This window comes from Limnohabitans sp. Rim28 (genome assembly GCF_000293865.2).
Lineage (GTDB): Bacteria > Pseudomonadota > Gammaproteobacteria > Burkholderiales > Burkholderiaceae_C > Limnohabitans_A.
This window is the reverse complement of the sequence record NZ_ALKN02000017.1, coordinates 1-49,782: the sequence shown is the minus strand read 5'-3', so window position 1 is coordinate 49,782 and position 49,782 is coordinate 1. Positions and strand designations below refer to the sequence as shown.

Here is a 49,782-nt window from a genome sequence, read left to right as displayed (position 1 = left end):
AATTGCGGGCCATAGACTGGCATGAGTTCCATCTTTCCCGTCCCCTCGGTGGATTGAATTTGTCTCTTCAAGAGACCGGACAACTATCGTGACAGAGGGGGCTTGACCGAGAAGTCGACCCGACAGTGCTTCAAACACCGAAATTTCTGCACCATTTGTAAAACCTCCAAGTGCAGGAACAACTTTAAGTTTGAATTCTTTTGAATTTCCAGCTTCGGAAGATCCACCTCCACCGCAGGCTGACAAAGCCATAGACCACAATGCAACAAATGTTGCTTTTCTGCGCGACAGATCAGGTAGTGTTGTCATCGATTGACCTATAAGAAATACATCGAAATTATAGTATGTATATTATTCCCCCGAATCCCTAGATAGTTTATTTAGCGCAGTCTGACGCTGGCGCTCGAATTCATGGGGGCTCAGTTGTGCGAGATGCTTATGGCGTCGCCCCTGCAAAATTAACTTCAAGCCAGCACCCTGCCCTGACCTGAGTTTTGCAGTTGGTTGAGGCCGAAGATCTCTGCCAATTTCGCAAACCAGTCCGTCAAACCGCTTACCTGCAACAGGCACAACAAAAGGCCCAGGCCTTTCCGGGCGATCATCCGCAGCAACCAGCGGATGTTGTAGCCTGCGGGGCACAGCACTGCGCGCAGTGCATCGCCTTCTAAGCCTTTGAGGTGGCAGCGGTCCATGCGGTGAACTGCACAGGATGCTGACTGATTGGTTGATCTAGATGTTCATGATCTTGATGTCCAATCCTGCTGAGTGACTAGCGTTTTTGCCAAGTTGAGCGTGCGAGGGTCTGCATTTATTTCGTATTCAGAGGTAGCGAGAGATGGGTAAAGGCGGACAAAGAATAGGGGCTGGGCGTCCAGCTCACAAACTCAAAGCTGAAGAGGTCTCGGCGCTGGATGGATAGTACCTTTCCAGACAGGGTTATCTGGTTGCCGGGAGCTGGAAACGGCTTTACTGGCGGCAACACGGTCAGGTTCGGCTGGAGGGACTTTTCAAGGCATTCGACGACCACCTCACGATAGACATCGGGTTTCACACGCATTGGATCGGCATGACACAGACCCCTTGCCACTTTGGTGACCATCGTCGCTGGTTCGTTTGTCGGCAGTGTGGCGATCGGATGGCGGTGCTGTACATGCGCCACGGACGGTTTGCTTGGCGCCACTGTCAGCAGATTGCTTACCAGTCCCAATCCGGAGATGCTGAAGACCGGCTGATTTGGCGGTATCACAGTCTGCGTGACAAAGTACTTAATCAGGAGCCAATGCCTTCACGCAGCAGGAGACGTACCTCAGACAATTTCTTAGAGGCTGCTTTCCAGTACGAAGCCTTGCTGGATCAAGCGTTGAGCAGAATCGCTAGGGATGATGCCTCAGGCTTTTGTGACGGGCTCGATGGTTCACAAAAGACCTGCGGCACTTGATTGTTAGAAAAGTTTGATGCCGAGTGAAATCACAAAGGGATGGCGCAATTGGCACAAGCAATTGAGCACAACTGAGTTCGCTCAATGGATACAAATGAGCTGTCCAGGCAATCTCAAGAACACTCGGTTGAATGGTCATGCGACAGGGGCTCCTCCACTTGCTTACGCGTAGCCATGGCGGGGGCAAGTTAGCTCACCGGAGCCAAAAAGAAGAAAGGACTTAGCCCCTTTCGAAGCTAAGTCCTTGATTCATATGGTCGGCGTGGCGGGATTCGAACTCGCGACCCCTTGCACCCCATGCAAGTGCGCTACCAGGCTGCGCTACACGCCGACAAGACTCAAATTATAGCCTGATTAAGTGGCCCATTGACCGTCAGAAGCTCGCGGATCTGCAGCAACTCCTGTTGGATCGAAAAATCGCTCGACAAGCCTTGCCAACGCAACGCATCGGTCTGTGCGTCAGGCCCGCTTGACTGGGCATCCCAAGCATCCGCTGCGCCAGCATCTTCAGACAGAGGATCTTGCACGCCCACCGTCCGAGTCAGATCGCGGTCCACTTGAACCAGTTCTTGCAGCTTGTTTCGTGCGCCACTGATGGTGAACCCTTGGTCGTACAACAGGCCGCGAATCTTGCGGATCATCATGACCTCGTGACGCTGGTAATAACGTCGGTTGCCACGGCGCTTGACCGGCCTGAGTTGGGTGAACTCTTGCTCCCAATAGCGCAGCACATGCGGTTTGACACCACACAGCTCGCCCACCTCACCGATGGTGAAGTAGCGTTTGGCTGGAATGGGTGGGAGCAAACTGTCCATGGCCGACAATAAGTTAAAGGGGGAACCTTGTAGCTTACTGCAACTGTGTTTAGACAGTCCAGATTTTTTGAAAAGAAAAGATCGAGAGGAAGCGTCAGGCAACAAAAAAGCCCAAACAGCGAACTGCTTGGGCTTCTTGACTTGGCGGAGTGGACGGGACTCGAACCCGCGACCCCCGGCGTGACAGGCCGGTATTCTAACCAACTGAACTACCACTCCTGGTAGCTGTAACTTTTGTCAAACTGCTGATGCAGCTGACCAAGTGCTACAAAACTTGGCGACCCTACGGGGATTCGAACCCCGGTACTCACCGTGAAAGGGTGATGTCCTAGGCCTCTAGACGATAGGGTCATAACCTGGACGGATTCTTGCGAATCATCTCGACACTTTGGTGGAGGTAAGCGGGATCGAACCGCTGACCTCTTGCATGCCATGCAAGCGCTCTCCCAGCTGAGCTATACCCCCTTTGGTAAAACGTTGAGCATTGCTGCTTATTCGTTGTGCCTCGTTGGTGTCGAGACTCGAATTATAGACAGAAATTTAAGCGTTTTTCAAACACTCGATAATTTTTTCTCTGCGACTCAAAGCCAGCACCGCATCCAAAGATGGCGTCTGGGCTGTGCCCATCACCAAGACCCGAACAGGCATCGCCAAGACAGGCATTTTGAGGCCCGTTTCACCCAAGGTTTCCTTGATGGCCGCAGCAATCGAGGCCTTGTCCCAATCGCATGCGGCCAGTTTGCCCACCAAGACCGACAAAGCTGGTCTGACCGCGTCGGTCACATGCTGCGCTTTTTCTTCCGGGTTGGGCACCACGTCCAGATAGAAGGCTGAAATCCATTGCGCCAACACCACCAGGGTGTCGCAGCGGTCTTTGAACAGGCCGCAGATATTGGCCAATCGTTCATCCGCCACCACGCCCAATTTGGCCAGGAATGGCTGGACGTGTTGGGCCAATGCGTCATCGCTCATGGCCTTGAGGTGTTGGGCGTTGACCCATTTGAGTTTGGCTTCGTCAAACTGCGCAGCGCTGCGGCCCAAATGGTCCAGATTGAACCATTCGATGAATTGCGCACGGCTGAAGATTTCGTCGTCGCCGTGGCTCCAGCCCAAACGGGCCAAGTAGTTGACCATGGCATCCGGCAAATAGCCTTCGTCTCGGTAGGCCGTGACCGCCTTGGCCCCGTTGCGCTTGCTCATCTTTTCGCCCTGCTCGTTCAGCACGGTGGGCAAGTGGGCATACACCGGGGGCTCTTGGCCCAGGGCTTTGAAGATGTTGATCTGACGCGGTGTGTTGTTGACGTGGTCGTCACCGCGGATCACATGCGTGATCTGCATGTCGATGTCGTCCACCACCACGCAAAAGTTGTAGGTGGGGGTGCCGTCGGGGCGGGCGATCACCAAATCGTCCAACTCGTCGTTGCTGATTTCAATGCGGCCTTTGACCTTGTCGTCCCACGCCACCACGCCGCCAATGGGGTTCTTAAAGCGCAGCACGGGCTTCACGCCCTCGGGGACAGCGGGCAAGGTTTTGCCAGGCTCGGGGCGCCATGTGCCGTCATAACGCGGCTTTTCCTTGTTGGCCATTTGGCGCTCGCGCAAAGCATCGAGTTCCGCCACGCTCATGTAGCAGGGGTACACATGGCCAGCCGCGATCAAATCCGCCAGCACGGCCTTGTAGCGGTCCATGCGCTGCATTTGGTAGAACGGGCCTTCGTCATGGTCAAGACCCAGCCAAGCCATGCCTTCGATGATCACATCCACAGAGGCCTGCGTAGAACGATCGAGGTCGGTGTCTTCGATGCGCAAGATGAAGTCGCCACCTGTGGCACGGGCAAAGGCCCAGGGGTACAAAGCCGAGCGGATGTTGCCCAGGTGAATGAAGCCGGTGGGCGATGGGGCGAAGCGGGTGCGCGTGTGTGCAGACGTGCTTGAAAGGGCGTTGGTCATATCAGAGGGTATCGAGACCACGGGACAGGTCTTTTTGGATATCTTGCGGGTATTCGAGGCCAACGGCCACTCGGATCAGGCCCTGCCCAATGCCGGCGGCTTGGCGCTGCGCTTCGGTCAGGCGGCCGTGCGAGGTGCTGGCCGGGTGAGCGACCAGGGTTTTGGTGTCACCCAAGTTGGTGGACAGAGACAGCATTTGCATCTGGTCCATCACATGAAAAGCACGCTGGCGCGATTGCTCGGGGCCATCGGCCTTGACATCAAAAGACAAGACCGCACCGCCCAGACCCGACATCTGGCGCATGGCCAAGTCGTGCTGCGGGTGGCTGGCCAAACCCGGGTAATGCACGCGGGCCACCGCAGGATGCTTTTCCAGCCATTCGGCCAAGATTTGCGCCCGTGCCGTTTGAGCACGCATGCGCAGGTCCAGCGTTTCAAGGCCCTTGAGCACCACCCAAGCGTTGAAAGGCGCCAAGGTCATGCCGCCGCTTTTGAGCACCGGCAAAAACTTCTCGGTGATCATCTGCTGAGGGGCGCAAAGCGCACCGGCCATCACCCTGCCCTGGCCATCCAAATACTTGGTGCCCGAGTGCGTGATGATGTCTGCCCCCATTTGTGCGGGGCGCTGTAAAGCGGGGGTGGCAAAACAGTTGTCCACCGCAAACAAAGCGCCCGCGTTGTGTGCCAAGTCGGCCAAGGCCTGAATGTCACACACCTCGGTGAGAGGGTTGGTGGGGGTCTCGGCCAACAGCAACCGGGTGCTGGGGCGAATGGCAGCTTGCCACTCTTTGAGGTTGGTTTGCGACACAAAACTGGACTCAACACCAAACTTGGCCAGGTCGGTGCCAATCAGCTTGATGGTGGAGCCAAACATGGAGCGCGAGCACACCACGTGATCGCCCGCTTTGAGCAAACCCATGCACATCATCAAAATGGCCGACATGCCCGAGGCCGTGCCCATGGCGGCTTCGGTGCCCTCCAAAGCGGCCAAGCGAATTTCCATGCTGCTGACGGTGGGGTTGCCGTAGCGGCCGTAGGTATAGCCCTCTTCATCGCCCGCAAATCGGCGAGCAGCGGCTTCGGCCGTGGGTTGCACGTAGCCACTCGTCAAGTAAAGGGCTTCGGAGTTCTCACCGTACTGGCTGCGCTCTACAGCAGCTCGAACAGCCAGCGTCTCAATGTGCAGGTCGTCAAATTTGTGGGTTGGGCTCATGGCAGGTCTTATAGGCTGGCGTTGGGCAAGGCCAAACGCGAATTGTCGTCATCGCCCTCTTCGGCTTGAGGACGGGTTTGGTTCAAACGGCTGATGTCGTCGGCCGAAATATCGCCCGTCACGTACACGCCATCAAAGCAAGAAGCATCGAAATCGGACAGCGCGCCCGCTGCATTGACTCGCGCTTGGGCCACGGCCGTTTTCATGGCGTCCACATCTTGGTAAATCAAGGCGTCGCAGCCAATGATCTGGCGGATCTCTTCGATGCTGCGGCCATGCGCCACCAGCTCTTCTTTGGTCGGCATGTCGATGCCGTAAACGTTGGGGTAACGCACGGGGGGCGCAGCACTGGCCAGGTAGACCTTGCGAGCGCCAGCGTCCCGCGCCATCTGCACGATCTCTCGGCTGGTGGTGCCGCGCACGATGGAGTCGTCCACCAACAAGACGTTGCGGCCCTTGAATTCGCTCACGATGGTGTTGAGCTTTTGGCGCACCGACTTTTTGCGCACCGACTGACCCGGCATGATGAACGTGCGGCCCACATAGCGGTTTTTGACAAACCCCTCACGGTAAGGAATGCCCAGCAAATGGGCCAATTGCGTGGCACTGGGGCGACTGGACTCGGGGATCGGAATGACCACATCGATGTCGCTGGGCGGCACGGTCGAGATCACGCGCTTGGCCAGTGTTTCGCCCAAATTCAAACGGGCTTGGTACACAGAGATACCGTCCATGGTGGAGTCCGGACGGGCCAAATACACGTATTCAAAAATGCAGGGGCTCAGTTGCGACTGGTCAGCGCAGGACTGCGTGTGCATCTGACCGTTCAAGTCCACAAAAATGGCTTCACCGGGGGCCACATCGCGCTCAAACTGGTGTGCTGTGCCATCCAGGGCTACCGACTCGCTGGCCAGCATGATGGAGCCGTCGGCACTGCGCCCCATGCACAAAGGGCGAATGCCGTGCGGGTCTCGGAAGGCCACCAAGCCGTGGCCTGCGATCAAGGCAATCACCGCATAAGACCCTTTGACGCGGCGGTTCACGCCGCGCACGGCCTCGAACACATCCACAGGCTTGAGGGGCAAGCCTCGGGTGGTTTTTTCCAGCTCATGCGCCAACACGTTGAGCAAGACCTCGGAGTCGCTCTCGGTGTTGATGTGGCGGTGGTCGTTGGAAAACAACTCGGCCTTCAAAGCATGGGCGTTGGTCAGATTGCCGTTGTGCACGAGCACCAAGCCAAAAGGTGCATTGACATAGAAGGGCTGAGCCTCTTCTTCGCTGAAGGCGTTGCCCGCCGTGGGGTAGCGCACTTGGCCCAAGCCGCAATTGCCCGGCAAGCTGCGCATGTTGCGGGTGCGAAATACGTCGCGCACCATGCCCTTGGCCTTGTGCATGAAAAACTTGCGGTCCAGCTGGGTGACGATGCCGGCCGCATCTTGCCCCCGGTGTTGCAACAACAGCAAACCATCGTAAATCAGCTGATTGACCGGTGCTTGACTGACCACGCCGACGATTCCACACATAAATCTTTATCCGTTCAAAAATCGAACAGCCCAGAAAATTTCAGGGCAAAAAATCCACAAATTTTTCGGGTAACAAGGGCTTAAGGCCCTTGATCGCGGTGTCCAGCCAAACGGGGCCCTGAGCCTCTTTCCACCAAGGCTCTGAGGCCATGCCCAAAAGCTGCAGCAGCACAGTGACCACCAACAAAACCACCACCCCGCGGGCCAAACCAAACATGGCGCCCAAAGAACGATCCACAGGCCTCAGGCCCACGGTTTCCACCAGCTTCTTGATCAACCAAGACAACATGCCCATGGCAAACAACGTGGTCACAAACACCACCACGAACGCGACCGCGTACTGAACCGATTCGGGCGCGCCCTGAACAAAAGGCAAAAAACCAATGGTGTCTTCAGCAAACCATTGCGCGGCCATGAAAGCCGCCATCCAGCCCGCCAAGGACAAGACCTCATAAACCAAACCGCGCCAGAACCCCAACAGCATGGAGCTGGCCAACACCCCCAACAACAACCAATCGGTCAGGGAGATGGCCATGTCAGAGTTTCAAAACGGCGGCTGGCAAATCGAGCTTGCGAATGCGTGCTGCGGCTTTGTCGGCCTCTTCTTTGGTTTCAAACGGCCCCACACGGATGCGTGTGGTGCTTTTGCCATCTTTTTCGACCACTTGGGTGTAGGTTTTCAGGCCCGCTTGCTCAAGTTTGCTGCGCACATCGCGAATTTTGGCGGCATCGGTAAAGGCCCCGACTTGAATCGCCACCTTGGAAGCTGCGGGTTTAACGGGCTTGCCTTCGAGCAAAGCTTGGGCTTTTTGGCCATCGTCTTTGGGCTTGGGTGGGGTTGGCGCTTTGGCCTCTGGTCTGGATTCAGGCTTGGCCTCAGGTTTGGCTTCGGCCTTGGTGATCACGGGCTTTTCAACAGGATTGTCTGCCGGCTTGTCAACCAAGGAAGCCGCTGGTTTGGGCACCACTTCTTCGCGGGCATCCAAACTGGCGTGCGCAGGCACTGTGGCCGCTTCTGTGTTGGGCAACAAAGGTTTGGCCGGCGCTTGGGCCGCAGGCACAGGCAGGTTGCTGGCCAGCGCTGGCGTTTTTTGTCGGTCGGGCACCACGATGGGCGTATCCACCGAAACAGGCCTGGGTTGGGTGTCAAACAAGAGCGGAAAACCCACCACTGCCAACAAAACCAAAACCACGGCACCGGTCAGACGGTGGCGAGCACGTCGGCGGACAATTTCAATGCTTTCGCTGGGCCCGGTTGCCACGCCCTCGGCAGACGGGGTTTGACCAGAAAATCGGAACTTAAAAAAAGCCATGGCAATTGCTCAGGGGCTAAGGTGTTTGGCTTGCATGCGTGGTATGCCGTCCGCCAAAACACCGCCCACGGTGTAGAAGGAGCCAAAGACAACGATTCTATCAGCCGGGTCAGCCGCATCGATGGCGGCCTGCAGGGCCACCAAAGGGCTGGCATGCACACTGCTGGCCGTGTCAACCCGGGTGTTTTGGCTTTGCCAAATGGCCTGCAAATCGGACGCTTTGGCGGCACGTGGCAAAGGCAAATCCGTGAAATACCAACGGTCCACCATCGGATTGACGCGCTGGAACATGGGCAACAGGTCTTTGTCGGCCATGGCCCCGAATACGGCATGGGTGGTGGGGTAAAAACCCATGGCGTCCAAGTTGACGGCCAAAGCCGCCACCGAGTGCGGGTTGTGGGCCACATCCAAGACCAGAACAGGTTGTCCAGGCACGATCTGAAAGCGGCCAGGCAATTCCACCATGGCCATGCCATTGCGCACGGCTTGGGCCGTCACGGGAATGCGCTGGCGCAAGGCTTCAAGAGCGGCCAGCACGCCAGAGGCATTGATCAGTTGGTTGGCCCCGCGCAATGCCGGGTAGGCCATGCCGCTGTAGCGGCGATCGCGTCCTGCCCAAGCCCATTGCTGCTTGTCACCCGAGTAATTGAAGTCACGGCCAAACAACCACAATTCAGCGCCAAGGGCCGCTGCATGGTCGATCACACTTTGCGGGGGGACCGGGTCGCTCACGATCACAGGCCGTCCGGCCCGCATCACACCCGCTTTTTCACGTCCGATGGTGTCGCGGTCATGGCCCAAAATGGCGGTGTGGTCGATGTCAATGCTGGTGATGATGGTGCAGTCAGCGTCCACGATGTTCACGGCATCCAAACGCCCGCCCAGGCCCACTTCCAAAATGGCCACATCCAGATTGGCACTCGCCATCATGTGCAAGATGGCCAGGGTGCTGAACTCAAAATAAGTCAAACTCACATCACCACGCACCGCCTCGACCGCTGCAAAAGCATCGGCAAACGCTTCGGCAGATGCCGATTCGCCATGCAAACGGCAACGCTCTTCAAAGTGAACCAAATGCGGCGATGTGTAAACCCCAGTTCTGTAGCCCGCTTGCAGCAAAACCGCCTCCAGCATGGCGCAGGTCGAGCCCTTGCCGTTGGTACCAGCAACCGTGATCACCGGGCAGTCGAAACGCAGGTTCATCCGGTCGGCCACGGCTTTCACCCTGTCCAGTCCCATGTCAATGGCCACAGGGTGTAGTCGCTCGCACCAGTCGAGCCATTGTTGTAGAGTCTTCATAGGCGGCAATTGTCGCCCAGACTGATCTCCACGAGCTTTGACAAACCTATGCACCCCATTGTTTACGGCATTCCCAACTGCGACACTGTCAAAAAAGCGCGCACTTGGCTGACGGACCAAGGCATTCAGGCCACATTCCACGACTTCAAAAAACAAGGTGTGCCCGACACCGCCCTGGACACTTGGATGAACCACTTGGGCTGGGAAACTTTGCTCAATCGCCAAGGTACCACCTGGCGCAAGCTCGACACCAGCGTCCAAGCGGGTGTGACAGACAGCGACAGCGCCAAGGCCCTGATGCTGGCGCACGCCAGCTGCATCAAAAGACCCGTCATTGTGTGGCCTTCAGGCCAAATCACCGTCGGCTTCAAGCCAGAACAGTGGCCAGCTTGAAACAACAAAACTGTTACCCATCTTTACACATCGACCGCACCATGGGGTGCGCAGCACGCGTAAACTGAGCGTGTCACTTTCTCTCCAAGAAATCGCCATGAAAACCGTTTTTATCAGCTGCGCCCTGCTGGGCTGGACTGCCATGTCCCCACTGGGCGCATGGGCGCAAGAGCTGGGACAAGTCCTGTCCAAAAGTCCTGTTTACCAACAGGTCATGGTTCCCCGCCAAACCTGCACCCAAGTGCCCGTGGTGCAGCAAGCGCCAAGTTCGGGTGCAGGTGCGCTCATGGGCGCCATCGCCGGGGGCGCCATGGGCAACGCCATAGGTGACGGTTCCGGCCGCGCTTTGGCGACGGTCATTGGCATCATGGGCGGGGCCATGGTGGGCGAGCGGATCGAAGGCCCAAGCGGCGCTTGGACCCAAAACCAAACCCAATGCAGCACCCAAAACGTCTACGAAAACCGCTTGGTCGGCTACAACGTGGTCTATGAATATGCGGGCAAGCAGTACACAGTGCAGTTACCCCAAGACCCTGGCGCTACCATTGCCCTGCAAGTGATTCCCGTCAATTCACCTCGTTCTGAAATACCCCCCAGCAACATCGTGAGCACTTTGCCACCTGTGACAATGGTCACCGAGCCCCGCGTGGTTTATGTGCCCACTCCCGTCTACCGCAGCTACCCACCCGTATTCAACAGTGTCAACTTGGGATGGGGATGGAGCGGCGGACACCGACACGGTCACTGGCGCTGAACAGCCTGTGAGGGGGGCTGGTTGACCAACGCTCAAGGGCTGGGTGTCCTAAAATAGCAGCTTGTTGATGGACGCGGCCTTCGGGCCGCGTTTTTCTGCGGCCCGCCCGCGCTGTTAACCCTGACCTGTTTTGCCCATGACCACCCAAACCATCGACGGCGTATCCGTCAACACCCAAGCCAATGTTTATTTTGACGGCAAGTGCGTCAGCCACGGCCTGACTTTGCCCGATGGCACCAAGTTGTCGGTGGGCGTCATCCTCCCCGCCACCCTCACTTTCAACACCGGCGCGCCTGAGATCATGGAGTGCGTCGGTGGCTTTTGCGAATACAAGCTGGATGGCAGCACCGAATGGGTCAAATCCAGCGCGGGCGAAGAATTCAGCATCCCCGGTAACTCCAAGTTCGACATCCGCGTGACCGAGCCTTACCACTACATTTGCCACTTCGGTTGATCGCCCCATGAGCACCATCTTGCAAAACCTGCCCAAAGGGCAAAAAGTCGGTATCGCCTTTTCGGGCGGTCTGGACACCTCTGCCGCCCTGCTGTGGATGAAGCAAAAGGGCGCCCTGCCCTACGCCTACACCGCGAACTTGGGCCAGCCAGACGAAGCCGACTACAACGAAATTCCCCGCAAGGCGATGGCATACGGCGCCGAAAAAGCCCGCTTGGTCGACTGCCGCACCCAACTGGCCTACGAAGGCATCGCGGCCATCCAAAGTGGCGCTTTCCACATTTCCACCGGTGGCATCACCTACTTCAACACCACCCCGCTGGGCCGCGCCGTGACCGGCACCATGCTGGTGGCCGCCATGAAGGAAGACGACGTCAACATCTGGGGCGACGGCAGCACCTTCAAGGGCAACGACATCGAGCGCTTTTACCGTTACGGTCTGCTCACCAACCCGAGCCTCAAGATCTACAAGCCCTGGCTGGACCAGCTGTTCATCGATGAACTGGGTGGCCGTGCTGAAATGTCCGCCTTCATGACGGCCAACGGCTTTGGCTACAAGATGAGCGCCGAAAAGGCCTACTCCACCGACAGCAACATGTTGGGTGCCACCCACGAAGCCAAGGACCTGGAAAGCCTGCAAAGCGGCATGAAGATCGTCAACCCCATCATGGGCGTGGCATTCTGGAAGCCGGAGGTCGAAGTCATGGCCGAAGAGGTCAGCGTGCGCTTTGAAGAAGGCATGCCCGTGGCCTTGAACGGCGTGGAGTACGCCGATCCGGTTGAGCTGTTCCTCAAGGCCAACGAAATCGGTGGCCGCCATGGTCTGGGCATGAGCGACCAGATCGAAAACCGCATCATCGAAGCCAAGAGCCGCGGCATCTACGAAGCCCCCGGCATGGCGCTGCTGCACATCGCCTATGAGCGCTTGGTCACCGGCATCCACAACGAAGACACCATCGAGCAGTACCGCATCAACGGTCTTCGTCTGGGCCGCTTGTTGTACCAAGGTCGCTGGTTCGACCCCCAGTCCATCATGCTGCGCGAAACCGCCCAGCGCTGGGTGGCCCGCGCCGTGACAGGGACTGTGACGCTGGAGCTGCGCCGTGGCAACGACTACAGCATCCTGAACACCGAGTCGGCCAACCTGACTTACGCCCCAGAGCGTTTGTCGATGGAAAAAGTGGAAGACGCGCCGTTCAGCCCGCTCGACCGCATTGGCCAGCTGACCATGCGCAATCTGGACATCGTGGACACCCGCGCCAAACTGGGCATCTACGCCCAAACCGGCTTGCTGTCGGTGGGCGATGGCCCCCACATTTACAAGCTCGAAGGCAGCGGCAAGAAGTGATTTTTTTCATGGGCTGGCTTGGCTGGGTGAACCTGGCCGTCAGGGCAAGGTATCTGCGAAACCCTTTCTGCAGACACCGCCTACACAGCCATTCTTGGGGGAATCACGCCACATCCACAACCGGACGCTCACGCCGCTGCCGCCAGTACATCAGCCGCTCGCTCAGCAGCTTGCGGTTGATCGGCTTGCTGCACACCTCGTCCATACCCGCCGCCATGGCCAGACGCACGTCCTCGGGCATGGTGGCTGCCGTCAAGGCGATGATGGGCAAGTGCCTTTGCCCTGCATGCGCCGGCATGGACTCACGAATCACTCGGGCCGCAGCATAGCCATCGATGCCTGGCATATGGCAATCCATGAGCACCACATCGAAACTGCGTTCACGCGCAACATCGATGGCCTGCTGGCCATCCCCCACAAAAACCGCATCACAACCCATGCTCTTCATGAACATCTGCAGGATTTTCTGCGTCACCGGATTGTCTTCCGCCACCAGCACACTCAGCCCTTTCAGGGCATGCGATGGCGCTGAAGCCGAATCCAGCGGCTCCTGCGGCTCGGGCTCGGCCACAGCCCCACACAGCTGACGCAGCATGCTTGCCAGGTCAGCCCGGCGAATCGGCTCGACCAGCACCGCCTCGTGTCCTTGGCGAGCCACCGGCACCTCTTCAGACTGCAGGGTCTGGGCATCACTGAGCACCCGCAACACCTGCTTATCGCCCAAGTCCCACCCGACCCCCTGCCGGAGCATATCGCCATCCATGAGCAGGCATTGCACGGGTGATTGGATCGCCTGCGCGACATCGCAAATCACAGGCTCCACCGCCAAGCGATGCAAGTGGATTTGCAGACTTCGGCGCAGCAGCGGATCGCTCACACACAACAGCACATGGCTTGGCATGCCCAGGTTGGCCATGGCCGGCATGGGCGGCATGTCTTGCGCATCCACGGGAATATCCACCCAGAATCGGCTGCCCTGCCCCAGTCGGCTGTCCACCCCGATTTGTCCACCCATCAACTCCACCAGACGCTTGCTGATGAGCAGGCCCAAGCCGCTGCCTCCAAAACGGCGGCTGGTGCTCAGATCGGCTTGCGAAAACGGCTGAAACAAGGTCTGCATCTGGTGGGCATCAATCCCGATACCGGTATCGGTCAACTCGATCTTCAGACAAAGCCGCTCGTCCTCTTGCTGCAGCCATGCGTGCAACACCACATGGCCAGTCATGGTGAACTTGATGGCGTTGCCCAGCAAATTGGTGAGTACCTGCGTGAGCCGAAAGACATCCATGCGCAAGTTCACGCTTTCGTGCAGGTCCAGGTGCGCGTACAGCGCGATGCCCTGCAACCGTGCCTTGGGCATCAGGACCTGACTCACATCTTCCAACACTTGAAGCAAGGCACCCGGCTCCAGCTCCAATTGCATCGCATTGAAGTCCATGCGGGAGACGTCCAGCACATCGTTGAGGATGTTCATCAAGTGCCGCCCCGAACTCTCGATGAGCGACAGCAAGCTTCTTTGCGCCGAAGAGGGTTGCGTGTCGTGCAGCAACTCCACCGCTCCGAGCACCCCTGTCATCGGTGTACGCAACTCATGGCTCATATTGGCCAAAAAGCGGGCCTTGACCAGGGCTTCCTTGGCAGAAATCTCGGCCGCAACCGCACTTCTCATCTGCTGCACCACAGCGCGGTGCAACCACAATGCACCCAACAGCAGGGCCATGCAGCTGAAGCTGACCACCACCGCAATCGCTTTGAAACTGTCCCACCACTGGCGATCAAGCTCATCCTGCCGCAAGCGCACCTGAAGCGTCATTTCGCCTGGCATCACCTCGAACTCACGCACCAAGCCGGCCTGCTGCGTCCAATCGCTGGCACCCTGATCTTGCGCCAGGGGCTGCGCGTGCAATAACAGCCGGATGGACAGGCCATAAGCCCTTGCCGGCTCACTCAGGGCTTCACCGATCCAGGCTGCAGGGGTCAACACCGCCACGGCCCCTGCAAAGGTGCCATCCTCGAACTGCAAGTTCATGGCCCGAGCCATGACTGCACCGGACGCCTCTGCCCAGCCAAAGGAGAAAACATCCGTCTTGGTGGCGATGACAGCCCGATCGATCAGTGCCGAATAATCCCGGGTGTCCAGGCCGGGAGGAACAGACAGGATCGGATCGCCTGCAGCGTTCAGGATCACCACATGGTGCAAGTCTGCGATGGTGTTGCGCGACCTGAGCATCGTGTCCTTGCCTGTCAGACCCGGCCCAAAGCGGTTGAACGCATCCTGGGTGTGCAGCATGATGTCGTCCATGTGCTGCAGGCGCCCCAAGATGCGCACACCGATCATTTTGGTCACCGCTTCGGCCTGCCGCCAGGCGCTGGCTTGCTGCTGCTGGTGCAGGCTGAGACCGTAAAGAAGGCTCAGACCCCACAACACCAGCACCACCACAGCCCAGCCCAGCCAGATCCAGGCGGTTTTGCTGGCATGGCTGCGAGACATCATGGGCATGAACGACAGATCACAGGTCCAACAAGCCGCTCAGATGTAGCGTGCCTGCCAATATGCCCGATCCGACAGCTCTGCCCAGCGAAGCTGCTGGCGCAGGTAACCGTAATAGCTGTCGTGCACCGTTTTGCCAAACGGGTCTGTTTCGACGGCCGCGCGCACCACCTCGGGCGTCTTGAGCCGAAAGGCCTTGACCACATCGTTCGGGTAGCGCAGCACCTGCAGGGTCTTGATGCTGCGCAAGCGATCCAGGGAGCGCGCGTTCTCATGGTAGAAATGGGCCTGCATTTCCATGAACTCGCCCCAGCCATACGTCTCCAGGATGGCCTTGTGGGCGCTCGAGAGCTTCTCCCAGACACGCTGATTGACCAACATTTCGGCCGTGTGCCCCGGCTCATGAAAGCCCGGCGCATAGTAATAGTTGCAAACCTGATGCAAACCCATGTCCAAGTCCGGCCAAGGCGATACCCACTCGGCACCATCGATCCTGCCGTCGCGCAGAGCCGAAATGATTTCAATGGCTGGCAAGGTCACGGGGGTGGCCCCCAGCGCCCTAAGTACCTCGCCGCCCAGCCCGGGGTAACGCAGCTTGAGGCCCTTGAGTGACTGCAGCGAATCGATAGGCTTGCGCATCCAGCCCCCCATTTGCACGCCACTGTTGCCGCAGGGAATCGGCACCACCCCCGTTGGCGCACACAACTGCTTCCAAAGTTCGTGGCCCCCGCCATAGCGCAACCAGCTGTAATGCTCTACAGGCAGCATGCCAAAGGGCACAGTGGAAAAGAAATTGAATGCTGCAGAGCGGCCGGTCCAGTAATACGGCGTGGCATGCGACAAGTCGAATTCCCCCGATGCCACGGCATCGTAGATCTGCAGCGCCGACTTTTTGGTCTGATCGGCGTACACCACCTCGATCTGCAATGATCCGCCGGACATCTCGGCGATCTTTCGCGAAGCACGACCCAACAAGGCCGCAAAACCCGTGCTGGTGCTGGGCCAAGCCGACATCAAGCGCAAGGTTTTGCGGCCTTCCGTCACCGCATTCGCCCCCCCTGTGTTGGCCTGCGCCATCCCTATTGGCGCAACCAGGCTTGCGGCAAGCCACTGACGCCGGCTTTGCGGCTGATCATCTTTTGTATCCATCAACGGGTTTTCTCCTGCCGATTCAACCTTCATCAGGTCGCGTTAAAATTGCAATAATTGCGAATTTTATACAAAAGAAAACAATAAAACGTCATTTTTGTCAGAAAGAGGTGTTTTTAGTAGGAAACCGAATCCTGCAGCTTGGGCTGAATGGCTTTGCCCAGAACCATCACCTCGTCGGCCATGAAACGATGGACCCGCACCCAGAAGCCTGCTTTTCATCGCGGCAAAACACCACGAACAAGCGTCAGATCACCACAGGCTCAGGCTCCAGCAAAATCCCAAACCGCTCGTAGACGCTGGTCTGAATGGCCTTGGCGAGTGTCATCACCTCACCACCCGTGCAAGGGTTATCGCGCCCACCCCGGTTCACCAAAACCAGCGCCTGCTTTTCATAGACCCCGGCGTGCCCCACGGTCTTGCCTTTCCAGCCGCAAGCGTCGATCAGCCAGCCTGCGGCCAGCTTGATGCTGCCGTCGGGCATGGGGTAGTGCACCACTTTCGGGTCTCGGGCGATGATGTCGGCACATTGTTCTGGCGTCACCGTGGGGTTCTTGAAGAAGCTGCCCGCGTTGCCGATCAGCTGCGGGTCGGGCAGTTTGGCGCGGCGAATGGCGCAGACCCAGTCAAAAATCTGCCGGGCATCGGGGCTGTGGTTGCCGGTCTCGATCATCTTGCGCGCCAGATCCAGATAGCCCAGCTCGGGCTTCCAGCGTTTGGGCAGCGCAAAGCGCACCCGCAAAATCACCGCCCTGCCTGCCAGGCCCAAACCCTCCGAGCCGCCCGAAGCATGTTTGAACACAGAATCACGGTAACTGAAGCCGCATTGCGCCGCGTTCAGGCTGAACAACTCACCCGTGAACAGGTCCATCGCATCCAGCGAGTCAAAGCGGTCTTGCAGTTCCACGCCATAAGCGCCGATGTTCTGCACAGGTGAAGCCCCCACGGTGCCAGGAATCAGGGCCATGTTTTCCAGTCCCGGGTAGCCCTGCTCAAGCGTCCAGGCCACCATAGCGTGCCAGTCCACACCCGCCCCTGCTTCGATCACCCAGTGCTTCTCGGTCTCGCTGGCCAGGCGCATTCCGGGCACCTCGATCTTGAGCACCAGCGCCTTGACGTCACCGGTCAAGACGATGTTGCTGCCCCCGCCCAGCACTTGTCGGGGCAAAGTGGCCAATTGGGGGTCAGCCAGAACGGCCAGCAGATCGGCTTCTGAATGAACCCGCACCAAAGCATGGGCTTTGGCAGCAATGCCAAAGGTGTTGTATGGCTGCAGGGGGACATTTTTCTCAAGGAACATGGGAGAATTGTCGCATTCTCAACCCACGGATTTTTACCGCCATGCCCTCGTTTGATACCGTTTGCGAACCCAATATGGTCGAAGTGCGCAACGCCGTAGATACTTCTGCCAAAGAAATCGGCACCCGTTTTGACTTCAAAGGCACCTCAGCCAACATCGAACTCAAGGACAAAGAGATCACGATGTTCGGTGATGCCGAGTTTCAACTCACGCAAGTCGAAGACATCCTGCGCAACAAGCTGACCAAGCGCAATGTGGACGTGCGATTTCTGGACATCGGCAAGGTCGAGAAAATCGGCGGCGACAAGGTCAAGCAAGTGGTCAAGGTCAAAAACGGCATCGAGACCGAAGATGCCAAAAAGATCACCCGCCTCATCAAGGACAGCAAGATCAAGGTGCAGGCATCTATCCAGGGCGATGCAGTGCGCGTCACGGGCACCAAGCGCGACGACCTACAGGCCGCCATGGCCATGCTGCGCAAAGACATGCCGGACTTGCCCTTGTCTTTCGACAATTTCAGGGATTGAGCGCTGGCGGGTTTGCCTCTGGCGAAGCCCCTGATTCACAGGGCCTCAGGATTTGGCGGCCGCTGTCACCACCACCTCGATCAAATAAGCCGAATTGGCCAGAGTGGCCTGCACCGTGGCGCGGGGCGGTGCGCTGCCTGAGACCACCCAAGCGTCCCACACCTCGTTCATGGCCGCGATGTCGGTGATGTCTTTCAGGTAAATCTGGGTGCGCAGAATGCGGGTTTTGTCGCTGCCCGCCTCGGCCAATCGCTGCTCGATCTGGCGCAGCACATCGGCCGTCTGGCTGCGGATGTCGGTGGCTTCGCACTCCGGCACCATGCCCGCCAGGTACACCACGCCATTGAAAATGGCCGCCTCGCTGTAGCGCGCGGCCACATGCAAACGCTGAATGTCCTGGCTCATGCTTTTTTCTTTCCCAGTGCAGACTCGGTACCGGCCAACAACCGTTGAATGTTCTCGCGGTGTCGCCAAACCAGCAGCAAGGCCATGACCGCCAAGCTCACAACTTCGGGCGTCGACGCCTGCCAAGCGACCCCATCACCCAACAGGTAAAAAGCGGGGGCAAACACGGCGGCGACCATCGAGGCCAAAGACACGTAGCGCGAAAAAAACAACACGATGGCAAAGCTGAGCACCACCGCCAGCGCCAAGCTGCCGTTGACGCCCACTACCACGCCCACCGCCGTGGCCACACCTTTGCCACCTGCAAAGCCAAAAAACACCGGGTAGAGGTGCCCTAAAAATGCGGCCAAACCCGCCAAAGCAGCCCATTCAGGGCCCAAGCCAAATTCTGGCCCCCAAGCCAGCACCAACGCCACGGGTAAGCAGCCCTTGAAGGCATCCAGGAACAGCGTCAGGACGGCGGCTTTTTTGCTGCCGGATCTCAACACGTTGGTGGCTCCCGGGTTTTTGCTACCGTAGCTGCGCGGGTCGTTCAGGCCCATCAACCGGCTCACGATCACTGCAAAACTCAGCGAACCCAACAAATATCCGGCCACCACCACGGCCACTGGCATCAACGCGTCCATCCAAAGCTCCCTCGTTCTTGTCTGGGCGTCATTCTGCCAGCGCGCAGTTCACGGGCTGGGCTGCCAGCAGTTGTACGCAGACCTGTGGGTCGATGCCCACCAGATAACCGCGCCGACCGCCATTGATGCAAATGCGGGGCAAAGCCAGGATGGTTTCCTCAATGAAAACGGGCATTTGACGGCGCGTGGCAAAGGGCGATGTGCCGCCCACCAAGTAGCCGCTGTGCCGATTGGCCACCTCGGGCGCACAAGGCTCCACCGATTTAAAGCCAATTTGTCGCGCCAAATTTTTGGTCGAGACTTTGCGGTTGCCGTGCATCAGGACCACCAGGGGTTTGGCATCCTGATCTTGCATGATCAAGGTTTTGACCACGGCAAATGGGTCCATGCCCAGCACTTGGGCGCTGTGCTGCGCCCCCCCATGCTCCAGGTATTCGTAGGGGTGTTCCGTGAAGTTCACCCCATGCTGGCGCAAAAGCGCCGTAGCGGGGGTTTCACTGACTTTGTCTTTTTTGGCCATCGCTCGGTCACAAAGCGGGGTCGCGCATGTCCCAGCGGATGGCGTCAATGGCCTTGAGCACTTCTGGCGACAACTCGGTCGACCAAGCCGCCAAGTCTTCGTTCAGCTGCGCCACAGATGTCACACCAATGATGGTGCTGGCGACGCTCCAGCGGTGGTAGCAAAACGCCAGCGCCATCTGAGTGGGCGTCATGCCGTTGTCTCGCGCCAACTGGTTGTAACGGCGTGCGGCCACCAGCGCCTCTGGGCGGCCCCAGCGCTGTTTGCGCATCGAGTCATAACGGGCGATGCGACCACCATCGGGGACCAAGGGGCCGGACAAATCTTCTTGATCGTATTTGCCCGTCAGCAAGCCAAAGCCCAGTGGCGAATAAGCCAACATGGACACGTTCAATCGGTAGCACGTTTCGTCCAAACCGTTGTCGTAAGCGCGGCTGACCAAGCAATAAGGGTTTTGCACCGTGGCCACACGCGGAAGATTGTGCTGCTCTGCGAGGCGCACAAACTCGTGCACGCCATAGGGCGACTCGTTGGACAAACCGACATAGCGCACCTTACCTGCCTTGACCAATTTGGAAAGCGCTTCGAGTTGCTCGTGGATCGAGGTGACCGACTTGTCTTTGCTGGGGTCGAAATAAGCCATGCCAAACACCGGCACATGGCGCTCGGGCCAGTGGATCTGGTACAGATCGATCACATCGGTTTGCAAACGACGCAAACTGGCATCGCAAGAATTCAGGATGTCTTGCCCAGTCAAACCCGATCCTTCGCGAATCCAGGGCATGCCGCGCGAGGGGCCAGCTACTTTGGTGGCCAACACCAGCTTTTGCCGAACGCCAGGGTTTTTGGCAAACCAATTGCCGATGTAGGTTTCGGTGAAACCACATGTGGCTGCGGTGGCGGGCACGGCATACATCTCGGCGGTGTCGATGAAGTTGATCCCGGCGTCCAAAGAGCGATCCAGAATGGCGTGCGAATCCGCTTCATGAACTTGCTCGCCAAAGGTCATGGTGCCCAGGCAGATGGGCGTCACTTGCAAATCGGATTGTCCGAGTTGAACGGTTTTCATGGTGTTTCCTTGGGTTTTCATGTCGGCGGATGCACCCCAAACTCAAGCCCGGGGCGTCTGGCAAGATTTTGTCACGCGTTATGTCTTTGCTGCGGTGCGGGCTGTCACGCGTGCTTCTTCCTGCAAGCGCAGTACACGGCGCTGTACCTTGCCGGTGGTGGTCATGGGCAACTGGTCGATGAACTCGATCTCTTTGGGGTATTCATAGGGGGCGAGCAACCCGCGCACATGGGCCTGAAGTTCGCGACGCACCGCGTCGTCAAAGCTGGCCTGGCCCGGTCCGATGGGCCTACGGGCCCACCAGTCGGGCGACAACACCACATAGGCCTTGACCACCGCGCCACGGTCAACATCGGGCTTGGGCACCACGGCGGCATTCTGCACGGCTGGGTGTTTGACCAGACAGTTTTCAATCTCGCCAGGGCCGATGCGGTAGCCGGCGGCCTTGAACATGTCGTCGGTGCGGCCTTGGTACCAGAGGTAGCCGTCCTCGTCGCAGACGGCCATGTCCCCGGTGCGGCACCAGTCGCCCGTGTATTTGGCTTGGGTGGCTTTGTCGTTGTTCCAATAGCCCAAAAAGAACACCGGGTCGGGCTGTCCGTGCACATCCAAGCGGTTCACAGCCACTTCGCCAGGTGTGCCAGGCGGGCAGAGCTGGCCCGCCTCGTCAATGACCGCCACCTGGTGGCCCGGATAGCCTTTGCCCATGCTGCCGGGTTTGGCGGGCCATAAAAGGGTGCAGTTGCCCACCACGTAATTGATCTCAGTCTGGCCGAACATCTCATTCACGGTCACGCCCATTTGCGCTTGGCAGTAAGCAAAAACCGCGTCACCCACCGCCTCGCCAGCGCTCATCATCGCTTGCAATTTCAAGTGGTAGCGTGCTTTCACGTCGGGCACCGCCTTCATCATGGCTTTGAGCGCCGTTGGGAACAAAAAGGTGTGCGTGACGCCATGACTTTGCAAAATCTCAAAGGCCATTTCGGGAGAAAACCGCCCGTTGAAGGCCACGATGGGGCGTCCAAAGTACAAACTGGGCAACAAAGCGTCCATCAAGCCCCCTGTCCAGGCCCAGTCGGCCGGCGACCAGAACAGCGCTTTGGACGGTCGACGGGCATCTGCCGGGTCAAAGCCAAACCAGTTCTGGCTGCACACAAAGCCCGTCAGATTGCCAATCAGTGCCCGGTGCGGAATGAGGGCTCCCTTGGGGTTGCCCGTGGTGCCGCTGGTGTAAATCAGCACCGCCGGGTCCACGGCGAGGGTGCTCTCAGGTTTGAATGTCGCGGAGTGCTTAGCCGTCGATTGGGCGTAATCCAGATCGGCCTGCGCCCCCGCCTGCCCCACCCCGATCAGTGTTTGCAAACCAGGGCAATCGGGTCTTGCCTGCTGCAAAGCCTGCACGGTCGATTCATCGCACACCGCCACGCGGGCTTGGCTGTCATTGATGCGAAAAGACAGCGCCTCGGGACCAAACAACATGGACAGCGGCATGGCCACGGCACCCATTTGCAAGACGGCCATGTAGGCCACCGCGGTTTCAAAACGCTGGGGTAAGACAATCGCCACCCGGTCCCCGCGCTGCACGCCTTGGCTGCGCAGCACATGGCTCAAGCGGTTGGCCGCATTTTGAAGCTGACCGAATGTCCAGCTTTGTCCCAAACCCTGCCCCGCCACATGCTCGCGGATGGCGATGCGCCGTGACGTGGCGGGATTTGCCGCCCACTGGCCACAGCAGGCCTGCGCCATGTTGAAACGCTTGGGCACTTTCCAGCCAAAGCCCTGGTGGATGGCGGGATAGTGGTCGGTGGTGCGGGGGCTCGGGCGGTCCTGGTTGCGACTGGCGCTCATCGTGTGTCTCCTTATGATCGAAAGTATGTACCAAGTTTTACGCGAATCACACAGCCACTGGGTGCCGCTGCGCGGCTGCCGCTACCACGTCCGTCAATGGGGGACGCCCTCACCCGATGCGACGCCGCTCGTGCTGGCCCACGGCTGGATGGACGTGGCCGCCTCTTACCAGTTCATGGTGGATGCCTTCAGCGAGGCATTTGTCCGCCAGCGCCCCATCATCGCGATGGACTGGCGTGGCTACGGCCTGACCGAGACCCCGGCCACCGACAGCTACTGGTTCCCCGATTACCTGGCCGATCTGGACGCCCTGCTCGATGTGCTCTACCCCGGACGAGCCATTGACCTGGTCGGCCACAGCATGGGCGGCAACGTGGTCATGATGTACGCGGGCACCCGCCCAGAGCGCATCCGCCGCTTGGTCAACCTCGAAGGCTTTGGCATGGCCGCCACCCAGCCTGCCCAAGCCCCCAGCCGCATGACCCAGTGGCTCGACGAGCTCAAAGCGCAACGCGCGGGCGACAACACGCTCAAGCCCTACCCCACGCCCGCGGGTGTGGCGGGCCGCCTGATGAAGACCAACGCCCGCTTGAGCCAGGACAAAGCCGACTGGTTGGCCCAACACTGGGCGCAACAGGGCCCCGATGGCCAGTGGCGCATTCTGGGTGACTCGGCGCACAAGGTCATCAACCCCTATTTGTTCCACATTGAAGAAGCCTTGGCCATGTACCGCCGCATCAGCGCCCCGGTTCTGGTGGTGGAAGCTTCGGACGACTCGCTCAGCCAGTGGTGGAAGGGCAAATACACCTTGGCCGAGTTTCACGAACGCTTGAAATCCGTGCCCACCCTGCAACAAGCCATGATCCAAGATGCGGGTCACATGTTGCACCACGACCAACCCCAGGCTTTGGCTGCACTGCTTGAAAATTTTCTGAGCTGATCGGCGACTTACAATCCGCCAACTTTTTGATGACAAGCTCCACATGAAACTGTTGGCCCACTCCACAATTCGGGTAATCCTCGGCGCCTTGGCGCTGGCGGCCCTGCCCGCCATGTCGCAGGAAACTCGCCATTGCCCTTCTTTTTTGGGTGTGCAAGGCGCAGCGGAGCCCGTCAAAAGGGGAGAAATCACGTTCTCCCCTTACACCCACCACTGGAGTCAGAACCCGGAACACAAGCCTGTGGTGCTTTTGGCCTTGGACGAGCAGCTGCCAGGCAACCGGTTTTGCGGGGTGAGCTTTTTCAGCAACTCATTTGGTCAACCCTCGGTGTATCTCTACGCTGGTCAGCAGTTCAATGGCTTGCTGGGTTCGCCTCAATTGTTTGTGAAAGTCACCGCAGGCATTCTTTATGGCTACGTGGCGCCTTACGAAGACAAAGTGCCCCTGAACCACCATGGTTTTTCACCTGCCATCATTCCCTCACTGGGCTACAAGATCAGTCCACAAGACTCTCTGCAGATGAAAATTTTGGGCAATGCCGGATTGATGTTCTCTTGGGGTCGGCTGTTTTAATTGTTTGGAGCCACCAGACTGCGCTGAGCAACACGGCTCGAAACAGGCAAGTCATGAGAAAATGCCCGGTTTACCGCATCGGAGTTTCCCCATGGACGCAGAACACATCAACCAAATCGGCGCATCCCTCACAGACCTGACCGCTCGTACCCACGAGTTACGGGGGTATCTTTGACTACGATGCCAAATCTGAACGGCTGAGAACCGTCAACGCATCCCTCGAAGATCCGGCGGTCTGGAACGACCCCAAAAAAGCCCAAGAACTGGGCAAAGAAAAAAAAGCCTTGGACGGCGTGGTGGTCACCATCACCAACCTGACCAGCGAACTGGCTGATAACCTTGAACTCTTCGAGATGAGCAAGGAAGAAGGCGATGACGATGGTCTGATGACCATCGAAGCAGAAGCCGTCAAATTGACTGCACTCGTCGAAGACCTCGAATTCCGCCGCATGTTCCGCCATGAAGCCGACCCGCTGAATTGTTTTGTCGACATCCAAGCGGGCGCAGGCGGCACCGAAGCCTGCGACTGGGCCAGCATGCTGTTGCGCCAATACATCAAGTACGCCGAACGCAAAGGCTTCAAAGCCACCGTGGAAGACGAAACACCGGGCGATACGGCAGGCATCAAGGGCGCCACCATCAAGATCGAAGGCGAGTACGCTTTTGGCTTGCTGCGCACCGAAACGGGTGTGCACCGTTTGGTCCGCAAGAGCCCGTTCGACTCATCGGGCGGCCGACACACATCCTTTGCATCCCTGTTTGTCTACCCTGAGATCGACGACTCGATCGAGATCAACATCAACCCGTCCGATGTGCGCACCGACACCTTCAGGGCCAGTGGCGCGGGCGGTCAGCACATCAACAAAACCGACTCGGCGGTGCGCCTGACGCACATTCCCACGGGCATCGTGGTCCAGTGCCAAGATGGCCGAAGCCAACACAGCAACCGCGACGTGGCTTGGCAGCGCTTGCGCTCGCGCCTGTATGACTTTGAAATGCGCAAGCGCATGGAAGAGCAGCAAAAGCTGGAAGACACCAAGACCGATGTGGGCTGGGGTCACCAGATCCGCAGCTATGTGCTGGACAACAGCCGCATCAAAGATCTGCGCACCAACGTCGAGATTTCGGCCACCCAAAAAGTGCTCGATGGCGACCTCGACGCGTTCATCGAAGCCTCACTGAAGCAAGGCCTCTGAGCTGCTCAGACCTCAAAGAAAACGGAGTTAGTGATGCGTGAAGGACAACCCACTGCGATTCACCGGGAAGCTTATGCCGCCCCGGCTTTCTGGATTGACACAGTCGATCTGACGTTCGACCTCGAGCCCACGAAAACCCGCGTGCTCAACAGAATGCGCCTGCGTCGCAACCCCGATGTGGCCGTGCAACCGCTGCGTTTGGATGGCGAAGACCTGAATTTGGCGCGTGTGCTGGTCAACGGCGCAGGCACCTCGTTCAAGATGGATGGTGGACAACTGGTCCTCGAAAATTTGCCGGAAGGCTCTGATGCCTTCGATCTGGAAATCTTCACGACCTGCAATCCCGAGAAAAACACCCAACTGATGGGCTTGTACGTCAGTCAAGGCACCTTCTTCACGCAATGCGAAGCTGAAGGTTTTAGACGAATCACCTATTTCTTGGACCGTCCGGACGTGATGGCCAGCTACACCGTGACGCTGCGTGCTGACAAGGCCAAATACCCCGTTTTGCTGTCCAACGGCAACCTGGTCGAGCAAGGCGACTTGGAAGACGGCCCCAACGGCCCGAGACATTTTGCCAAATGGGTCGACCCGCACAAAAAGCCCTGCTACCTGTTCGCCCTGGTTGCGGGGCAGTTGGTCGCGCGTGAGCAACGCATCACCAGCCGCAGCGGCACCGAACACTTGCTGCAGGTGTTTGTGCGTCCGGGCGACCTGGACAAGACCGAACACGCCATGAACTCGCTCATGGCCAGCGTGGCCTGGGACGAAGCCAGGTTTGGTCTGCCACTCGACTTGGAACGCTTCATGATCGTCGCCACCAGCGACTTCAACATGGGCGCGATGGAAAACAAGGGTCTGAACATCTTCAACACCAAGTACGTGCTGGCCAACCCGAACACAGCGACCGACATGGATTTCGGCGGCATCGAAAGCGTTGTGGGGCATGAGTATTTTCACAACTGGACAGGCAACCGCATCACCTGCCGCGACTGGTTTCAGTTGTCCCTCAAAGAGGGCCTGACGGTCTTCCGCGACCAAGAGTTCAGCCAAGACATGGCGGGCGAGGCCAGCGCCCGCGCCGTCAAGCGCATCGAAGACGTGCGCGTTTTGCGCACCGTACAGTTTGCCGAAGACGCAGGCCCCATGGCCCACCCAGTGCGCCCCGACAGCTACGTAGAGATCAACAACTTCTACACAGTCACCATCTACGAAAAAGGCTCCGAAGTCGTTCGCATGATGCAAACGCTGGTGGCCACACCTGCTGACAGCGAAGGCCGCAATGGATTCGCACAGGGCATGAAGCTTTATTTTGAGCGCCACGATGGCCAAGCCGTGACCTGCGACGACTTTGCGCAAGCGATCGCCGACGCCAACCCAGGCTCGGCACTGGCCCATCACCTGAGCGATTTCAAAAACTGGTACAGCCAAGCGGGGACACCACGCCTGCAAGCCAGCGGCGTCTTCAACGCCGCTGAGCGCAGCTACACGCTCACGCTCAACCAAAATTGTCCAGCCACGCCTGATCAAAACCACAAAGCGCCGTTCGTCATTCCCGTGACTTTGGGTTTGCTCAGCCGCGAAGGGGCATCCATGTCCTTGCAACTCGCGGGTAGGGATGAGGCTGCACCACAAGTCACATTGGTGCTCACCCAAGCCAGTGCCAGCTACACCTTTGTCAACCTCGACAGCGAGCCCGTGCCCTCCTTGCTGCGGTCCTTCAGTGCCCCCGTGGTGCTGGAAGACGGCCTGAACGCCGACGACTTGCTGATCTTGTTGGCCCACGACAGTAATGCCTTCAACCAATGGGAGGCCGGTCAACGCCTGATGCTGCAAAGCGCTTTGGACGCGATCCAACAAAACAAGGACTTGACGGGCCAGCCCGTACTGTCCGAGGCTCTGATCGCTGCCTTGCGAAATGTGCTGCGCCACCCCCAGCTGGATGCGGCCTTCAAAGACTTGGCGCTCACGCTGCCCTCAGAAAATTACATCGCGGATCAGCTGGACGTGGTGGACCCCCAACGCGTGCACGCCCTGCGCGAGAACATGCGCCTCCAACTGGCATCAGCGCTCCAGGTCGACTGGCAATGGGCATGGGATGCTCACAAGCACAACGGTGCCTATACGCCCGACGCCAAGTCGAGCGGGCGCCGCGCCTTGGCGGGTCTGTCCATGACCATGCTGTGCGTGGCCGCCGTGCAAAGCGGCGATGCCATCACGCCTGGACGCGTCTACCAACAGTTCAAGGATGCGAGCAACATGACCGACCGCTTCAACGCCTTGTCGGCTTTGGTGGTGAGCGGCCATGCCTTGGCGCAAGATGCCCTGGCCTTGTTCCACAAAATGTTCCAGCATGAAGCCCTGGTGATCGACAAATGGTTTGCCTTGCAAGCTGGCGCCCCCGACCGCGCAGGCGACGTGTTGCCACGCGTGCGCCAACTCATGCAACACCAAGATTTCAGCCTGCGCAACCCCAACCGCGCGCGCAGTCTGATCTTTAGCTACTGCAGTGCCAACCCGGCTGGTTTTCACCGCGCCGACGCGGCAGGCTATGTGTATTGGAGCGAACAAGTGCTGGCGCTGGATGCCATCAACCCGCAAGTGGCTGCCCGCTTGGCCCGCGCCATGGACCGCTGGAGCCGTCTGGCAGAGCCCTACCGCAGCGCAGCCAAAGTCGCCATTGAGCGCGTGGCCGCCAAGGCTGAGCTCTCCAATGACGTGCGCGAAGTCATCAGCCGCGCCCTGAAAGCGGCATGACGTCAAGCTCGAAGTGCAGCACCTGAACTCGACGCCAGAAACCAAGGAATGAAGATGAGCTCCAAAATTTCCCTCTCCCGCTACCTGGTCGAGCAGCAACGCGACAAAGGCCACATCCCGGCCGACTTGCGCCTGTTGCTCGAAGTGGTAGCCCGCGCTTGCAAAAGCATCAGCCACGCCGTGAACAAAGGTGCTTTAGGCGGTGTATTGGGCAGTGCTGACAGCGAGAACGTGCAAGGCGAAGTGCAGAAGAAACTGGACATCATCGCCAACGAGGTGCTGCTCGAGGCCAACGAATGGGGTGGCCACTTGGCGGCCATGGCCAGTGAAGAGATGGACAGCATCTACCTGGTGCCCAACCGATACCCACAAGGTGAATACCTGCTGATGTTTGATCCGCTCGATGGGTCTTCCAACATCGATGTCAACGTCAGCATCGGCACGATTTTCAGCGTGTTGAAAAAAACCGACGGCGGTCAAGGCGTGACCGAGCAAGACTTTTTGCAGCCTGGCAAGCAACAAGTGGCTGCCGGTTACTGCGTCTATGGACCACAAACCACGCTGGTGCTCACCGTGGGCGATGGCGTGGCCATGTTCACCCTGGACCGTGAACAAGGCTCTTTCGTCCTGACGCAAGAGAACGTACAAGTACCCCCAGATACCAAAGAGTTCGCCATCAACATGAGCAACATGCGCCACTGGGACGAACCCGTGCGCCGCTACATCGATGAATGTCTGGAAGGCCAGGATGGCCCCAGAGGCAAGGACTTCAACATGCGCTGGATCGCCAGCATGGTGGCCGATGTGCACCGCATCTTGACCCGTGGCGGTGTGTTCATGTACCCCTGGGACAAGCGCGAACCGCACAAACCCGGCAAACTGCGCCTGCTTTACGAAGCGAACCCGATGAGCTGGCTGATCGAACAAGCCGGTGGCGCTGCCACCAACGGCAAGGAACGCATTCTGGATTTGCAACCGAGCCAGCTGCACGAACGCGTGAGTGTGGTTTTGGGATCCAAAAACGAAGTCGACCGTGTGACGCGCTACCACACCCAAGCTTGACTTTGCCCCGCAGAGACATCTGCCAAAAGCCCTGAGTCGACAGATTCAGGGCTTTTTGAATGTCAGACACCCACCCACCCAGGTCGCAGGCTTGTCAATCGTCCGTGTCTGGCGGCAATCCGACCAATGCTGGCGTCGCATGAGGTGCGGGTTCAGCAACCACTGCCCTCAGGGTTTCGCGCAACATTTTTTTCTCAGGCAAGCTCAACGCACGCGTCAGGCGCTGGCGCATGCGCAGCAAAAGCTGTCGGTCCACCTCTTGAGGAATGCCTCGGCTGACCTGGAGCGCGTCGCGCAAGTCCTCGCGCAGGTCTTCGGGTTCATCGGCCCACCAGGCGGTGATGACCTCGTGCATCGATTGACGCAGTTCTTCCACGTCCTCGACAGTCAAACCCATGCCAACAGGCAACTTGCCTTGCAGCATGTCGGCCAAGACTTGCGAATTGACCACCACCCTGCGGTCGGCTTGAGCCAACAAACGCGCCCAGCCCGGATCGGTGCGGACCATTTGCGGCATGTTCCGGGCCGATTCGTCCGCCAAGATGTGCACACTGAGACCCCCCAGTTGGGCGTCATCAATGAGGGCCAAAAAACGCTCATCGTCGCTGGCGACCAACACATGGTCACACGCATGTTGCTGGGCCAACTGCTTGAGGTCGTGACCCAATGAACGAATCAAAGAGGCCCCCCCATCGGCGTCGTGTGTTTGAACCAAACGCACAATTTGATCGTCGAGGACCAAACCATCGGGACGATCGCTGTACCAATAAATGCGGCGCAAGTCGACGTCCAAACCCGATTGCGACAGTGCGATCGACAACAAGTTCAACAAACCCTGCCGATTGACCGACTCACCCGTGGCCCCTGTGGCACCTTGTTGGGCGAGCCACATCAAAAATCGACCATCGATCAGGGCAATGCATGAGCCGCCGCGGTGTTCGCCAAAGCGGCGCTCAGTTCGGTTGTCTTGGGGGGAGAAATCGCGTTTCATCACTATTCCGTATCTCTAAAAAATAACGTTGCTAAGGTACGCAACACAACGATTTTACGGCTTGAACTGAAGACGAAGGAGAGCCCTTGATCTTCTCGGTTATAAATGCCTACTGTGTCCCCAAAACCTCTCTTTGATCCGCGTCAGGTGCCCGTTTGGCAGATCGATCACGATTTGCCCGCCGTGCCGTCCTCGCTTCTTTCACCGCAAGCCTTGAGAGCGCGTTTTTTGAATCCACCGGTCTGGCAACCCGAGGTGGTCAGAGAAAGCTTCTCAACCGAACGCGCACCGGCGCAGGCTGCAGTGTTGGTGCCGATCGTCATGCGTGGACCCAATGCCTGCTCGCCAACAGTTTTATTGACACGGCGGGCCGCACACATGAACACGCATTCTGGACAAATTGCGTTTCCGGGTGGCAAAGTGGACCCCGAAGATGCCAACCCCCAAGCCACTGCATTGCGAGAGGCGCAAGAAGAAGTCGGACTCGATGCCCGGCATGTTCAAGTGATTGGTGAATTACCCACCTACATCACGGGGACTGCATTTTGGGTGACACCTGTGGTTGGCTTGGTTTCCTCCGAGATGCAGCTTTGCCCCAATGCAGACGAAGTGGACGATGTTTTTGAGGTACCCCTTTCTTTTTTGATGAATCCAGCCAATCACCAGCGGCACGCCATGGATTGGCAAGGCCAAAAGCGACACTGGTTTTCCATGCCCTACATCGAAAGTCGCGCCAACCCAACTTCAGCAAACGGCGAGATCGAGTCGATTGAGCGTTTTATTTGGGGCGCTACGGCCGGCATGCTGCGAAACTTTTACCGCTTTCTAGCGGCCAACCCGATCCCATGAGGCAACCATGAGTTTTTTTGCCATCTTGCTGGCTCTTTTACTGGAGCAGGCTCAGCCCCTCAAGACCGATAATGTGGTGTTTAAGACGGTCAACCGGTGGATTCATTGGACTGTGCGCACCCTTGACGCGGGCGCTCGCTCGCAAGCATGGATCACATGGGGTGTGACTGTGATTGGGCCCGCCCTGTTGGTCATGCTGGTGCATTGGCTGCTGACATGGGGACTGGGTTGGTGGGTGGCCGTTTTATGGAATATCGCCCTTCTTTATGCCACCCTGGGTTTTCGCCAATTCAGCCACCACTTCACGGGCATCCGTGAAGCCTTGGACGGCGGTGACGAAGACAAGGCCCGAGAGCTGTTGGCCCAATGGCAACAGGTGCAGGTTGGACAAATCCCCCGCAGTGAAATTGTTCGCCATGTGATCGAGTACTCGGTGATCGCCGCACACCGCCATGTGTTTGGCGTCTTTTTTTGGTACGCCGCCTTGTCCATCATCGGACTCGGTCCAGTGGGCGCCGTGATTTACCGACTGACCGAATTGGCTCAGCGCCATTGGCAAGAACCCGCAACCGATGGCGCATGGGCCAGCGAAGTGCTGCGCTCTGTCAGTCTGCGGGCTTGGAGAGCCATGGACTGGCTGCCCTCTCGCATGACCGCCTTGGGTTTTGCCATCGTGGGCAGTTTTGAGGACGCGATGGACGGCTGGCGAAACCATGCGCAAAACTTTCCGGACGACAACGACGGCGTCATTTTGGCGGCCACCGCTGGAGCCATCAACATCCGCTTGGGTGGCGCTGCGCTTGCAGCCTCCAGAGACCTTGAATCCAACGATCCAGGGGACAGCAGCAGCACACCAGGACGTATCGCCAGCTTGGCCCACTTTGCACAAGTGGTCGGGCTGGTTTGGCGCACCGTGATCTTGTGGCTGCTGTTATTGGCCCTGTTGACCATGGCCAACTTGGTAGGCTGAAAAGGCCTGCGCTTTCACCAGCGCTGCTGGCCCAACTCCTCAAACAGCTGCGCATAAATGCGGTGACGACGCACGCTGATGGTGCCAGGATTTTCTGCGCTTTCCACCTGCGCTAAAACGGCGCAACCGGGCTCATGCAAATGCGTGCAGTTGTAAAACTTGCAGCCGCCCAGGTGCTGTCGCAAATCAGGCATGCAATCGGCCAAGCGGGTGGGCTCGATGTGGTTCAAACCAAACTCTTGAAAGCCGGGAGAGTCGATCAGGGCCCCGCGCTTGAATCCCAGTTCTGCACGGACATCGAGCGCAGGCACCCAATACCAGCGCGTGCTGGTGGTGGTGTGTTTACCTGAATTGAGCGCCAGGGAAATTTCGCCAGTTTCCACCTGCGCATCAGGGACCAAGCGGTTGATCAGCGTGCTTTTACCGCTGCCCGACGGCCCCAACACCAGCGTGGTCAGACCTTGCAACAAGGTGCACAAGTCGGCCACGCCGTCATCGGTCACAGGGCTGCGCGGGCTCAAGCTGATGGGCATGACCTTGTAACCCATGGCACGGTAAGGAGCCAAGCGCTCCCAAGCCTGCGCAAAGGGTTGGGCCAAATCGCTTTTGTTGAGCGCAATGATGGGCGTGATGCGCTCGGCCTCGGCAGCAACCAGCGCACGCGAAAGCTGACTTTCAGAATATTCAGGGTCGGCGGCGATCAGGATCAGCACGCGGTCCAAGTTGGCAGCAAAGGATTTGGTACGTATTTCGTCTTGGCGGTAAAAGAGGTTGCGGCGATCCTGTAATTTTTCGATGCTGCCCTCGTCACCTGCGATTTGCCACAACACTTGGTCGCCCACCACCACCTGGTTTTTCTTGCCCCTAGGGTGACAAATCAGGCGTCGGCCTTCGGGCGTCTCAACCAAGCAGTGGCGGCCATAGGTGGCGACCACCAAGCCTGGCTCCACATCCTTAGATTCAGGCAAAGCAGGTCGCGCTTTGGGTTTATTCATTCGGATTCATGCCGGTAACAAGGCGTCGGTTTGGGTCGCGGCCTCAAAGTCCAGTCGGCTCAAGCCGCGCACATCGTGCGTGTTCCAGCGGACCACGCAGCGGCAGTAGGTCAACACCACTTCCGGGTGGTGATTGAGCTTTTCAGACAACCAGCCTACGCTGTTGACAAACAGCAGTGCGTGCGTGTGATCGGTCCACTCAAAGCTTTTTTCAATCGCGACGCTCTCACCATCGCCCGTTAACCGCCAGCCTGGAATTTGGCCAAGCGCCATGATGATTTCGGTGGGCTTGAGTGCGCGAACTTCTGGGGTCATCATGCGGATTTCATTCTCAGCAAACGCTCACTGGCGGGTGGGTGGGAATAGTAAAACTTCACGTACCAAGGATCAGGCGTCAGGGTCGAGGCGTTGTCTTGGTAAAGCTTGAGCAAGGCCGAAGACAAGTCTTTGCCTGGGGTTTGAGACACGGCATAAGCATCGGCCTCAAACTCTGCTTGGCGTGAGCGCCATGCGGAAATCGGTGCAAAAAACAAGGTGAATACAGGGATGACCAGCATGAACAAAACCAACGCCAGCGCGTCGTTACTGCCGGACAAGTTGGGCATCACGCCCAAGCCCGAGTAAAACCACAGTTGCTGCGCCAACCAGCCCAACAAAGCCAAGCCGACCAAGGTCATGGCAAAGCTGGTCGCCATCATTTTCAAAATGTGTTTGTGCTTGAAGTGACCCAACTCATGGGCCAGCACCGCTTCCATTTCAGCCGGACTCAGTTGTTTGAGCAAGGTGTCGAAAAACACCACGCGCTTGCTGGCCCCAAAGCCTGTGAAAAAAGCATTGGAGTGCGCCGAACGGCGACTGCCATCCATCACAAAAAAACCTTTGGCCGTGAAACCTGAGCGCTGCATCAGCGCCTGCACGCGCTGCTTGAGCGATTCGTCTTCCAAGGGCGTGAATTTGTTGAACAGCGGCATGATCACGTTCGGCGCAATCGCCATCAAAAACAACTGCCAACCCACCAAGACGCCCCAGGCCCACAGCCACCACCACTCGCCCCCGGCTTGCATCAACCACAAGACGACCCAAAGCAGCGGCAGGCCCAGCACCAAACCCAACACCAGCCCTTTGGCCATGTCGGCCAGCCACAAGGCAGGGGTGATCTTGTTGAAGCCAAAACGCTGTTCCACACCAAAGGTTTGCATCAGCGAAAGTGGCAAACCGATCAGGCCACCCACCAAGGTAAAGCCCACGACCAAGGCCATTTGCTGAACCAGACCGGGCCCCATCCAGCCCAGCAGGACTTGATTCAAAGCATCCAAGCCGCCCAACAATGTCCATCCCAGCAAAACTGCAGCATCCAGCGCGATGTCAATTTGCGACAAGCGGGCTTTGGCCAAGGTGTAATCGGCCGCCTTTTGGTGATCGGCCAAGCCCACAGTGTCGGCATAGGCCAGCGGCACCGCATCGCGGTGGCGGGCCACAGACCGCACTTGACGTGCATTCAGCCAGAATTTAAGCGCCACATGGGCCAGCAAGGCCACCACCAAAGTCAAGGTCAACGTCAAAGATGCATTCATCCTGCCATTGTAGGAGCCGCATGCTGCAAGCTGAACAGGGCACCACGATTCAAACCCACCGCATGGGGGGCTCATGGCATCGGCGACAATCTTGACATGTCTGATGCGAACCCCCTCTCCCCCTCCTCCGAAGCCACAGAGCTGTCCAAATCCGATTTGAATCTGGTCTGGATCGATTGCGAAATGACCGGTCTCGACCCTGAAAAAGAACGCCTGCTGGAAATTGCCGTGATCGTGACCGGCCCCCAGCTGTCGCCCCGCATAGAAGGCCCTGTGCTGGTCATTCACCAAAGTGATGAGCTGCTCCATCAAATGGACAAATGGAACAAAGGCACCCACGGCAAGAGTGGGTTGATCGACAAGGTGAAGGCCTCGACCATCCGCGAAACCGATGCCGAAGAACAGATCCTGGCTTTTCTGAAAAAGTACGTGCCCAAGAACAGCTCGCCCTTGTGCGGCAACACCATCAGCCAAGACCGCCGCTTCTTGGTCAAGTACATGCCCAAGCTGGAAGCGTTTTTCCACTACAGAAACTTGGATGTGAGCACGCTCAAGGAGCTGTCGCGTCGCTGGAAACCCGAGGTGTATGCCAGTTTCAAAAAACAGCAAAAGCACACGGCGCTGGCCGATGTGCATGAATCCATTGACGAATTGGCGCATTACCGAGAGCACTTCATTCGACTTTGAACTTTTTCAGGGAAAACCCTAGCGTTTTTCTTTGGCGCATGTCATAATCACGCTCTTGTTGCACAAAAGGTGCAACTTTTCTCACATCTCCCTTCATGCCTTGACCCAAAGATAGGGTCACTCACAGCGGCCAGGCTTCATGCCAAGCGCCACTCGCGAGCACCGTTTGATGGTTGATGTTTTTTCAACCTTGCGGTGCCTGCGGCCATTAGCGACAGTTTTCTGTCAGCGGCCGTTGTTCCGTGCGAGTTTTTATACACACACATGACTGACACTTTGAACACAGTGCGGGACGACTTGTCGCCTGCCGAAATCACATCCATTGCCACCGAGTCAACGGCGCAAGCCGCTCAGAAAAAAAATTTGGCCACTGAGATCATGGTCGCCGCAGCGGCCGAAATCGCCCCCGAAACAGCCGCAAAAATTGCGCCCGAGTTGACCGAAGAAGTTGAAGCCATCGCCGATGTGCCCAACGGTTTCGTTGAGCTGGGCCTGGCGCCAGAATTGGTGCAAGCTGTGGCCGATCTCGGTTACACCCAACCTACCGCCGTGCAATTGCGCGCTATTCCATTGGCATTGCCCACAGCGGGCGGCTCCAAAGACGGCAAGTCCAATGGCTACACCGACTTGATGGTGTCCAGCCAGACCGGCAGCGGCAAAACCGCAGCCTTTTTGCTGCCCGTGCTGCACACGCTGATTCAGCAAATGGCGGACCAAGAAGCTGCCGAGCGCGCAGAATTTGACCAAGCTTGCGCCGATGCCGCAGCCAAAGGCGAGCCAGCACCCAAACGCGCCAAACGCAAAGATCCCACCAACCCACGCAACTTCAAGGCCCCAACCCCTGGTGCCTTGATCTTGTGCCCCACCCGTGAATTGGCCCAACAGGTGGCGCAAGATGCCATTGAGCTGGTCAAGCACACACGCGGTTTGCGCGTGGCCAACGTGGTCGGCGGCATTCCTTACCAATTGCAAATTGCCAAGCTGCAAAACGCCAATCTGGTCGTGGCCACACCCGGCCGTTTGCTCGACCTGCAGCGCTCCATGCAAATCAAACTGGACCAGGTTCAGTTCTTGGTGGTGGACGAAGCCGACCGCATGCTCGACCTGGGCTTCTCTGACGATTTGGCCGACATCAACGACATGACCAGCCAGCGTCGCCAAACCATGATGTTCAGTGCCACATTTGCACCGCGCATTCAGCAACTGGCCATGCGCGTGATGCACGATGGCGGTTCATCGGTCCAGAAAATTCAGATCGACAACCCCCAGGAAAAACACAACAACATCAAGCAAGTACTGTTCTGGGCCGACAACGCCCAACACAAGCGCCAGATGCTTGACCATTGGTTGCGTGACGCCACGATCGATCAAGCGATCGTGTTTTCTAGCACCCAAATCGAATGCGACGGCTTGGCCGCAGACTTGCAACAAGACGGCTTCTCGGCCGTGGCATTGCACGGCGCTTTGAGCCAAGGCATCCGCAACCGCCGCTTGATGGCACTGCGTAATGGGCAAGTCCAGATTTTGGTCGCCACCGACGTGGCCGCTCGCGGCATCGACGTGCCCACCATCACCCACGTCTTCAACTTCGGCTTGCCCATGAAAGCCGAAGACTACACCCACCGCATTGGCCGTACAGGCCGCGCAGGCCGCGATGGACTGGCTGTGACTTTTGCTGAGATCCGTGATCGCCGCAAAATTGGTGACATCGAGTCCTACACACGGCAGCCCTTCAAGGCTGAAGTGATTCCAGGCCTGGAGCCCAAAGTGCGCATGCCCGAAGCCCGCAAGCCGATGGGCCGTGGTGGTGACCGCTTTGGTGGTGAGCGCAATTACGCCAATGCTGGCGGTGGTTTCCGTGGTGGTCGTCCTGCCCCAGGTGGCCGCGACTTCGGCGGCAACCGTGACCGCGACAACGGTGGTGGTTTTGACAACCGCGCTCCGCGTGGCAACTTCCGCGACGAGCAGCCCCGCTTTGATGCCCGCAAAGAAGGTGGTCGTTTTGACGCCCCCCGTGGCGACAACCGCCATGACAGCCGTGGCGGTGACCGCTTTGAACAGCGTGCAGCGCCAGCCCACCCTTGGGACAAGGGCGACAGCCGCCCTGCCCCGCGTCAAGACGCGCGCCAAGACGGTCCCCGTCAAGGTGGCCGTTGGGAAGAGCGCGGCGGCGACAACCGCAACGCTGCCCGCCCCGCACCACGCGGTGCAGCCGGCGCCGGTGACAAGTTTGCCCGTGGCCCCAAACAATTTGGCGCCGGCAATTTCAAACCGCATGCTGCAGGTGATGGCCCTGCAGGCAAGCGCGGCGGTACACGCGTCCTGAAAATCACACGCGGTTGATCTGATGCCTGGGCCGATCCCAGGACTTCAAGATCCGATAAAAGGTCTTGCCCTCACCGGCAAGGCCTTTTTTCTTGCGCAGGACAGTGGGATGGCGGTTTCGTTTTGGACACAGCCATGAAAAAACCGCCCTGGGCGCAAACCCGGGCGGTTTTTTTGCAGGGCCGAAAAGGCTTTACGCTTTGACAGCAGGTGCTGCTTTGCGTTGGGGCAACTTTTCTTTGATACGTGCCGACTTGCCGCTGCGGTCACGCAGGTAGTACAGCTTGGCGCGGCGAACATCACCACGGCGCTTGACTTCAATGCTGGCGATCACAGGGCTGTAAGTCTGGAACGTACGCTCCACACCTTCGCCACTGGAAATCTTGCGCACAGTGAAGCCGCTGTTCAGACCACGGTTACGCTTGGCGATCACAACACCTTCGTATGCTTGGACACGCTTGCGCGCACCTTCCACCACGTTGACGCTGACGATCACGGTGTCGCCGGGGGCAAATTCAGGAAACACTTTACCCAAACGGGCAATTTCTTCCTGCTCAAGAGTTTGAATCAAATTCATTTTTTGAACTCCGTCCGATCATGCCTCGCTGCACAAGGGGCGTTCTGTGTTGTAAAGGCCATGCATCCAACATGACTGAACCAGATCGCGGCGGGTAGAGGATCGAAAAGCCCTTGATTATAGCTTTTTCGCAGGCGTTGGTGGAACCACTTGGGTCACGCTGGCTTTTGACCTCTCCAGCAAAGCCTCGTCTTGGTGGCTGAGCTTGCCAAGCTGCCGGGCCTGCTCCAGCAATTCGGGACGGTTTATGGCCGTCAAACTCAGACTTTTCTCGCGCCGCCAGCGTTCTATGTATGCGTGGTGGCCCGACATCAATTCTGGCGGCACGGCATGGCCTTGCCAAACTTCGGGGCGGGTGTAATGCGGGCAGTCCAGCAAACCGTCAAGCGCCGGGTTGAAGCTGTCCCGTTGGTGGCTGCCCTCGTCGTTCAACACGCCCGGCTGCAAACGGGCGACCGCATCCAGCAAGGCCATGGCCGCGATTTCACCCCCCGAGAGCACAAAGTCGCCCAAGCTGATTTGCTGGTCCACATATTGGTCAATGAAGCGTTGGTCAACGCCTTCGTAGCGGCCACACAGCAACACAGCGCCCGCACTGCCTGACCATTGCGCCACAGCGGTGTGGCTCAAAGTTGGGCCTATCGGCGAGAACAGCACCAAGGGTGCTGGATCCACGTCTTGCCGATCGTCTCGGATCGCGCTCAAACACTTGAACAACGGTTCGGCCATCATGACCATGCCAGGTCCACCGCCAAAAGACCGGTCATCGACACGGCGGTAATTGCCCTCGGCGTGGTCGCGGGGATTCCACAAATGCACATCGACCAATCCGCCCTCATAGGCACGGCGTGTGATGCCACTGGTCATCAGCGGTGCAAAAAGCTCGGGAAACAGGGTGATGATGTCAAAGCGCATGGGGATGGCCCTCCACGGCCGAATACAACTCAATAATCGGGCTGCCAGTCAACAGTGATGCGTTTGCCAGGCAAATCAACACCATCGACAAAGGCCGAAACGAAGGGGATCATGCGCTCAATGGCTTTCCCGCCTTCGGCCTCTGGTGCTGCCTCGATGACCAACACCGTTTGCGGACCCGTGGACATCAGGTCACGCACTTGCCCCAGGTCGAGGCCCTCGCGGTTAACCACTTGCAAGCCCAGCAAGTCGACCCAGTAATACTCGCCATCGGCGGCAGCCGGAAAGCTGGAACGGGGCACAAAAATGCGTGCGCCGCGCAAAGATTCGGCCGCATTGCGGTCGTCCATGCCATGCGCACAGGCCACCACCGTATCGGAATGGTTTTTGACTTCTTTGACAGTGAGCAGCAAAGGCTCTGTCCAGTGGGTCTGAGAGACAGCGGCTGGCGCGGTTACAGCCGAACGCTTGGGTTTGAGCGGCCGATCAGGCGGCAACAAGAACCAAGCCTTGGATGAAAAAAGCGCCTCGGGCGAGGCGCTGTGGGGCAAGACCTTGAACCAGCCTTTGATGCCCCAGGCATCGGTGATGCGCCCGATTTCGATGGCATCGGCCGGCAAAGCGGCACTTTCCAAAGATGGGCGCATGACCTTGCTGGGCTGATCAGGCTGCGGTTTTGCCAGCTTGACGGATCAGACGTTCCACGGTGGGGGAAGCCTGGGCGCCAACGCCCTTCCAATAGGTCAAACGGTCTTGTGCAATGCGCAGACCTTCTTCGCCGCCTTTGGCTGTGGGGTTGTAGAAGCCGATGCGCTCGAGGAAGCGACCATCGCGACGCACGCGCTTGTCAGCCACGACGATGTTGAAAAAAGGACGTGCTTTAGAGCCGCCGCGGTTCAAACGAATAACAACCATGATTTATCCTTGGGTGGTTGGGTCTCTGAGGAACAATTGCCGTGAAACCCGTTTTCTTTCAGCGTTTGAGACACGCAAGTGGCCACCCGGCCATTGACACACTGAAAAGCCCACCATTATACAACGGGAGCCTTGCCTTGCCACTGATCCGACCCAGCCGTGACGAAGACGTCACCGCCATTACCGCCATCTACCGGCATCACGTCCTGACTGGCACGGGCACCTTCGAGATAGATCCCCCCAACGAGGCCGACATGGCCCACCGTCGTGCAGACGTGCTGTCCAAGGGCCTGCCTTACCTGGTCGTCGAAGACGAAGGTCGCGTGATCGGTTTTGCTTATTGCAATTGGTTCAAACCACGCCCAGCCTATCGATTTTCTGCCGAGGACTCGATCTACATGGCCCCAGATGCGCACCGAAAAGGCATGGGGCGAGCCCTTTTGGCCGAGCTGTGCGTGCAGGCCGAACGCGCAGGCGTGCGAAAATTTCTGGCGGTCATTGGCGATTCGGCCAACGCTGGCTCAGTGGGTGTCCACAGTTCAGTGGGTTTCAGTCATGTTGGCGTCCTGAAATCGTGCGGCTGGAAATTCGACCGCTGGCTGGATGTGGTGATGATGGAAAAGCCTTTGGGTGCAGGCGACAGCACGGCTCCGCAATAATCGGATCATGAAAAACAAAACACTCGCAACTTGGTTGGCTTTTTGGGGCGGCCCGTTGGGCTTGCACCGTTTTTACCTTCACGGCTTCACAGACATGCTGGCTTGGTTGTTGCCGATCCCGACTGCGTTGGGGTTTTATGGTTTGGAACGGGTGAAACAGTTTGGGCAAGACGACACGCTGAGCTGGATGTTGATTCCTTTGCTGGGCTTTACCTTGGCAGGTTGCGCCATGAATGCGATTTTTTATGGCCTCATGTCCATTGAAAAATGGAATGCCCGGTTCAACCCGCAGACCGATGCCTTGAACCCTGCCGGCCGAACACAATGGGCCACCATCATCGGCATCGTGACGGCCTTGCTGTTGGGCACAACCGTCATGATGTCCAGTTTGGTCTTCAGCTTCCAGCGCTATTTTGAATTTCAGATCGAAGCGGCCCGCCTGATCAGCCAGTGAGACCATCTGACCGCAAAATACGCTCAATGGGCTGATCAGCAACCGCTGCCAGCAACTCTTTGGTAGCGCGGCTTGGGCAAACATCGGCCAAAGGCACCAGTACAAATGCACGCTGGGCCCACCGGGGGTGGGGCAAAGTCAAACGAGGACTTTGCACGCGGGCATCCCCATAAAACAACAAATCAAGGTCTAAGGTGCGAGGGGCATGGCTGTATGGCCGCATTCGGCCTGCCTGCTGCTCTAGGCTGAGCAAGGCATCTAAAAGATCAGGGGCGCTCAATCGGGTGGCAATTTCGGCCACCGCATTGACAAAATCTGGCCCCAGCGCCTCATGGGGCGCCGTGCGGTACAGCCCTGAACGAGCGGTCAGCTCGGTGCCCGGCAAAAGCGCCAATGCATCGATGGCCCGAAGCACTGCTTGGTGGGCTTCGCCCAGATTGGCACCCAGCGCCACATAAGCCGTGACAGGGGCTTTTTGTAACGCAGGCATGACAGAAATCTCAGCTTTCAGCCCATCAATGCGTGGGCTCTGACAATGGACCGCCCGCATCGCCACTTTCACCCGGTTTGCGGCGACGGCGGCGGCGCTTTTTGGGCGCGCCTTGATCCGCGAGATCGGGCTCCGTGTCAGTGGGTCTTGATTCGTTAGCCGCTGGCGAAGCTGCACCTTCAGGGCGGGGTGCACGTCGCACGCGAGGTTTGGACGTTTGCGCCATCTGCTGCTCGGCCTTGGCCGCTTGCACCAGGTCTTCGCGCTCAGAATCATTGGCCATGCTGAACTCTTGCCACCAGTCGGCCAAGCGGATGTCAACCTCTTCGATGTCAGCACGCAAACGCAAGAAGTCAAAGCCTGCGCGAAAGCGTGGCTGCTCAACCAGACCAAAAGGCGTGCTGCCCACCCGTTTTTCAAAGCGCGGCTGCATCATCCAAATCTCGCGCATGTCGGCGGCCAGCTTGCCACGCCCAGACACATCGCCGATGCGCGCATCAAACACCTCGTCGATGGCGTCCTGCAAAGCAGGGTGCGGGTGCTCCTTGCGCGCCAGGCGTTTGGCCCAGCCTTCGCGCACGTCGGCCCACAACACACAGGCCAACAAGAAACTGGGCGCCACAGGCTTGCCCTCGCCCACGCGGCGGTCGGTATCGGCCAAGGCCACTTGCACAAAAGCGCTGTCGGCGCGCTCAACCACGACGTCCAGCAAGGGGTAAATGCCGGTAGCCAAGCCCAGCTTTTTCAACTGTTCAATGGAGGCCAGGGCGTGCCCGGTCTGTAGCAGCTTGAGCATTTCGTCAAACAAGCGACTTTGCGGCACATCGGCCAACAAAGTGGCCGATTGCGCCAAAGGCTTGGCGGTTTTGGCCTCGAGCTTGAAGCTCAGCGGGCTGAGTTTCGCCGCAAAGCGCACAGCGCGGATGATGCGCACCGGGTCTTCGCGGTAACGCGCCACCGGATCACCAATCATGCGCAACACGCGCTTTTTCGAATCCTGAATGCCGCCGTGGTAATCCACCACGATTTGCGACTCGGGGTCGTAGTACATGGCGTTGACGGTGAAATCGCGGCGCGTGGCATCTTCGTCTTGTGGTCCCCAGACGTTGTCGCGCAACACACGGCCACTTGAATCGACCGCGTGCTGCATGCCTTCGAGTTGGCGCTTGCTGGTGCGCTCATTGCCTTTGACTTGCTCTGCAGCCACGTTGTCCAGGTGAGCGCGGAAAGTAGAGACCTCAATCACTTCGTTGTCGCGCCCCCGGCCGTACACCACGTGCACGATGCGAAAGCGCCGCCCAATGATGAAAGCACGTCGAAACAGGTTCTTGACCTGCTCGGGCGTGGCATTGGTGGCCACATCAAAGTCTTTGGGACGCAGGCCCAGCAACAGGTCACGCACGGCGCCACCCACAATGTAGGCCTCAAAACCAGCCTGTTGCAGGGTGCGCGTGACATGGATGGCACGTTCGTCCACCAAGTTGGGGTCAATGCCGTGCACCGAAGCCGGAACCTCGGTTCGTCGGCCAAAGTCGGGGGATTTGCTTGGGGGCTTTTTGCCCATCAGCTTGTCGATGAATTGTTTGATCATTCTTGAAAGAGGTCGAGGATGCGCCAGCCACGTTCTATGGCCAGCTGACGCAACCGAGCGTCAGGGTTCGTTGCCACCGGATGGTGGGCTTTTTCCAGAAGGGGCAAGTCGTTCATGGAGTCTGAGTAAAACGTCATCTCTACGTCTGCCCAGTCCAAGCCTTTTTGGTCCAACCAATGCGCGACACGGGTGACTTTACCCTCACGAAACGACGGGGTGCCTCGGATTTCACCTGTGATCCAGCCACTGGCATCGCGTTCCAAATCAACGGCAATCAGTTCGCTGACACCAAATGCTTGGGCAATCGGGCGGGTCACAAACTCGTTGGTGGCGGTCACGATCATGACGGTGTCGCCCGCGTGCTGGTGCGATCGTACCAGCGCCAGTGCCTCGGGCGTGATGCGGGGGCGGATCACTTCGTCCATGTAGCGGGCATGCGCCTGTGCCGCTTGAACTGCACCGCGCTCACGCGCTGCGCGGGTTGCAAAGCGCACGTAATCATGGATGTCGAGCGTGCCCGCCTGGTAGTGGGCATAAAACTCGTCATTGCGCTGACTGAAAACCGCCGGATCCGTCCAGCCCATTTCGGTCGTGAACACGCCCCAGGTGTGGTCAGAGTCCAGCGGGAGCAAGGTGTGGTCCAGGTCGAACAACGCGAGTTTCATTCATTCTCCAGCATGGCGCGCAGCAGTGGGATGGTCAGGGCGCGCTGTGTTTGCAAGGCGTAGTGGTCCAGGTGGTCGAGCAGCTGCATCAGGCTACCCAAATCACGCGAAAAGCGCTTGAGCATGTAAGACATGACTTCATCACTCAAAAAAAGCCCCCGAGCATCGGCCTCTTGGCGCAGCACGGCTCGGCGCTCGGGCTCGCCCAACACCTGCAGAGCCTCCGTATGGCCCCAACCGAGGCGGCTGCGTAAATCGTCGCGCAGCTTCAGATCCACCGGGGGCAAACTCCCTGCAGCCAAAACCCAGCGCGGCGTGCCGCTGCGAGGTGTGAGGGCGTTGACAAACCAGTTGAAGGCGGTGTGCTGCTGCTCGGTGTTGTACAGGTGCACATCGTCCATCAGCACAGCGGTCCAATCGTCGTGGAATTCGGGCGGGTGCATGCTGTGGGCATCCATCCAACCCACCTGCGCACCCTGCTCTTGCAATGCATGATGCACCGCATGCAGCAAATGGGTTTTGCCCGAACCACTCTCGCCCCATAAATACGTGGGCACAGGAGAGGGGCTGGCCGAAGCGGTCCATAAACGCAAGTGACTCAAAGCGGCTGCATTGGGGCCCGCAAAAAAACTGTCCAGCGTGGGCGGAGAGGCCAGGCCGATGTCCAAAGCCAACTGCTTCATGCCTGATCTGGCCCCTGCTCTGCGGCACCTGAACCACTTTTTTGGTAAAGATCGCTTTGCAGGTACTGATCCCGCACGCGGCGCAAGCCCACCAACAAAACAGCACTGGCAGGCAAGGCCATCAACACCCCCACAAAGCCAAACACCTGACCAAAAGCCATCAAGGACAAAATGACAGCCAAGGGGTGCAAGCCAATGCGCTCCCCGACCAACCGGGGGGTGAGCACAAAACTCTCTAGCAACTGCCCCAAGCCATAGACCACCGCCACCATGACCAAGGCTTGAGCCGAAGCAAATTGCAACAAGCCCGCCAACAAAGCCAGCACCAAGCCAAGGCCAAATCCCAAATAAGGCACAAACACGGCCAAGCCAGTGAACACGCCAATGGGCAAAGCCAAATCCAGACCAAAAAGCCACAAGCCCACGGTGTAGAAGACCGCCAAAGCCAACATCACCAAAAGTTGTCCACGCAGGTACTCACCCAAGACCAGATCGCAGTCGTGCATGAAACTGTCAAAGCGCTCCCGCCAAGATGGGGGAACCAGCACCAATACGCTGTTCACCAGCCGCGCCCAGTCGTAAAGCATGTAAAACAAAGCCACGGGCACCAGCACCGCATAACCGGCAAAGGCCAAGGCCACACTGCCACCCAGCTTGAGCGAGGACATCAAAGGCGCCCACCAGTCACCCCGGTTGGCACTCAAATAGGTGACCAAGTGATTTCTAAGCTCGGCAAAGTCCAAAGTGATGTTCAAGCCCAAAAGGGCCAAGAAAGGGTTGATCACCTCGCCCAAGCGATCCAGCAACACCGGCAATTGCTGCTGCAGCAAGGGCCATTCGCGCACCAAGATCGGCACCAACAGCAAAAACAAACCCAAAAGCGCCAACAAGGCCACGGCTTCTACCAAGACCACAGCCATGGCGCGTGGCAAGCGAGGCCCAGCAAGCCCCTCCAACTTGAGCACCAAAGGATGCAAAACATAAGCCAATACCGCAGCAATGACAAAGGGGGCCAACACCGGCGCCAACAGCCAAAAAACCACGGCCAGAACCAAGCCCACACCCAACCAAGCGGCCAATCGGGTCATTAAAAAAGGAAGGGGTGCGTGCATGGGGTGGTCAGTTTTGTCAAGCTTGAGGAAGAGGGGTCTGAGCCAAGCCTTAAAATAGGCCTCGATTTTAGTCTGCCAGCCCATGGACAGGCCCATGCTTCACACGGAATGCCCCATGCGGGCCAAAACCATGACTCAAACCCCTCTTTCTTACAAAGACGCTGGCGTCGACATCGTTGCGGGCGATGCCCTGGTTGAGCGCATCAAACCCTTGGCCAAGAAAACCATGCGTGAAGGCGTGCTGGCTGGTATTGGCGGTTTTGGCGCTCTGTTTGAAGTGCCCAAACGCTACAAAGAACCGGTCTTGGTGAGCGGCACCGACGGCGTGGGCACCAAACTGAAGCTGGCGTTTGAATGGGACATGCACGACACCGTGGGCATCGACCTGGTGGCCATGAGTGTGAACGACGTACTGGTACAAGGCGCTGAGCCGCTGTTTTTTCTCGACTACTTTGCTTGCGGCAAACTCGATGTCGACACCGCTGCGGCCGTGGTGGGGGGTATAGCCAAAGGCTGCGAACTCTCAGGCTGCGCTTTGATCGGCGGCGAAACGGCCGAAATGCCCGGCATGTACCCCGCTGGCGAATACGACCTGGCCGGTTTTGCCGTAGGGGCGGTCGAAAAATCAAAAATTTTGACGGGCCAAAACGTCAAAGCCGGCGATGTGGTGTTGGGCCTGGCCTCCAGCGGCGTGCACTCCAATGGCTTCAGTTTGGTGCGCAAATGCATCGAGCGCGCAGGTGCCAACGCCCCGGCCACGCTGGACGGCCAACCGTTCAAACAAGCCCTGATGGCACCCACACGACTTTACGTGTTGAACGTCTTGGCCGCGCTGGCTGCACACCCGATCAAGGCACTGGCCCACATCACGGGTGGCGGTTTGCTGGAAAACATCCCACGTGTTCTGCCAGACGGCTTGGCTGCGCACCTGCAAAAAGGCAGCTGGCCACAAACTGAATTGTTCGCTTGGCTGCAAGCGACAGCGGGCATTGACGACATCGAAATGAACCGCACCTTCAACAACGGCATTGGCATGGTGGTGGTGATTGACGAAGCCGAGGCCCAAGCCTGTGCCGCAACCTTGCGCGCATCCGGTGAGCAGGTCTTCACAATTGGCCGCATTGCGCCACAAGGCGACACGGCACAAGTACTGGTGGCCTGATCACATTCAAAGGGGTCCTCTGAACGCTTCAGCCGGCCAGGTGAGGACGGTGCTCAATGTGGGCTCAATGCCATGCTGGGCGGCGATCAGAGACCCGAGAGCTCAATGACCCGTTCTCTCAGAGCGGCCGTATCGGGTGCCGAGGGTGCGGCATCCAAGTAGACCCTCAAATCCTGCAAAGCTTCATGGACCTGTCCCAACTCGGCATGCACCAGTCCCCGGTCTCGCCGCTCGGTCCAGACTTCAGGCAACAAAACCACCAACCGGTCTTGCACTTGCAGCATGCGAGGCCAATCCTCTTGTGACCTGAAAATTTCTTTCAGGTTGCGCAGCATGCGGGCCAGCAAATCTCGCGGTGGGCAGGCTTGTAAATACAAGCCCAAGGGCGTCTCACCGTCGTCCAAGTCGGGGGCGCCTTTCTGATCGGCGGGGTCGCGAAAAGGACTCAATCGCTCGGCCAAGTTGTCCAAACCCAAGGACTCGCCCGTGAGGGGATCAAGGACCACCAAGCCCCCATCCAAGGACACTTTGACCAAAAAATGACCCGGGAAAGAAACGCCTTGCGCCTGCAAGTCCAGTGCCTGGGCCAACTCCAGCCAAATCACGGCCAAAGAAATTGGAATGCCTCGGCGCGTCCTCAACACATCGTTGATGTAACTGTTTTCTGGGGTGTAGTAATCGTTGGCGTTGACACCAAAGCCCAGATCTTTGTAAAAAACCTGTGTCAATATGGCCAAACGGGTCAAATCATCGGCGTCATCGGGCATGCGCGCCGTGACCCTTTTGAGCAAACGGGCCACATCGTCCAGCACCTGTTGCACATCCAGCGCAGGCTCTTCGTCTTGCGCCAAACTTGCCGCGGCTTCTAACAGAGGAAATTGATCATCGCTTTGCACCAAACTGGCAAAGTAGCTCAATGGCGTCAACGGAGAAAGATTCAAGGCCATGGGTGAAATTTCAACGCTTGAGGAAGGATTTGAGTCTGATGCCCGTGGCCCACAAGACACCAAAATAAAGCAGGCCAGCGCTCATTAAAACAACCGCCATCCAACCCACGCGAGACCCTGCTTCTTGGCGCATGGCCACCCAATTCAGATGATGAGCGGCCAACCACAACAAGGCCGTTAACAAAACGGTCGCCAACAACACCTGCAAGGCAAAACGCCACCAGCCCGGCTGAGGCTTGTAAACGCCCTTGCGCAATAATCCCAACAACAACCAGAGCGCGTTGACCAATGCGCCTAATCCAATGGACAAGGCCAATCCAGCATGGGCCAAAAATGGCACCAGGATCAGGTTGAAAATTTGGGTCAACACCAGCACCACCACCGCGATGCGCACCGGCGTTCGAATGTCTTGGCTGGCGTAATAACCCGGCGCCAAAACCTTGATGGCCACCAATCCCAACAGGCCTACACCGTAGCCCATCAAAGCCAGTGTGGTTTGTTGTACATCGCGATCGGTAAACGCCCCGTAGTGGTACAGCACAGACACCAAGGGCTGCGAAAACACCAGCAGCGCAGCGGCGCAAGGCAAGGCCAAAAGCAATACCAAACGCAAGCCCCAGTCCAGCATGGCGGCATAACGGTCATCGTCTCCATTGGCTTTGGCTGCAGCCAACTGCGGCATCAGCACCACCCCAAGCGCCACGCCCAAAATAGCTGTCGGAAACTCCATCAAGCGGTCGGCATAGGTCAGCCAACTGACACTGCCAGTCGCTAAATGAGAGGCAATCTGCGTGTTGATCAACAAGGAAATTTGGGCCACCCCTACGCCGAGCAAGGCGGGCCCCATGAGCCGCAAGATGTTCAAGGTGGCTGGATTGGTCCAGGCTTTTTTGACCGACGAAGGCCGAACGCCCAAGCGGGGCAACAAGCCCAATCGGGCCAATGCGGGTATCTGCAAAGCCAACTGCAACACTCCCCCAGCCATCACACCCACCGGCAAGGCGTAAATGGCCTCCATGCCTTGTCTTTCGAACCAAGGTGCCAACCACCAAGTGGCGCCAATCACGCTCACATTGAGCAACACTGGGGTCGCAGCTGGCACTGCAAAACGCTTCCAGGTGTTCAAAATGCCGGCTGACAAAGCCACCATCGACATGAACGCGATGTAAGGGAACATCCAACGCGTCATGTTGACGGCCGCACCGTAACCCCGGGCGTCTTGTTGCAGGCCGCTGGCCATCGCCCAAACCAGCCATGGCGACACCATGACACCCAGGACGGACAAAGCCAACACCGACCAGGCCAGGGCCGTGGCCACGCTGTCGATCACTTCTCGGGTAGCTTGGTCACCATGCTGGGCGCGACTGGCAGCCAGCACCGGCACAAAAGCTTGACTGAAAGCCCCTTCGGCAAACAAGCGACGAAACAAATTGGGAATTCGAAAAGCCACATTGAACGCGTCGGTCAAGGCACTGGCACCGAACATCGACGCCATGAGCAATTCGCGCACCAAACCCGTGACCCGAGAGGCCAGGGTGAAAACGGACACAACAGAGGCGGATCTGAGGAGGCTCACAGTGGGCGAGTGTAGCGGCCCCCAAGCCGAACCCGAAAGACCCCAAGACCCGCAGCGAACAGCGTCCAGGAAGTCGGTCCGAATGCCTTTGTCAGTCTGCTAGAATGCTGGGTTCGCTGGACATCATCCTCAGACACTGAAAGAACTCCTCTATGGCATCCGCTAAACCCAAAAAGAAAAATCCCCGTCTTGCTTCCGGCCGTAAACGCGTCCGCCAAGACATCAAGATCAACGCTGCAAACTCATCGCTGCGTTCCAAATACCGCACCGCTGTCAAGAACGTCGAAAAGGCGGTCTTGGCAGGTGATAAAACCAAAGCCACCGAGTTGTTTGCCAAAATGCAAACCGTGGTGGACACCATTGCCGACAAGGGCATCTTCCACAAAAACAAGGCAGCTCGTGACAAGAGCCGCCTGAGCGCCAAAGTGAAAACTTTGGCTCTTGCCGCAGCCTGATCCGCTCCACCAGATCAACAGCCCGGCGAGGCTCTGCCCTCGCTGCCGTTTGAAACGGGTGCGCTGTCCGCGAACACTGAACCGCCTTGGTGCAAACCTTGGCGGTTTTTTCATGTCTTATTGGCAGATTGGCTGAGGTTGACTTGGCGCTTCTCAGAGGCTTAGTTGGGGCCATCGCCGGGCTCCTCATGACTCGCTTCGCTCGCAGAAATCGTCACCCGGCGAT

The 49,782-nt window shown here is 58.2% G+C and carries 50 protein-coding genes, 4 tRNA genes and 1 pseudogene; 18 read left to right on the top strand and 37 right to left on the bottom strand.

What is annotated here, in order from left to right; genetic code table 11:
* The 14 genes and pseudogenes from B472_RS17365 to folC form a co-directional block, all read right to left on the bottom strand.
* Window positions 1–309: hypothetical protein (locus B472_RS17365; protein ID WP_238147461.1), on the bottom strand; the 309-nt coding region annotated here is incomplete at its 3' end.
* Window positions 310–464: 155 nt separating this feature from the next.
* Window positions 465–692, bottom strand: a pseudogene (locus B472_RS17360) (hypothetical protein); the annotation flags it as partial.
* Between the two features lie 116 nt (window positions 693–808).
* Entirely contained in the window at window positions 809–1,159 is a 351-nt protein-coding gene (locus B472_RS17000; protein WP_133176110.1) for a hypothetical protein, read from the bottom strand.
* Between the two features lie 533 nt (window positions 1,160–1,692).
* Window positions 1,693–1,769, bottom strand: a tRNA-Pro gene (locus tag B472_RS15335).
* 7 nt (window positions 1,770–1,776) lie between these two features.
* Complete coding sequence (locus tag B472_RS15330; protein WP_019425616.1) at window positions 1,777–2,253, bottom strand: MerR family transcriptional regulator; 477 nt, start codon at window positions 2,251–2,253, stop codon at window positions 1,777–1,779.
* 142 nt (window positions 2,254–2,395) lie between these two features.
* A tRNA-Asp gene (locus B472_RS15325) sits at window positions 2,396–2,472 on the bottom strand.
* 56 nt (window positions 2,473–2,528) lie between these two features.
* Window positions 2,529–2,604, bottom strand: a tRNA-Glu gene (locus tag B472_RS15320).
* A 38-nt stretch (window positions 2,605–2,642) separates the two neighbouring features.
* Window positions 2,643–2,718, bottom strand: a tRNA-Ala gene (locus B472_RS15315).
* A 75-nt stretch (window positions 2,719–2,793) separates the two neighbouring features.
* Entirely contained in the window at window positions 2,794–4,203 is a 1,410-nt protein-coding gene (gene gltX / locus B472_RS15310; protein ID WP_019425615.1) for a glutamate--tRNA ligase, read from the bottom strand.
* Between the two features lies 1 nt (window position 4,204).
* The gene (locus tag B472_RS15305; protein ID WP_019425614.1) at window positions 4,205–5,416 is read right to left on the bottom strand and encodes an O-succinylhomoserine sulfhydrylase; all 1,212 of its coding nucleotides are present in this window, start codon (window positions 5,414–5,416) and stop codon (window positions 4,205–4,207) included.
* An 8-nt stretch (window positions 5,417–5,424) separates the two neighbouring features.
* Window positions 5,425–6,939: an amidophosphoribosyltransferase gene (gene purF / locus B472_RS15300; RefSeq protein ID WP_019425613.1), complete on the bottom strand. Its 1,515-nt coding sequence runs from the start codon at window positions 6,937–6,939 to the stop codon at window positions 5,425–5,427.
* Window positions 6,940–6,979: 40 nt separating this feature from the next.
* A complete protein-coding gene (locus B472_RS15295) occupies window positions 6,980–7,474 on the bottom strand; it encodes a CvpA family protein (RefSeq protein WP_019425612.1) in 495 nt (164 codons plus the stop codon).
* A 1-nt stretch (window position 7,475) separates the two neighbouring features.
* Window positions 7,476–8,252, bottom strand: a complete 777-nt coding sequence (locus B472_RS15290) for an SPOR domain-containing protein (protein WP_019425611.1) — start codon at window positions 8,250–8,252, stop codon at window positions 7,476–7,478.
* Between the two features lie 9 nt (window positions 8,253–8,261).
* The gene (gene folC, locus B472_RS15285; RefSeq protein WP_192877885.1) at window positions 8,262–9,551 is read right to left on the bottom strand and encodes a bifunctional tetrahydrofolate synthase/dihydrofolate synthase; all 1,290 of its coding nucleotides are present in this window, start codon (window positions 9,549–9,551) and stop codon (window positions 8,262–8,264) included.
* Between the two features lie 48 nt (window positions 9,552–9,599).
* On the opposite strand from folC, the gene B472_RS15280 reads away from it, so the two are divergent.
* From B472_RS15280 to argG, 4 genes are all read left to right on the top strand, one after another.
* Complete coding sequence (locus B472_RS15280) at window positions 9,600–9,944, top strand: ArsC family reductase (RefSeq protein ID WP_019425609.1); 345 nt, start codon at window positions 9,600–9,602, stop codon at window positions 9,942–9,944.
* Window positions 9,945–10,041: 97 nt separating this feature from the next.
* On the top strand, window positions 10,042–10,698 hold the full coding sequence (locus B472_RS15275) for a glycine zipper 2TM domain-containing protein (RefSeq protein WP_019425608.1): 657 nt from the start codon (window positions 10,042–10,044) through the stop codon (window positions 10,696–10,698).
* A gap of 136 nt (window positions 10,699–10,834) precedes the next feature.
* A complete protein-coding gene (locus B472_RS15270) occupies window positions 10,835–11,152 on the top strand; it encodes a pyrimidine/purine nucleoside phosphorylase (protein ID WP_019425607.1) in 318 nt (105 codons plus the stop codon).
* Window positions 11,153–11,159: 7 nt separating this feature from the next.
* Window positions 11,160–12,500 (top strand): argininosuccinate synthase, encoded by a 1,341-nt coding sequence (argG, locus tag B472_RS15265; RefSeq protein ID WP_019425606.1) that lies wholly within the window; start codon window positions 11,160–11,162, stop codon window positions 12,498–12,500.
* 103 nt (window positions 12,501–12,603) lie between these two features.
* Here argG and B472_RS15260 read toward each other — a convergent pair whose 3' ends face one another.
* From B472_RS15260 to murB, 3 genes are all read right to left on the bottom strand, one after another.
* Window positions 12,604–15,000, bottom strand: a complete 2,397-nt coding sequence (locus tag B472_RS15260; protein WP_019425605.1) for an ATP-binding protein — start codon at window positions 14,998–15,000, stop codon at window positions 12,604–12,606.
* A gap of 30 nt (window positions 15,001–15,030) precedes the next feature.
* Window positions 15,031–16,140: a TRAP transporter substrate-binding protein gene (locus B472_RS15255; protein ID WP_040505769.1), complete on the bottom strand. Its 1,110-nt coding sequence runs from the start codon at window positions 16,138–16,140 to the stop codon at window positions 15,031–15,033.
* A 247-nt stretch (window positions 16,141–16,387) separates the two neighbouring features.
* Complete coding sequence (gene murB / locus B472_RS15250) at window positions 16,388–17,440, bottom strand: UDP-N-acetylmuramate dehydrogenase (RefSeq protein ID WP_019425603.1); 1,053 nt, start codon at window positions 17,438–17,440, stop codon at window positions 16,388–16,390.
* Between the two features lie 41 nt (window positions 17,441–17,481).
* Here murB and B472_RS15245 point away from each other — a divergent pair, with 41 nt between their 5' ends.
* A complete protein-coding gene (locus tag B472_RS15245; protein WP_026039263.1) occupies window positions 17,482–17,967 on the top strand; it encodes a YajQ family cyclic di-GMP-binding protein in 486 nt (161 codons plus the stop codon).
* Between the two features lie 45 nt (window positions 17,968–18,012).
* Here the strand turns inward: B472_RS15245 and B472_RS15240 are convergent, their stop codons facing one another.
* From B472_RS15240 to B472_RS15220, 5 genes are all read right to left on the bottom strand, one after another.
* Window positions 18,013–18,372, bottom strand: a complete 360-nt coding sequence (locus tag B472_RS15240; protein WP_019425601.1) for a RidA family protein — start codon at window positions 18,370–18,372, stop codon at window positions 18,013–18,015.
* Window positions 18,369–18,998, bottom strand: coding sequence for a glycerol-3-phosphate 1-O-acyltransferase PlsY (gene plsY / locus B472_RS15235; protein WP_019425600.1), 630 nt, complete (start codon window positions 18,996–18,998; stop codon window positions 18,369–18,371). Before plsY ends, B472_RS15240 begins: the two co-directional genes overlap by 4 nt.
* A 28-nt stretch (window positions 18,999–19,026) precedes the next feature.
* The gene (locus B472_RS15230; protein ID WP_019425599.1) at window positions 19,027–19,518 is read right to left on the bottom strand and encodes an aminoacyl-tRNA deacylase; all 492 of its coding nucleotides are present in this window, start codon (window positions 19,516–19,518) and stop codon (window positions 19,027–19,029) included.
* Between the two features lie 7 nt (window positions 19,519–19,525).
* A complete protein-coding gene (locus B472_RS15225; RefSeq protein ID WP_026039262.1) occupies window positions 19,526–20,587 on the bottom strand; it encodes an aldo/keto reductase in 1,062 nt (353 codons plus the stop codon).
* Between the two features lie 78 nt (window positions 20,588–20,665).
* Window positions 20,666–22,435: an acyl-CoA synthetase gene (locus B472_RS15220; protein WP_019425597.1), complete on the bottom strand. Its 1,770-nt coding sequence runs from the start codon at window positions 22,433–22,435 to the stop codon at window positions 20,666–20,668.
* A gap of 25 nt (window positions 22,436–22,460) precedes the next feature.
* On the opposite strand from B472_RS15220, the gene B472_RS15215 reads away from it, so the two are divergent.
* The 5 genes from B472_RS15215 to B472_RS15195 all read left to right on the top strand — a co-directional run bounded on the left by B472_RS15215 (window position 22,461) and on the right by B472_RS15195 (window position 28,964).
* Window positions 22,461–23,375 (top strand): alpha/beta fold hydrolase, encoded by a 915-nt coding sequence (locus B472_RS15215; RefSeq protein WP_026039260.1) that lies wholly within the window; start codon window positions 22,461–22,463, stop codon window positions 23,373–23,375.
* A 43-nt stretch (window positions 23,376–23,418) separates the two neighbouring features.
* Entirely contained in the window at window positions 23,419–23,949 is a 531-nt protein-coding gene (locus tag B472_RS15210; protein WP_019425595.1) for a hypothetical protein, read from the top strand.
* A gap of 91 nt (window positions 23,950–24,040) precedes the next feature.
* A protein-coding gene (prfB, locus tag B472_RS15205) for a peptide chain release factor 2 (RefSeq protein WP_116798707.1) occupies window positions 24,041–25,145 on the top strand; the annotation gives its coding sequence in 2 pieces (ribosomal slippage) (window positions 24,041–24,121 and window positions 24,123–25,145; 1,104 coding nt in all).
* 33 nt (window positions 25,146–25,178) lie between these two features.
* Complete coding sequence (pepN, locus tag B472_RS15200) at window positions 25,179–27,902, top strand: aminopeptidase N (RefSeq protein WP_019425593.1); 2,724 nt, start codon at window positions 25,179–25,181, stop codon at window positions 27,900–27,902.
* Window positions 27,903–27,956: 54 nt separating this feature from the next.
* Window positions 27,957–28,964 (top strand): class 1 fructose-bisphosphatase, encoded by a 1,008-nt coding sequence (locus tag B472_RS15195; protein ID WP_026039258.1) that lies wholly within the window; start codon window positions 27,957–27,959, stop codon window positions 28,962–28,964.
* A 94-nt stretch (window positions 28,965–29,058) separates the two neighbouring features.
* Here the strand turns inward: B472_RS15195 and B472_RS15190 are convergent, their stop codons facing one another.
* On the bottom strand, window positions 29,059–29,955 hold the full coding sequence (locus B472_RS15190) for a hypothetical protein (protein ID WP_019425591.1): 897 nt from the start codon (window positions 29,953–29,955) through the stop codon (window positions 29,059–29,061).
* A 105-nt stretch (window positions 29,956–30,060) separates the two neighbouring features.
* Between B472_RS15190 and B472_RS15185 the strand changes: the two genes are divergently transcribed.
* Window positions 30,061–30,804, top strand: a complete 744-nt coding sequence (locus B472_RS15185; protein ID WP_026039257.1) for a CoA pyrophosphatase — start codon at window positions 30,061–30,063, stop codon at window positions 30,802–30,804.
* 7 nt (window positions 30,805–30,811) lie between these two features.
* Window positions 30,812–31,774, top strand: a complete 963-nt coding sequence (locus B472_RS15180; RefSeq protein WP_019425588.1) for a CobD/CbiB family protein — start codon at window positions 30,812–30,814, stop codon at window positions 31,772–31,774.
* A gap of 14 nt (window positions 31,775–31,788) precedes the next feature.
* On the opposite strand, the gene rsgA is transcribed toward B472_RS15180, so the two are convergent.
* Genes rsgA through B472_RS15165 form a run of 3 tightly spaced genes read right to left on the bottom strand, consistent with a single transcriptional unit; the run spans window position 31,789 to window position 34,343 of the window.
* Complete coding sequence (rsgA, locus tag B472_RS15175) at window positions 31,789–32,769, bottom strand: ribosome small subunit-dependent GTPase A (protein ID WP_019425587.1); 981 nt, start codon at window positions 32,767–32,769, stop codon at window positions 31,789–31,791.
* Window positions 32,770–32,775: 6 nt separating this feature from the next.
* Window positions 32,776–33,087, bottom strand: a complete 312-nt coding sequence (locus B472_RS15170; RefSeq protein WP_019425586.1) for a 4a-hydroxytetrahydrobiopterin dehydratase — start codon at window positions 33,085–33,087, stop codon at window positions 32,776–32,778.
* Window positions 33,084–34,343 (bottom strand): M48 family metallopeptidase, encoded by a 1,260-nt coding sequence (locus B472_RS15165; RefSeq protein ID WP_019425585.1) that lies wholly within the window; start codon window positions 34,341–34,343, stop codon window positions 33,084–33,086. Before B472_RS15165 ends, B472_RS15170 begins: the two co-directional genes overlap by 4 nt.
* 96 nt (window positions 34,344–34,439) lie before the next feature.
* On the opposite strand from B472_RS15165, the gene orn reads away from it, so the two are divergent.
* Entirely contained in the window at window positions 34,440–35,030 is a 591-nt protein-coding gene (orn, locus tag B472_RS15160) for an oligoribonuclease (RefSeq protein ID WP_019425584.1), read from the top strand.
* Between the two features lie 264 nt (window positions 35,031–35,294).
* Complete coding sequence (locus B472_RS15155) at window positions 35,295–37,373, top strand: DEAD/DEAH box helicase (protein WP_019425583.1); 2,079 nt, start codon at window positions 35,295–35,297, stop codon at window positions 37,371–37,373.
* A 175-nt stretch (window positions 37,374–37,548) separates the two neighbouring features.
* On the opposite strand, the gene rplS is transcribed toward B472_RS15155, so the two are convergent.
* The 4 genes from rplS to rpsP all read right to left on the bottom strand — a co-directional run bounded on the left by rplS (window position 37,549) and on the right by rpsP (window position 39,762).
* Window positions 37,549–37,932, bottom strand: a complete 384-nt coding sequence (gene rplS, locus B472_RS15150; RefSeq protein ID WP_019425582.1) for a 50S ribosomal protein L19 — start codon at window positions 37,930–37,932, stop codon at window positions 37,549–37,551.
* 117 nt (window positions 37,933–38,049) lie between these two features.
* Window positions 38,050–38,847, bottom strand: coding sequence for a tRNA (guanosine(37)-N1)-methyltransferase TrmD (gene trmD, locus B472_RS15145; RefSeq protein ID WP_019425581.1), 798 nt, complete (start codon window positions 38,845–38,847; stop codon window positions 38,050–38,052).
* A 29-nt stretch (window positions 38,848–38,876) separates the two neighbouring features.
* Window positions 38,877–39,494, bottom strand: a complete 618-nt coding sequence (gene rimM, locus B472_RS15140; protein ID WP_019425580.1) for a ribosome maturation factor RimM — start codon at window positions 39,492–39,494, stop codon at window positions 38,877–38,879.
* 16 nt (window positions 39,495–39,510) lie between these two features.
* Window positions 39,511–39,762, bottom strand: coding sequence for a 30S ribosomal protein S16 (gene rpsP / locus B472_RS15135; protein ID WP_019425579.1), 252 nt, complete (start codon window positions 39,760–39,762; stop codon window positions 39,511–39,513).
* A gap of 137 nt (window positions 39,763–39,899) precedes the next feature.
* Between rpsP and B472_RS15130 the strand changes: the two genes are divergently transcribed.
* A complete protein-coding gene (locus tag B472_RS15130; RefSeq protein WP_026039256.1) occupies window positions 39,900–40,421 on the top strand; it encodes a GNAT family N-acetyltransferase in 522 nt (173 codons plus the stop codon).
* A gap of 7 nt (window positions 40,422–40,428) precedes the next feature.
* The gene (locus B472_RS15125; RefSeq protein ID WP_019425577.1) at window positions 40,429–40,875 is read left to right on the top strand and encodes a hypothetical protein; all 447 of its coding nucleotides are present in this window, start codon (window positions 40,429–40,431) and stop codon (window positions 40,873–40,875) included.
* Here B472_RS15125 and folK read toward each other — a convergent pair.
* The 5 genes from folK to B472_RS15100 are packed head-to-tail and all read right to left on the bottom strand — an operon-like array spanning window position 40,865 to window position 45,416.
* Window positions 40,865–41,365 carry a 2-amino-4-hydroxy-6-hydroxymethyldihydropteridine diphosphokinase gene (gene folK / locus B472_RS15120; protein ID WP_019425576.1) on the bottom strand — a complete coding sequence of 167 codons (501 nt, stop codon included), beginning with the start codon at window positions 41,363–41,365 and terminating at the stop codon, window positions 40,865–40,867. The genes B472_RS15125 and folK overlap by 11 nt on opposite strands.
* A gap of 25 nt (window positions 41,366–41,390) precedes the next feature.
* Entirely contained in the window at window positions 41,391–42,956 is a 1,566-nt protein-coding gene (gene pcnB / locus B472_RS15115) for a polynucleotide adenylyltransferase PcnB (protein ID WP_019425575.1), read from the bottom strand.
* Window positions 42,953–43,621: an HAD family phosphatase gene (locus B472_RS15110; RefSeq protein ID WP_019425574.1), complete on the bottom strand. Its 669-nt coding sequence runs from the start codon at window positions 43,619–43,621 to the stop codon at window positions 42,953–42,955. The genes pcnB and B472_RS15110 overlap by 4 nt, the downstream gene beginning before the upstream one ends.
* Window positions 43,618–44,304, bottom strand: a complete 687-nt coding sequence (hda, locus tag B472_RS15105; RefSeq protein ID WP_019425573.1) for a DnaA regulatory inactivator Hda — start codon at window positions 44,302–44,304, stop codon at window positions 43,618–43,620. The genes B472_RS15110 and hda overlap by 4 nt, the downstream gene beginning before the upstream one ends.
* Window positions 44,301–45,416, bottom strand: coding sequence for an AI-2E family transporter (locus B472_RS15100; RefSeq protein WP_238147460.1), 1,116 nt, complete (start codon window positions 45,414–45,416; stop codon window positions 44,301–44,303). The genes hda and B472_RS15100 overlap by 4 nt, the downstream gene beginning before the upstream one ends.
* Window positions 45,417–45,531: 115 nt before the next feature.
* On the opposite strand from B472_RS15100, the gene purM reads away from it, so the two are divergent.
* On the top strand, window positions 45,532–46,578 hold the full coding sequence (gene purM / locus B472_RS15095) for a phosphoribosylformylglycinamidine cyclo-ligase (RefSeq protein ID WP_369908526.1): 1,047 nt from the start codon (window positions 45,532–45,534) through the stop codon (window positions 46,576–46,578).
* An 86-nt stretch (window positions 46,579–46,664) separates the two neighbouring features.
* Here the strand turns inward: purM and B472_RS15090 are convergent, their stop codons facing one another.
* Window positions 46,665–47,525: a SirB1 family protein gene (locus tag B472_RS15090; protein ID WP_019425570.1), complete on the bottom strand. Its 861-nt coding sequence runs from the start codon at window positions 47,523–47,525 to the stop codon at window positions 46,665–46,667.
* A 10-nt stretch (window positions 47,526–47,535) separates the two neighbouring features.
* The gene (gene murJ, locus B472_RS15085; protein WP_026039254.1) at window positions 47,536–49,101 is read right to left on the bottom strand and encodes a murein biosynthesis integral membrane protein MurJ; all 1,566 of its coding nucleotides are present in this window, start codon (window positions 49,099–49,101) and stop codon (window positions 47,536–47,538) included.
* A 152-nt stretch (window positions 49,102–49,253) separates the two neighbouring features.
* On the opposite strand from murJ, the gene rpsT reads away from it, so the two are divergent.
* Window positions 49,254–49,556 carry a 30S ribosomal protein S20 gene (rpsT, locus tag B472_RS15080; RefSeq protein WP_019425568.1) on the top strand — a complete coding sequence of 101 codons (303 nt, stop codon included), beginning with the start codon at window positions 49,254–49,256 and terminating at the stop codon, window positions 49,554–49,556.
* The last annotated feature ends 226 nt before the right edge of the window (window positions 49,557–49,782 follow it).

Excerpts from the sequence above, each read along its gene's own strand:
- B472_RS15330 (WP_019425616.1), bottom strand. The coding sequence starts at position 2,253 with ATGGACAGTTTGCTCCCACCCATTCCAGCCAAACGCTACTTCACCATC.
- gltX (WP_019425615.1), bottom strand. The coding sequence starts at position 4,203 with ATGACCAACGCCCTTTCAAGCACGTCTGCACACACGCGCACCCGCTTC.
- B472_RS15305 (WP_019425614.1), bottom strand. The coding sequence starts at position 5,416 with ATGAGCCCAACCCACAAATTTGACGACCTGCACATTGAGACGCTGGCT.
- purF (WP_019425613.1), bottom strand. The coding sequence starts at position 6,939 with ATGTGTGGAATCGTCGGCGTGGTCAGTCAAGCACCGGTCAATCAGCTG.
- B472_RS15295 (WP_019425612.1), bottom strand. The coding sequence starts at position 7,474 with ATGGCCATCTCCCTGACCGATTGGTTGTTGTTGGGGGTGTTGGCCAGC.
- B472_RS15290 (WP_019425611.1), bottom strand. The coding sequence starts at position 8,252 with ATGGCTTTTTTTAAGTTCCGATTTTCTGGTCAAACCCCGTCTGCCGAG.
- folC (WP_192877885.1), bottom strand. The coding sequence starts at position 9,551 with ATGAAGACTCTACAACAATGGCTCGACTGGTGCGAGCGACTACACCCT.
- B472_RS15280 (WP_019425609.1), top strand. The coding sequence starts at position 9,600 with ATGCACCCCATTGTTTACGGCATTCCCAACTGCGACACTGTCAAAAAA.
- B472_RS15275 (WP_019425608.1), top strand. The coding sequence starts at position 10,042 with ATGAAAACCGTTTTTATCAGCTGCGCCCTGCTGGGCTGGACTGCCATG.
- B472_RS15270 (WP_019425607.1), top strand. The coding sequence starts at position 10,835 with ATGACCACCCAAACCATCGACGGCGTATCCGTCAACACCCAAGCCAAT.
- argG (WP_019425606.1), top strand. The coding sequence starts at position 11,160 with ATGAGCACCATCTTGCAAAACCTGCCCAAAGGGCAAAAAGTCGGTATC.
- B472_RS15260 (WP_019425605.1), bottom strand. The coding sequence starts at position 15,000 with ATGCCCATGATGTCTCGCAGCCATGCCAGCAAAACCGCCTGGATCTGG.
- B472_RS15255 (WP_040505769.1), bottom strand. The coding sequence starts at position 16,140 with ATGGATACAAAAGATGATCAGCCGCAAAGCCGGCGTCAGTGGCTTGCC.
- murB (WP_019425603.1), bottom strand. The coding sequence starts at position 17,440 with ATGTTCCTTGAGAAAAATGTCCCCCTGCAGCCATACAACACCTTTGGC.
- B472_RS15245 (WP_026039263.1), top strand. The coding sequence starts at position 17,482 with ATGCCCTCGTTTGATACCGTTTGCGAACCCAATATGGTCGAAGTGCGC.
- B472_RS15240 (WP_019425601.1), bottom strand. The coding sequence starts at position 18,372 with ATGAGCCAGGACATTCAGCGTTTGCATGTGGCCGCGCGCTACAGCGAG.
- plsY (WP_019425600.1), bottom strand. The coding sequence starts at position 18,998 with ATGGACGCGTTGATGCCAGTGGCCGTGGTGGTGGCCGGATATTTGTTG.
- B472_RS15230 (WP_019425599.1), bottom strand. The coding sequence starts at position 19,518 with ATGGCCAAAAAAGACAAAGTCAGTGAAACCCCCGCTACGGCGCTTTTG.
- B472_RS15225 (WP_026039262.1), bottom strand. The coding sequence starts at position 20,587 with ATGAAAACCGTTCAACTCGGACAATCCGATTTGCAAGTGACGCCCATC.
- B472_RS15220 (WP_019425597.1), bottom strand. The coding sequence starts at position 22,435 with ATGAGCGCCAGTCGCAACCAGGACCGCCCGAGCCCCCGCACCACCGAC.
- B472_RS15215 (WP_026039260.1), top strand. The coding sequence starts at position 22,461 with ATGTACCAAGTTTTACGCGAATCACACAGCCACTGGGTGCCGCTGCGC.
- B472_RS15210 (WP_019425595.1), top strand. The coding sequence starts at position 23,419 with ATGAAACTGTTGGCCCACTCCACAATTCGGGTAATCCTCGGCGCCTTG.
- pepN (WP_019425593.1), top strand. The coding sequence starts at position 25,179 with ATGCGTGAAGGACAACCCACTGCGATTCACCGGGAAGCTTATGCCGCC.
- B472_RS15195 (WP_026039258.1), top strand. The coding sequence starts at position 27,957 with ATGAGCTCCAAAATTTCCCTCTCCCGCTACCTGGTCGAGCAGCAACGC.
- B472_RS15190 (WP_019425591.1), bottom strand. The coding sequence starts at position 29,955 with ATGAAACGCGATTTCTCCCCCCAAGACAACCGAACTGAGCGCCGCTTT.
- B472_RS15185 (WP_026039257.1), top strand. The coding sequence starts at position 30,061 with ATGCCTACTGTGTCCCCAAAACCTCTCTTTGATCCGCGTCAGGTGCCC.
- B472_RS15180 (WP_019425588.1), top strand. The coding sequence starts at position 30,812 with ATGAGTTTTTTTGCCATCTTGCTGGCTCTTTTACTGGAGCAGGCTCAG.
- rsgA (WP_019425587.1), bottom strand. The coding sequence starts at position 32,769 with ATGAATAAACCCAAAGCGCGACCTGCTTTGCCTGAATCTAAGGATGTG.
- B472_RS15170 (WP_019425586.1), bottom strand. The coding sequence starts at position 33,087 with ATGATGACCCCAGAAGTTCGCGCACTCAAGCCCACCGAAATCATCATG.
- B472_RS15165 (WP_019425585.1), bottom strand. The coding sequence starts at position 34,343 with ATGAATGCATCTTTGACGTTGACCTTGACTTTGGTGGTGGCCTTGCTG.
- orn (WP_019425584.1), top strand. The coding sequence starts at position 34,440 with ATGTCTGATGCGAACCCCCTCTCCCCCTCCTCCGAAGCCACAGAGCTG.
- B472_RS15155 (WP_019425583.1), top strand. The coding sequence starts at position 35,295 with ATGACTGACACTTTGAACACAGTGCGGGACGACTTGTCGCCTGCCGAA.
- rplS (WP_019425582.1), bottom strand. The coding sequence starts at position 37,932 with ATGAATTTGATTCAAACTCTTGAGCAGGAAGAAATTGCCCGTTTGGGT.
- trmD (WP_019425581.1), bottom strand. The coding sequence starts at position 38,847 with ATGCGCTTTGACATCATCACCCTGTTTCCCGAGCTTTTTGCACCGCTG.
- rimM (WP_019425580.1), bottom strand. The coding sequence starts at position 39,494 with ATGCGCCCATCTTTGGAAAGTGCCGCTTTGCCGGCCGATGCCATCGAA.
- rpsP (WP_019425579.1), bottom strand. The coding sequence starts at position 39,762 with ATGGTTGTTATTCGTTTGAACCGCGGCGGCTCTAAAGCACGTCCTTTT.
- B472_RS15125 (WP_019425577.1), top strand. The coding sequence starts at position 40,429 with ATGAAAAACAAAACACTCGCAACTTGGTTGGCTTTTTGGGGCGGCCCG.
- folK (WP_019425576.1), bottom strand. The coding sequence starts at position 41,365 with ATGCCTGCGTTACAAAAAGCCCCTGTCACGGCTTATGTGGCGCTGGGT.
- pcnB (WP_019425575.1), bottom strand. The coding sequence starts at position 42,956 with ATGATCAAACAATTCATCGACAAGCTGATGGGCAAAAAGCCCCCAAGC.
- B472_RS15110 (WP_019425574.1), bottom strand. The coding sequence starts at position 43,621 with ATGAAACTCGCGTTGTTCGACCTGGACCACACCTTGCTCCCGCTGGAC.
- hda (WP_019425573.1), bottom strand. The coding sequence starts at position 44,304 with ATGAAGCAGTTGGCTTTGGACATCGGCCTGGCCTCTCCGCCCACGCTG.
- B472_RS15100 (WP_238147460.1), bottom strand. The coding sequence starts at position 45,416 with ATGCACGCACCCCTTCCTTTTTTAATGACCCGATTGGCCGCTTGGTTG.
- purM (WP_369908526.1), top strand. The coding sequence starts at position 45,532 with ATGCGGGCCAAAACCATGACTCAAACCCCTCTTTCTTACAAAGACGCT.
- B472_RS15090 (WP_019425570.1), bottom strand. The coding sequence starts at position 47,525 with ATGGCCTTGAATCTTTCTCCGTTGACGCCATTGAGCTACTTTGCCAGT.
- rpsT (WP_019425568.1), top strand. The coding sequence starts at position 49,254 with ATGGCATCCGCTAAACCCAAAAAGAAAAATCCCCGTCTTGCTTCCGGC.